The organism is Moritella sp. Urea-trap-13, assembly GCF_002836355.1.
Classification (GTDB): domain Bacteria; phylum Pseudomonadota; class Gammaproteobacteria; order Enterobacterales; family Moritellaceae; genus Moritella.
Map to the genome: position 1 here is coordinate 1 of NZ_PJCA01000036.1, position 53,707 is coordinate 53,707.

47 protein-coding genes are annotated in these 53,707 nt (G+C 40.8%); 34 read left to right on the forward strand and 13 right to left on the reverse strand.

Going from position 1 to position 53,707, the window contains the following annotated elements; all coding sequences use genetic code 11:
• Positions 1-207 precede the first annotated feature (207 nt).
• The 3 genes from hemG to CXF93_RS16685 are packed head-to-tail and all read right to left on the reverse strand — an operon-like array spanning position 208 to position 2,835.
• Entirely contained in the window at positions 208-723 is a 516-nt protein-coding gene (gene hemG, locus CXF93_RS16675; RefSeq protein WP_101063658.1) for a menaquinone-dependent protoporphyrinogen IX dehydrogenase, read from the reverse strand.
• A 12-nt stretch (positions 724-735) separates the two neighbouring features.
• A complete protein-coding gene (locus tag CXF93_RS16680; protein WP_101063659.1) occupies positions 736-2,193 on the reverse strand; it encodes a TrkH family potassium uptake protein in 1,458 nt (485 codons plus the stop codon).
• A gap of 21 nt (positions 2,194-2,214) precedes the next feature.
• Positions 2,215-2,835 carry a YigZ family protein gene (locus CXF93_RS16685; RefSeq protein ID WP_017223440.1) on the reverse strand — a complete coding sequence of 207 codons (621 nt, stop codon included), beginning with the start codon at positions 2,833-2,835 and terminating at the stop codon, positions 2,215-2,217.
• Positions 2,836-3,332: 497 nt separating this feature from the next.
• On the opposite strand from CXF93_RS16685, the gene fadB reads away from it, so the two are divergent.
• The 6 genes from fadB (at position 3,333) to yccS (ending at position 12,453) form a co-directional block, all read left to right on the forward strand.
• Complete coding sequence (gene fadB / locus CXF93_RS16690; protein WP_101063660.1) at positions 3,333-5,477, forward strand: fatty acid oxidation complex subunit alpha FadB; 2,145 nt, start codon at positions 3,333-3,335, stop codon at positions 5,475-5,477.
• A gap of 21 nt (positions 5,478-5,498) precedes the next feature.
• Positions 5,499-6,668 (forward strand): acetyl-CoA C-acyltransferase FadA, encoded by a 1,170-nt coding sequence (gene fadA, locus CXF93_RS16695; protein WP_101063661.1) that lies wholly within the window; start codon positions 5,499-5,501, stop codon positions 6,666-6,668.
• Positions 6,669-6,809: 141 nt separating this feature from the next.
• Positions 6,810-7,523 (forward strand): response regulator, encoded by a 714-nt coding sequence (locus tag CXF93_RS16700; protein WP_101063662.1) that lies wholly within the window; start codon positions 6,810-6,812, stop codon positions 7,521-7,523.
• Positions 7,513-8,982, forward strand: a complete 1,470-nt coding sequence (locus CXF93_RS16705) for an ATP-binding protein (RefSeq protein WP_101063663.1) — start codon at positions 7,513-7,515, stop codon at positions 8,980-8,982. The genes CXF93_RS16700 and CXF93_RS16705 overlap by 11 nt, the downstream gene beginning before the upstream one ends.
• Positions 8,979-10,247 carry an ABC transporter substrate-binding protein gene (locus CXF93_RS16710; protein ID WP_101063664.1) on the forward strand — a complete coding sequence of 423 codons (1,269 nt, stop codon included), beginning with the start codon at positions 8,979-8,981 and terminating at the stop codon, positions 10,245-10,247. The genes CXF93_RS16705 and CXF93_RS16710 overlap by 4 nt, the downstream gene beginning before the upstream one ends.
• A gap of 40 nt (positions 10,248-10,287) precedes the next feature.
• On the forward strand, positions 10,288-12,453 hold the full coding sequence (gene yccS / locus CXF93_RS16715) for a YccS family putative transporter (RefSeq protein WP_101063665.1): 2,166 nt from the start codon (positions 10,288-10,290) through the stop codon (positions 12,451-12,453).
• 35 nt (positions 12,454-12,488) lie between these two features.
• Here the strand turns inward: yccS and CXF93_RS16720 are convergent, their stop codons facing one another.
• Positions 12,489-14,339 (reverse strand): beta-ketoacyl synthase, encoded by a 1,851-nt coding sequence (locus CXF93_RS16720; protein WP_101063666.1) that lies wholly within the window; start codon positions 14,337-14,339, stop codon positions 12,489-12,491.
• 190 nt (positions 14,340-14,529) lie between these two features.
• Between CXF93_RS16720 and CXF93_RS16725 the strand changes: the two genes are divergently transcribed.
• Positions 14,530-15,507, forward strand: coding sequence for a GlxA family transcriptional regulator (locus tag CXF93_RS16725; protein WP_101063667.1), 978 nt, complete (start codon positions 14,530-14,532; stop codon positions 15,505-15,507).
• 105 nt (positions 15,508-15,612) lie between these two features.
• Here the strand turns inward: CXF93_RS16725 and CXF93_RS16730 are convergent, their stop codons facing one another.
• Complete coding sequence (locus tag CXF93_RS16730; RefSeq protein ID WP_101063668.1) at positions 15,613-15,837, reverse strand: hypothetical protein; 225 nt, start codon at positions 15,835-15,837, stop codon at positions 15,613-15,615.
• A 154-nt stretch (positions 15,838-15,991) separates the two neighbouring features.
• On the opposite strand from CXF93_RS16730, the gene tusA reads away from it, so the two are divergent.
• The 3 genes from tusA to glyS all read left to right on the forward strand — a co-directional run bounded on the left by tusA (position 15,992) and on the right by glyS (position 19,438).
• The gene (tusA, locus tag CXF93_RS16735) at positions 15,992-16,240 is read left to right on the forward strand and encodes a sulfurtransferase TusA (RefSeq protein WP_101063669.1); all 249 of its coding nucleotides are present in this window, start codon (positions 15,992-15,994) and stop codon (positions 16,238-16,240) included.
• A gap of 205 nt (positions 16,241-16,445) precedes the next feature.
• The gene (gene glyQ / locus CXF93_RS16740) at positions 16,446-17,357 is read left to right on the forward strand and encodes a glycine--tRNA ligase subunit alpha (protein WP_101063698.1); all 912 of its coding nucleotides are present in this window, start codon (positions 16,446-16,448) and stop codon (positions 17,355-17,357) included.
• Between the two features lie 8 nt (positions 17,358-17,365).
• Complete coding sequence (gene glyS / locus CXF93_RS16745; RefSeq protein ID WP_101063670.1) at positions 17,366-19,438, forward strand: glycine--tRNA ligase subunit beta; 2,073 nt, start codon at positions 17,366-17,368, stop codon at positions 19,436-19,438.
• A gap of 164 nt (positions 19,439-19,602) precedes the next feature.
• Here the strand turns inward: glyS and CXF93_RS16750 are convergent, their stop codons facing one another.
• Entirely contained in the window at positions 19,603-21,012 is a 1,410-nt protein-coding gene (locus CXF93_RS16750; protein ID WP_101063671.1) for a hypothetical protein, read from the reverse strand.
• A gap of 5 nt (positions 21,013-21,017) precedes the next feature.
• On the reverse strand, positions 21,018-22,637 hold the full coding sequence (locus tag CXF93_RS16755; RefSeq protein WP_101063672.1) for an AAA family ATPase: 1,620 nt from the start codon (positions 22,635-22,637) through the stop codon (positions 21,018-21,020).
• Between the two features lie 346 nt (positions 22,638-22,983).
• Here CXF93_RS16755 and CXF93_RS16760 point away from each other — a divergent pair, with 346 nt between their 5' ends.
• Positions 22,984-24,261, forward strand: a complete 1,278-nt coding sequence (locus tag CXF93_RS16760) for a valine--pyruvate transaminase (RefSeq protein ID WP_101063673.1) — start codon at positions 22,984-22,986, stop codon at positions 24,259-24,261.
• 110 nt (positions 24,262-24,371) lie between these two features.
• Here the strand turns inward: CXF93_RS16760 and gyrB are convergent, their stop codons facing one another.
• The 4 genes from gyrB to dnaA all read right to left on the reverse strand — a co-directional run bounded on the left by gyrB (position 24,372) and on the right by dnaA (position 30,454).
• Complete coding sequence (gene gyrB, locus CXF93_RS16765; RefSeq protein ID WP_101063674.1) at positions 24,372-26,789, reverse strand: DNA topoisomerase (ATP-hydrolyzing) subunit B; 2,418 nt, start codon at positions 26,787-26,789, stop codon at positions 24,372-24,374.
• Positions 26,790-26,812: 23 nt separating this feature from the next.
• Positions 26,813-27,898 (reverse strand): DNA replication/repair protein RecF, encoded by a 1,086-nt coding sequence (gene recF, locus CXF93_RS16770; protein WP_101063699.1) that lies wholly within the window; start codon positions 27,896-27,898, stop codon positions 26,813-26,815.
• A 7-nt stretch (positions 27,899-27,905) separates the two neighbouring features.
• Positions 27,906-29,006, reverse strand: coding sequence for a DNA polymerase III subunit beta (dnaN, locus tag CXF93_RS16775; RefSeq protein ID WP_101063675.1), 1,101 nt, complete (start codon positions 29,004-29,006; stop codon positions 27,906-27,908).
• Between the two features lie 65 nt (positions 29,007-29,071).
• On the reverse strand, positions 29,072-30,454 hold the full coding sequence (gene dnaA, locus CXF93_RS16780; protein WP_101063676.1) for a chromosomal replication initiator protein DnaA: 1,383 nt from the start codon (positions 30,452-30,454) through the stop codon (positions 29,072-29,074).
• A 261-nt stretch (positions 30,455-30,715) separates the two neighbouring features.
• Here dnaA and CXF93_RS16785 point away from each other — a divergent pair, with 261 nt between their 5' ends.
• The 8 genes from CXF93_RS16785 to mnmE all read left to right on the forward strand — a co-directional run bounded on the left by CXF93_RS16785 (position 30,716) and on the right by mnmE (position 37,052).
• A complete protein-coding gene (locus CXF93_RS16785) occupies positions 30,716-31,468 on the forward strand; it encodes an amino acid ABC transporter substrate-binding protein (RefSeq protein ID WP_101063677.1) in 753 nt (250 codons plus the stop codon).
• Between the two features lie 21 nt (positions 31,469-31,489).
• Positions 31,490-32,134 carry an amino acid ABC transporter permease gene (locus tag CXF93_RS16790; protein ID WP_198551698.1) on the forward strand — a complete coding sequence of 215 codons (645 nt, stop codon included), beginning with the start codon at positions 31,490-31,492 and terminating at the stop codon, positions 32,132-32,134.
• Between the two features lies 1 nt (position 32,135).
• Complete coding sequence (locus tag CXF93_RS16795; protein ID WP_101063679.1) at positions 32,136-32,870, forward strand: amino acid ABC transporter ATP-binding protein; 735 nt, start codon at positions 32,136-32,138, stop codon at positions 32,868-32,870.
• Positions 32,871-33,242: 372 nt separating this feature from the next.
• Complete coding sequence (gene rpmH / locus CXF93_RS16800) at positions 33,243-33,377, forward strand: 50S ribosomal protein L34 (RefSeq protein WP_006034071.1); 135 nt, start codon at positions 33,243-33,245, stop codon at positions 33,375-33,377.
• Between the two features lie 42 nt (positions 33,378-33,419).
• Positions 33,420-33,743, forward strand: coding sequence for a ribonuclease P protein component (gene rnpA, locus CXF93_RS16805; RefSeq protein ID WP_369832227.1), 324 nt, complete (start codon positions 33,420-33,422; stop codon positions 33,741-33,743).
• On the forward strand, positions 33,710-33,961 hold the full coding sequence (yidD, locus tag CXF93_RS16810) for a membrane protein insertion efficiency factor YidD (RefSeq protein ID WP_075472414.1): 252 nt from the start codon (positions 33,710-33,712) through the stop codon (positions 33,959-33,961). Before rnpA ends, yidD begins: the two co-directional genes overlap by 34 nt.
• A gap of 7 nt (positions 33,962-33,968) precedes the next feature.
• Positions 33,969-35,612 (forward strand): membrane protein insertase YidC, encoded by a 1,644-nt coding sequence (gene yidC, locus CXF93_RS16815; RefSeq protein WP_101063680.1) that lies wholly within the window; start codon positions 33,969-33,971, stop codon positions 35,610-35,612.
• Positions 35,613-35,687: 75 nt separating this feature from the next.
• Positions 35,688-37,052, forward strand: a complete 1,365-nt coding sequence (gene mnmE / locus CXF93_RS16820; protein WP_101063681.1) for a tRNA uridine-5-carboxymethylaminomethyl(34) synthesis GTPase MnmE — start codon at positions 35,688-35,690, stop codon at positions 37,050-37,052.
• A 278-nt stretch (positions 37,053-37,330) separates the two neighbouring features.
• On the opposite strand, the gene CXF93_RS16825 is transcribed toward mnmE, so the two are convergent.
• Entirely contained in the window at positions 37,331-38,368 is a 1,038-nt protein-coding gene (locus tag CXF93_RS16825) for an HDOD domain-containing protein (protein WP_101063701.1), read from the reverse strand.
• 88 nt (positions 38,369-38,456) lie between these two features.
• Here CXF93_RS16825 and mioC point away from each other — a divergent pair, with 88 nt between their 5' ends.
• The 15 genes from mioC (at position 38,457) to glmU (ending at position 52,469) form a co-directional block, all read left to right on the forward strand.
• Positions 38,457-38,906: an FMN-binding protein MioC gene (mioC, locus tag CXF93_RS16830; RefSeq protein WP_101063682.1), complete on the forward strand. Its 450-nt coding sequence runs from the start codon at positions 38,457-38,459 to the stop codon at positions 38,904-38,906.
• A gap of 388 nt (positions 38,907-39,294) precedes the next feature.
• Positions 39,295-41,178, forward strand: coding sequence for a tRNA uridine-5-carboxymethylaminomethyl(34) synthesis enzyme MnmG (mnmG, locus tag CXF93_RS16835; protein WP_101063683.1), 1,884 nt, complete (start codon positions 39,295-39,297; stop codon positions 41,176-41,178).
• A gap of 192 nt (positions 41,179-41,370) precedes the next feature.
• A complete protein-coding gene (rsmG, locus tag CXF93_RS16840) occupies positions 41,371-41,991 on the forward strand; it encodes a 16S rRNA (guanine(527)-N(7))-methyltransferase RsmG (protein ID WP_101063684.1) in 621 nt (206 codons plus the stop codon).
• A gap of 12 nt (positions 41,992-42,003) precedes the next feature.
• Positions 42,004-42,807, forward strand: a complete 804-nt coding sequence (locus tag CXF93_RS16845) for a ParA family protein (protein WP_101063685.1) — start codon at positions 42,004-42,006, stop codon at positions 42,805-42,807.
• Positions 42,804-43,697 (forward strand): ParB/RepB/Spo0J family partition protein, encoded by an 894-nt coding sequence (locus CXF93_RS16850; protein WP_101063686.1) that lies wholly within the window; start codon positions 42,804-42,806, stop codon positions 43,695-43,697. The genes CXF93_RS16845 and CXF93_RS16850 overlap by 4 nt, the downstream gene beginning before the upstream one ends.
• Before the next feature lie 388 nt (positions 43,698-44,085).
• Positions 44,086-44,475 carry an ATP synthase subunit I gene (locus tag CXF93_RS16855; protein ID WP_101063687.1) on the forward strand — a complete coding sequence of 130 codons (390 nt, stop codon included), beginning with the start codon at positions 44,086-44,088 and terminating at the stop codon, positions 44,473-44,475.
• A 3-nt stretch (positions 44,476-44,478) separates the two neighbouring features.
• Positions 44,479-45,255, forward strand: a complete 777-nt coding sequence (gene atpB / locus CXF93_RS16860) for a F0F1 ATP synthase subunit A (RefSeq protein ID WP_101063688.1) — start codon at positions 44,479-44,481, stop codon at positions 45,253-45,255.
• Positions 45,256-45,305: 50 nt separating this feature from the next.
• On the forward strand, positions 45,306-45,548 hold the full coding sequence (gene atpE / locus CXF93_RS16865) for a F0F1 ATP synthase subunit C (RefSeq protein WP_101063689.1): 243 nt from the start codon (positions 45,306-45,308) through the stop codon (positions 45,546-45,548).
• 36 nt (positions 45,549-45,584) lie between these two features.
• Positions 45,585-46,055 carry a F0F1 ATP synthase subunit B gene (gene atpF / locus CXF93_RS16870; protein WP_101063690.1) on the forward strand — a complete coding sequence of 157 codons (471 nt, stop codon included), beginning with the start codon at positions 45,585-45,587 and terminating at the stop codon, positions 46,053-46,055.
• Positions 46,056-46,069: 14 nt separating this feature from the next.
• Positions 46,070-46,603: a F0F1 ATP synthase subunit delta gene (gene atpH / locus CXF93_RS16875; RefSeq protein ID WP_101063691.1), complete on the forward strand. Its 534-nt coding sequence runs from the start codon at positions 46,070-46,072 to the stop codon at positions 46,601-46,603.
• A 12-nt stretch (positions 46,604-46,615) separates the two neighbouring features.
• Complete coding sequence (atpA, locus tag CXF93_RS16880) at positions 46,616-48,157, forward strand: F0F1 ATP synthase subunit alpha (protein WP_101063692.1); 1,542 nt, start codon at positions 46,616-46,618, stop codon at positions 48,155-48,157.
• Between the two features lie 48 nt (positions 48,158-48,205).
• Positions 48,206-49,072, forward strand: coding sequence for a F0F1 ATP synthase subunit gamma (gene atpG / locus CXF93_RS16885; RefSeq protein ID WP_101063693.1), 867 nt, complete (start codon positions 48,206-48,208; stop codon positions 49,070-49,072).
• Between the two features lie 29 nt (positions 49,073-49,101).
• Positions 49,102-50,487, forward strand: a complete 1,386-nt coding sequence (gene atpD, locus CXF93_RS16890; RefSeq protein ID WP_101063694.1) for a F0F1 ATP synthase subunit beta — start codon at positions 49,102-49,104, stop codon at positions 50,485-50,487.
• A 15-nt stretch (positions 50,488-50,502) separates the two neighbouring features.
• Entirely contained in the window at positions 50,503-50,928 is a 426-nt protein-coding gene (locus CXF93_RS16895) for a F0F1 ATP synthase subunit epsilon (protein WP_101063695.1), read from the forward strand.
• A gap of 176 nt (positions 50,929-51,104) precedes the next feature.
• Positions 51,105-52,469, forward strand: coding sequence for a bifunctional UDP-N-acetylglucosamine diphosphorylase/glucosamine-1-phosphate N-acetyltransferase GlmU (glmU, locus tag CXF93_RS16900; RefSeq protein WP_101063696.1), 1,365 nt, complete (start codon positions 51,105-51,107; stop codon positions 52,467-52,469).
• 80 nt (positions 52,470-52,549) lie between these two features.
• Here glmU and nadE read toward each other — a convergent pair whose 3' ends face one another.
• On the reverse strand, positions 52,550-53,386 hold the full coding sequence (gene nadE / locus CXF93_RS16905; RefSeq protein ID WP_101063697.1) for an ammonia-dependent NAD(+) synthetase: 837 nt from the start codon (positions 53,384-53,386) through the stop codon (positions 52,550-52,552).
• Positions 53,387-53,707: the final 321 nt, after the last annotated feature.

Genomic DNA, 53,707 nt, shown 5'->3' on the forward strand with positions numbered 1-53,707 from the left:
CGCCTCACTCAGGACGTTTAAAAAGTAACCAAAGTTACTTTAAACACCTTACTGAACGACGTTTGCCGTGTCAGTGGGCGCTATTATAGGCAAAAACAATTGATAGGCAAGCGTTTCATTACAAACCATTAAAAACACAAATCAGCGGCCACTTTAACAACACCAAAAGGTCAAAATTAATGCAAATCGAATTTAATTGCGACAAAACTATAAGGTCTTAGCAAACAAACTGACTTTATCCCAATCCGTAAACTCAATATCTTTGCTTTTATCTGTACTACCACCAGTTATCTTCATGATCAGTTGAATAATAAGTGTCTGCCACCAGTTATATTTGGAATATAACAATGCACCAGCAAATACCGCTTGCTGCTTGGGAATCCAATTCGACTTAGCTAAGAACGCCTGCATATAGGCATTTGTTTCAGGTGTATTCTTTTCTGCTTTTCTCGCAGTTAAATTAACACAGAAGAAACTATTATCTTTGGCTTCAAGCTGTTCTTTATTGGCAGCAATAAATTGGTATAGTTTTTTATTCAAGTGACCATAGCGAACCGATGCACCGATAACCACTTTATCAAAAATAGCCATATCAATATGCTGGCATTCATCAATACTCATGACTTCACAATGATACTGGTTGGTAATAGCCTCTTCGATCGCTTTAATTATCTTAAGAGTTTGCCCATCGACGGTAGAATACAGTACTAACATTTTTTTCATTATAGGTTCCACTTAGCTACGCCAGAAAGCAGGCGTAAATAAAATTAATAAGGTAAAAACTTCTAAACGACCAAATAACATAGCCACAACTAAAATCCATTTAGCGCTATCATTCACATCACCAAAATGTACCGACACTTGACCCAGCCCAGGTCCCAAGTTATTCAATGTTGCCACCACGGCAGAAAATGCCGACAGCTCATCCATGCCAGTCGCGATCAATGCCAGCATGCAGATGACAAATACCAAGGCGTATGCAGAAAAGAATCCCCAAACCGCATCAATAACACGATCAGGCAATACTTTTTTTCCTAACTTAATTTTATATACAGCACGTGGATGAACTAAACGTTTCATTTCACGCATACCTTGTAAATAAAGTAACAGGATACGAACAACCTTCATACCTCCTCCGGTTGAACCGGCACAACCGCCAATAAAACTTGAGAATACTAACAGTACGGGTAAGAACAATGGCCAATCTTGGAAACTTGTCGTGGTAAAGCCAGCTGTAGTAGAAATAGACACAGCTTGGAATAACGCTTTATCCAATGCCATTTCAGGTGAATCGTAAACACCTTTAGATAACAGTATAAAGAAGCAAATTGCAACAAGCGCCAATTGTACGAATAAAAAAGCCCGTAATTCTATATCACGAAAATAAGAACCAGGCTTGAAGCCTTTAATCGAGAATGCCGCAAAATGTAACGAAAAATTAATCCCAGCAATAATTAAGAACACCACGGTGATCAGATTAATTACGGGACTATCGAAATGGCCCATACTGCTGTCATGGGTAGAGAAACCACCAATAGCGATTGTTGAGAAACTATGCGAAATTGCATCAAACATCGTCATCCCCGCCAGCCAGAATGCCATAGCACAAACAACCGTGAGACATAAATAAATGTACCAAAGCGCTTTTGCGGTTTCGGCTATTCGCGGTGTCATCTTCGAATCTTTAACTGGACCAGGTGTTTCAGCACGATACAACTGCATTCCGCCTATACCTAAAATAGGGAGTACCGCAACAGCAAGTACAATGATCCCCATCCCACCTAACCATTGTAGGAATTGGCGATAAAATAATAATGCTTTGGGCAATTCATCAAGCCCAACAATAACCGTCGCGCCAGTTGTGGTTAAGCCCGAAAAGGATTCAAAAAAGGCGCCAGCAACACTGAGATTAGGTTGTTCAGAAAGAATAAAAGGTAATGCACCAATGCTACCCAGTACAGTCCAAAATAAAACCACAATTAAAAAACCTTCTTTGGCTTTTAATTCTTTTTTATAATTACGGTTTTTGTACCATAAGATACTGCCTAATACGATGCAGAAAACAAAGGAATTAATGAAGACAAGACCACCACCATCCTTGTATATTGCCGCGATCAGTGCGGGGAATATCATCGTTACACTAAAGAGGGTAACCAATATCCCTACAATTCTTAAAATTGCCCTGAATTGCATTATTATTTTTATCCCTAAATATTAATCGACCACTTTGACATTAACTTGGCCATTGGTTTTATTTTTAACAGCTGTAATGAAGGCTTGAACATGCCTCGCATCAACATCAAGCTGCATGACGACTCGCTCACCATATTCAGCATGTCTTAATTTACCATTATATACTGAAAATAAACTCTCTATTGCAGCTATTTGGGCATAATCACATGTTAAGTTAAGTTCTGTATATATAAGGCATTCAATCGGTTCTATTAATTTAAGTATTTGCTGCACACCGCCAGCATAAGCACGCACTAATCCGCCAGTGCCTAATTTAATACCACCATAATAACGCACAACAACAGCGGTCATTTCACCAACATCACTACCCAGTAAACAATTAAGGATAGGTTTGCCCGCAGTACCAGAAGGCTCACCGTCATCACTAAAACCATACTGCTGACCATCACTTGGTCTACCAGCAACAAACGCCCAACAGTGATGACGCGCACTAGGGTGCAGCGCTTTAATCTCCCGCACCAATTGCTCCGCCGCTTGGCGTCCTTTGGTCGGCGTAAGATAAGTGATAAAACGGCTTTTTTTTATTTCTTCAGTGTATTCATAAGTCTGTTCTAAAACAAAATAAGGACTATTCGCTGTCATTTATATCCTGAGTATATTCTACTATAAAAGGTGAACATCACCATTCTACTGTTATATGCTTGTTGATAATAGCAGGTTCAGGATCACAATTTTTAAAAGTTAAGTGATGACCAATTTATCTTCATTAAATATTCATCAACAAACATCCAACAATTAAAAACAGTTGTAAGCTGAACACTTTACAGTTAATAAAACTAAATAAATCTAACAATAAGAAATTAAACACTTAAAAAGCACTTAAACTGATTGCCGATAGCCAGTTTCAAAGGTAAATAAGTCATTTCGCTCGCATTATCCCGAACTTCACCTTAGCGTCATTAATACTACTTAGTGATTAGTCAGCAGTCGTACAACCAAGAAAAAGTTAAACGGCCGTTTAAAATAAGTGTTGAAATATTGTGAAATTATCGACAGAATGAGATCAACCAGTACCCTACATAGCTGGTAAATAGCAAACGGAGCTGATGATCACCATCGCTTTAGCAAGGAGAAACGTAATGATTTACCAAGCCGAACAACTCTCGGTCACTCTATTAGAAGATGGCATCGCAGAATTAAAATATGACGCGAAAGGCCCTGTTAATAAATTTGATCAAGCAACATTACAAGCATTAACTGAAGCTGTAAAAGTATTACAGACTAATTCAGATATTAAAGGATTAATTCAAACATCAGGCAAAGGTGCATTCATCGTTGGCGCTGATATCACTGAATTCCTCGAGCTGTTTAAACTACCAGACGCTGAATTATTAGGTTGGTTGGAACAAGCAAATGCAGTATTCAATGCGATTGAAGACCTGCCATATCCAACAATCTCAGCAGTAAACGGTCATGCACTTGGCGGTGGCTGTGAAGCAATTCTAGCGACTGACTTCCGTGTTGCAGACACGACGGCACGTATCGGTTTACCTGAGACTAAATTAGGTATCATGCCTGGTTTCGGTGGCACAGTACGTTTACCACGTCTAATCGGCGCTGATAATGCCGTTGAGTGGATCACAACTGGTAAAGATTATAAAGCACCTGCGGCCCTTAAGTTTGGCACTGTAGATGCGGTTGTAGCACCCGAGAAATTACGTGATGCTGCACTATCTATGATTAAAGATGCGATTGCAGGCAAACTAGACTGGCAATCACGTCGTGCGCAAAAACAAGCGCCGTTAGGTCTAAATAAAATTGAAGCGACCATGAGTTTCTCTACTGCACTTGGTATGGTATACGCGAAAGCAGGTAAACATTACCCAGCACCAACGGCTGCAGTGAAGACAATTCAAGCAGCAGCAAGAATGGACCGTACCGGTGCACTTGGTGCAGAAGCAGCAACATTCATTAAACTTGCTAAAACAGATGCAGCACAAGCATTAGTTGGCTTATTCCTGAGCGACCAAGCACTAAAAGCTGGCGCAAAGAAAGCAGCAAAAGCAGGTAAAGCAACCAATAAAGCCGCTGTACTTGGCGCTGGTATCATGGGTGGCGGTATCGCTTACCAATCAGCAGTTAAAGGCACGCCAGTGATCATGAAAGATATCAACGATGCTGCATTAGATCTTGGTATGGCGACAGCGTCTGGTTTATTAACAACGCAACTGAAACGCGGTCGTATTGACGGCGCTAAACTAGCGAAAGTGATTTCTTCAATCACCCCAACGCTAAGCTATAACTCAGTTGATGAAGCTGACATTATTGTTGAAGCGGTTGTTGAAAATCCAAAAATTAAAGCAGCGGTATTAGCTGAATTAGAAGATAACGTCAGTGCTGACACAGTCATTACGTCGAACACATCTACTATCCCAATTAATGTACTTGCGAAGAACTTGAAACGCCCAGAACAATTCTGTGGTATGCATTTCTTCAACCCTGTACACAAAATGCCATTAGTTGAAATCATCCGTGGTGAGAAATCATCAGATGAAACAATTGCGACGACTGTTGCATACGCAGCTAAAATGGGCAAAACGCCTATCGTTGTAAACGACTGCCCTGGTTTCTTTGTAAACCGTGTATTGTTCCCTTACTTCTTCGGTTTCTCAAAACTCATCGCAGATGGTGCTGACTTTGTTGCTGTTGATAAAGTAATGGAAAAACAATTTGGTTGGCCAATGGGTCCAGCATATCTACTCGATGTTGTTGGTATTGATACTGGTCACCATGCCGCAGCTGTTATGGCTGAAGGTTTCCCTGAGCGTATGGCGAAAACAGGCAAAGATGCAATCGATGTGATGTTTGACGCAACACGTTATGGCCAGAAAAATGGTGTTGGTTTCTATTCTTATGCAAAAGACCGTCGTGGTCGCGTACAGAAAACACCAGAAGCGAAAAGCTATGAACTACTTGCTGAAGTCGCTGGCGAAAAAGCTGACTTCACTAAAGATGATATCATTGCTCGCTGTATGATCCCGATGATTAACGAAGTTGTTCGTTGTCTTGAAGAAGGTATTGTTGCTACACCTGGTGATGCTGATATGGCACTTATCTATGGTATTGGCTTCCCTCCATTCCGTGGTGGTGTATTCCGTTACCTAGATACTATGGGTCTAGATAAATACATTGAATTAGCAGATTCATTTGCTGATTTAGGACCGCTTTACCAAGTAACTGATGGCTTGCGTCAACGCGCAGCTGACGGCAAAACTTTTTACTAAGACACGAACGAGGATAATAAAATGAGAGATGTAGTTGTAGTCGATTGTCTACGTACACCTATGGGTCGTTCTAAAGCCGGTGCATTCCGTCACGTTCGTGCTGAAGATCTATCTGCAAAATTAATGCGCGGCTTGCTTGACCGTAACCCTGAAGTTGATCCAAATGACATCGAAGATGTTTATTGGGGTTGTGTTCAGCAAACGCTAGAGCAAGGTTTTAATATCGCCCGTAATGCTTCATTACTTGCTGGTATTCCAATCACAGCAGGCGCAACAACCGTTAACCGCTTATGTGGTTCATCAATGCAAGCTATCCATGATGCTACACGTGCTATCGCAATGGGCGACGGCGATGTGATGATCATTGGTGGTGTTGAGCATATGGGTCATGTACCAATGAACCACGGTGTTGATTTCCACGTTGGTCTGGCTAAATCTACTGCTAAAGCAGCGGGTATGATGGGTCTAACGGCTGAAATGTTAGGTAAAATGCACGGCATTACACGTGAACAACAAGATGCATTTGCAGTACGCTCACACAAATTAGCACAAGCAGCGACTGTTTCAGGCCGTTTCAAACGTGAAATTCTACCTATTGAAGGTCACGATGCTGATGGTATTTTAAAATTGTATGATTTCGATGAAGTAATTCGTCCAGAAACAACAATGGAAAGCCTCGCAGGTTTACGTCCCGTATTTGATCCAGTAAACGGTACTGTAACTGCGGGTACTTCATCTGCATTATCAGATGGTGCTTCTGCAATGTTACTGATGTCTGCAGACAAAGCCAAAGAACTGGGCCTTAAGCCTCGTGCTCGAGTTGTGTCTATGGCTGTTGCTGGCTGTGATCCATCAATCATGGGTTACGGTCCAGTTCCAGCAACGAAAAAAGCGCTTAAGCGTGCAGGTCTAACGATTGACGATATCGATGTATTCGAATTAAACGAAGCATTCGCAGCGCAATCTTTACCTTGTGTTAAAGATCTTGGCTTAGAAGATGTTGTTGAGACTAAAATCAACCTTAACGGTGGCGCTATCTCATTAGGTCACCCACTCGGTTGTTCTGGTTCGCGTATTTCAACGACACTAGTCAACGAACTTGAAGTGCAAGGCGGCAGATACGGTCTAGCGACTATGTGTATCGGTCTTGGTCAAGGTATTGCGACTATCTTTGAGCGTATCGAAGACTAATAAAGACTGTACAAAACATACGGTTATTTAATCTATATCAAGCCAACTATGACGATAGTTGGCTTTTTTTTATGTTCTTCTTGAAATTTCCCGCTCCAAGCTGTTCAATACAAGTTACGCAATGTAAATAATGGACTGGGCATGAGCACAAAAAAGCAAATATTAGTCGTTGACGACGATGTTGAGATCAAAGAGTTACTCAGTGAATATCTCGATCAAGCTGGATTTTCAGTGCTAACCGCTGGCGAAGGCAAGGAAATGCAACGCGTATTAGCCACCAATACCCCCGATCTAATCGTCCTAGACGTGATGATGCCCGGCGATGATGGTTTTACCTTATGTCAAAAAATCCGCCGCACCTCGCAAGTGCCTATCATTATGCTAACCGCCAATTCAGATGAAGCAGATCGCATTGTTGGGCTAGAAATTGGCGCAGATGATTACATGGCGAAACCCTTTAGCCCACGAGAATTACTGGCGCGCATTAAAGCTTTGTTGCGCCGCTCAAGTTATACCAAACCAACCCAAGGCCGCTATTTTATTTTTGCCAATTGGAAGCTCGATACATTAACACGGCAATTAATTAGCTTAACCGATAATAGCGCGACGGAATTATCTGGTAGTGAATTTAATATGTTGAAACTGTTTGTAACTAATCCCAATCAAGTACTCGATCGAGATGCGCTTTCTGATGCAACCCGTGGTCGCGAAGCCTTGCCACTGGAACGTGGTATCGATATTCAACTCAGTCGTTTACGCCAAAAGCTCGGCGATAACAGTAAAAGCCCAACATTAATCAAAACTATCCGTGGACGTGGTTATGTGTTGATCACCGAAGTCTCTTATGACGATTAAAGAACATATTTTTCGCCAATTACCCAGTTCTTTGGTCTCGAGAATGTTATTACTGACGCTGTTATCCATCGTGACAGCGCAATTAATCTCAACCAGTATTTGGTATAACTTCAGTAAAGACAAGGAACGAGAAGGCTTAAAAAACACTGCTGAAGGCATGGCGCAAAACATCGCTTCAACCGCGACTTTCTTTAAATCTTTACCGCTGCAATATCGTCATATCGTACTAGAACAGTTACGCGACTTTGGTGGCAGTCGCTATTTTGTATCATTAAATTCAGTCGAAATTGATATTGACCCCGTTGAAAATAGCGCAATGAAACGTGTGGTACTGGATGAATTCCAACGTGTGTTCGGTGACAAACTGGGCAATAATATCGTCATTAAGACCGAGTTTTCACATCCAAAAACCTTACACGTGCTGAACAACGATACCCTATTATCGGAATTACCCCGCTCTTGGGCGCATTATTCATTGACCTTAGAACCGTTAAATCCGCCAGTATTAGTCATCCAAATGATGCTGGCACCAGATGAATGGCTATACATTGCAGCATTACTACCAACCCCTTACGTCTCGCTCAATGACAACTTAGTCAGTAATGATCAACTGTTTTTTATCTTTTTGATCACCGCCAATTTAATGTGGATGATTTACGTATTAGTAAGCTGGCAAACCAAGCCACTTAAAAACCTTGCCGCAGCGGCTGCAACATTAAGTCAGGATTTAGATCAGCCCTTACTCGCAGAAAAAGGCGCATCTGAATTAGTCATCGCCACTAAAGCATTTAACCGCATGCACTTACGTATAAAACGCTATATCGACGATCGCGAACGCTTATTTCGCTCCATTTCTCACGATTTAAAAACCCCCATCACCCGCTTACGTTTACGCGCTGAACTATTGAATGATGATGCCAAAACCGCCAAATTTAATAATGACCTAGACCAATTAGAAATGATGGTAAAGGGCGCGCTACAATGTGTCAAAGATACCGACATTCATGAAAACAATGCCTTAATTGATATCCAAGAATTGCTTTATGACATTACTGAACACCATAATCGCAATGAAGAAAAAGTCACTTTTGAATTTCCTAAAATTGAGATTCACTATCATGGTAAACCGTTAGCGATTAAACGCTGCTTAACCAACTTGGTTGAAAACGCGATAAAATATGGTGATTTTTTACATCTAATTGTCGAGCAGCAACAAGAACATATCGTTATTTGTCTGATTGATTCAGGACCCGGTATTCCAGAAGACATGTTAGAAGATATATTCACCCCCTATACGCGTATTGCCCAAGACACCGATGGTTCCGGTTTAGGCTTAAGCATTGCCCGTAATATTGCCAGTGCCCACGGTGGTACGTTGACCTTACATAATCGAGAAAATTCAGGACTTAAAGTGATCTTACGACTCCCGCATAAACCTTCATCACGAGCACAGTCATGAATACCATCAGCAGCAATCGCATCACACGACTGTTTATATTATTGCATCTTTTATTCACGTTTTCCGCCTCAGCAAGCCAAGTAGAAGTATTACATTGGTGGACATCGGGTGGTGAGCTTGATGCCCTCAGCGAGCTACAAGATAAAGTTGAAGAAACAGATAATACTTGGCTCGACTTTGCCATTAAAGGCGGCGGTGGTAATAGCGCCTTAACGGTATTACGCTCACGAGCGGTGTCAGGTAATCCGCCAACAGCCGCGTTAATTAAGGGCCACAATATTCAAGAGTGGGCCAAATTAGGCTTCCTTACCTCGCTCGACGATATTGCCAAGCGCGAGCAATGGGATAAAAAACTGCCTGAATTCATTAAGCCGATAATGAAATACCAAGGTCACTATGTCGCAGTGCCCATTAATATTCATCGTATTAATTGGTTATGGTTCAATGCAAAAGTATTTAAACAAGCAAACATTGCAATTCCGCGAAATCTTACCGAGCTGATAACGGCATTACCACAACTCGAGGTCGCGGGTTATTTACCCATTGCCCACACTTCAGAACCTTGGGCCGACGCGATCTTATTTGAATCGATCAGCTTATCGATACTGGGTGCAGAACAATATAAGCAAGCCTTTGTCGAGCTAAACCCACAGGTATTAGCCTCTCCAGCGATGATCCAAGCATTCGCCAAGTTACGTACCATCTCATTATTTATTGATGATAATGCTAAAAATCGGACTTGGGAACAATCGACTAGATTACTCATTGAAGATAAAGCAGCAATACAAATTATGGGTGATTGGGTCGCAGGTAAGTTACTACAAGAAAAGCAGAAATTAAATACCAAAATACGCTGTATCGAATTTCCAGGCAGTGAAGGTATATTCAGTTACAACGTTGATAGCTTTGCTTTTTTCAAATTAAGAAGTGTATCATCAGACGTCAAAAAAGCGCAGGACACCTTAGCTAGTATCATATTAACACCAGCATTGCAGCGTGACTTTAACGCTAAAAAAGGCTCTTTGCCAATCATTAACACCCTTGATGAACGTCAGTTTAATCCCTGCTCACAACAAGCATACCAAGACTATCAACAAGCAATGCGAGACGGTACGTTAGTCCCTACTTTCTCACAAGCCATGGCTACAACGACCTATGTACAATCGGCAATAACACAAGTCATCAGCAACTTCATTTATGATAAAAGCATTAGTAATGAAGCAGCTGTAGTGCAACTCACCAATGCAATAAAAGCAGCACAGTAGGTATGATTATCTACAATATTTTATACGGAGCGCAATACACATGCTAACATCATGGCAAAAATTGGCTTATTTGGCAGCCAACAGTAATTTTTTTATTGCCTTAAAAGCATTTATCGCCTCAATTACCTTATTGGTCCCAGGCTACTTTCTTGGCTTTTCTGAATTTTCGGTGACAGCGGTACTGGGTATTGTCGCAGCCGTGATTTCTGAGGGTGACGACAGTATTAAGCAACGCATTATCAACAGTTTGTTAGCGCTTTTTTGTTTTACTTTATCCTCATTATTGGTCAGTCTGTTATTCCCCTATCCACTGCTCTTTTTACTTGGTAGTTGCCTATTTACTTTTGCGATCATTATTTTAGGCTCACTGGGTAAACGTTATGTCACCATCAGTTTTGCGACGTTAATGATTGCCGTTTATACCATGCTTGGCTTAAGTCATGATGCCGAATCAGCCGCAGTGCTGAGTAGTAACGTGAATTTTGGCCCTTACTCGTTATTGTTGATTGCTGGTGCAGCGTGGTATTTCATCATCTCGACGGTGTTACTTAAGGTTACCTTGTATAATCCAATTCGCGAACGCTTGGCAGAAATTTATTCTTCCTTAGGTTTGTACCAACAAGAAAAATCCAAGTTTTTTTCACAAACGAAATACGATCATAAAACCATCCGCCATACTTTATCTACCCTGAATATTAATATCGTCAATGCCATGTCTGAGTGTCGTACTAATATTGATTACCATGTAGATGAGAAAGATATTTCTCATGAACTCCAGCACTTGATCCACCTCTATCAAGAAGCCCAAGAACTGCATGAAAAAATGACATCAAGCCATTTTCATTACGATTCGTTAAAACGTAATTTAAATAATGATTTAATTATTGCAGGTTTCGAGCAAGTATTAAAACAACTTGCCGACGCGTGTACCCAGCGTGGTCACGCCACCCTATACAAGCAAGCCTATCAACATGATCATGGTTTGACTTGGTCGTTAGCCATTTTAAAACAAGAATTACTGACATTGGAAAAGTCGCTGAAATGGCAACTCTTTGGCCCATTAAAACTATTATTTCGGAATTTATGTAAGGCAGATGAATTATTAATTAACAGCGAACCGCAAAACGATCAAGCGTTCTTAGTCATGGCGCCACGCGAACGACTACCGGTATTACAACGCCTCAGTAATGCATTACATTTATCGAGTCCAGTATTTCGTCATGCTATTCGTTTGACCTTAGGTATCGCCTTAGGCATTGGTATTATTTTAGCTTCTGATTTACATGGTTATTGGGTGGTATTAACAACATTATTTGTACTACAACCCAGTTACAGCGCCACGCGAGTAAAACTAAAGCAGCGTATTAGCGGTACACTGATGGGTATTATTATAGGTGCAACCTTGTTATACCTATTCCCAACGGAACGTAGCCAATTATTTTTATTGGCGATATCGGCATTTCTGTTCTTTTACTATTTACGCCAAAATTACAGCAGAGCGGTGACCTATATTACCCTGCTGGTATTATTAGCATTTAACGTACTCTACCAACAAGGTTATGTTGTCACGATCCCACGGATCATTGATACGTTAACTGGGTGTAGTATTGCTTTCCTGCTAGCTAAGTTAGTACTTCCAAACTGGCAATATAAGCAATTCCCTAAATATTTAGTCGAAGCCATCATCGCTAATCAAAATTACTTTAATGAGATAATTAAACAATATGTTTCGGGAAAAAATAATGATTTACCGTATCGAGTCTCCCGTCGTAAAGCCTATGTCGCCGATAGTAATTTGATCGCGTCCTGGAAAGACATGCAAGTTGAACCCAACGATAAGCGTCATAAACTGAATCATGTATACGATATTTCACGTCGAAATCACGCTATGTTATCGGCATTATCAGCCTTAGGTGTGCACAGAAATAAAATTATTGATGCAGGATTACAGCAAGATTTAGCTTTAGTGGCACAATTAATTAGCCGCGCATTAGAGCAAACACAGGGTACAATCTTAACGCCCGTTAATGTCGATAAGGCTTATATTAGTGAGATAGAGGTGTTACTAAAAAGCTATGAAAATGATAGCCATAAACATACGTTATTATTAATTCAAAAGCTGAAGCAGCTCGTGGAAATCACTGAAGAGTTACAAGTGATGGCAGATGATATGAATCTCGTCACATATCCCCTTGCACGAACTTAACGTGCAAGGGGAGTAAATCTACTCGCGTGAACGAACTAGCTATAATCGTGATACGGATTATCTTGCGCTAACTTGATTGCGTTTACAAAACCTTGTAAACGCACTTCTTCAGTCGTGATCTTCACACCACTTTCATCAATCACCGCATTACCAAATGCATAACGGATATTTTCATCACCACCGCAGGCATTACTATCAGCCGTTGCTGCCGTCTGTTGGATCTGGTTATTCTTTTTTTGGTAAGCATTCACTACTGACGCACCGTACTTCGCTTCGAGCATGGTTAATGTTTGCAGGGGAGATAATATCAGGCCAGTAGCATTATTACCGCCAAATCCTTTGGCATTCAACAGTACCGCTTTCATCTCTTGGCCTTTATCACCCACAAACTGATGGTCAGTTAAAATGTTAAGGTTAGCTTGGTGGACATCATCAGCAATATGATCGATGGTTTTAATACCAGGGATCCAGCCATGCTGCCATACCCCAAGTGATGCCACTAATTGATCGCCTGCAGCGGCACCCATTGAATGGCCAACATACGATTTAATCGCAGTAACAGGCCAATTTTTGATATTAAAACTAGCCGCTACTTCACTCAAAATATGACTTTCAGTAACGCGATTTTGCGGCGTACCAGTACCATGAGCTTGGACAAAGGTATGTTGTAAGCCACCCTCGCCTAAAATTGCTTTAGCTAATGCTGTCGCTTTCGCCACTGTCACGTAGTTACCAATACCTGGCGCTGAAATAGATTTTTTATTGGCATCAGCATTAATAAATACATCGGCAACAGAGCCATAAATAGACACACCGAGCTCTAGTGCTAGCTCGTCATCCATCAGTACCACGAATTGTGCAGATTCCGCCATAGTAAAACCAGCATTTGATGAAAATGGACGACAAGCACGGCGATTATCCACGCTATCACTACCATCCAATGCTTTTAGCTGGTCATCTTCAGCTAATGCCCCCATCACGCGGAAACCTTCCATCACACCTGTTTCAACAGGTGCTTCAGCGTTACCTACGATAGCGACTTTTGACTTACCAGATTGGATATCTAACATCCCCTGACGCAGGTTATACAGGAAGCTAGCACAAGCGCCCATATTGGTCCCCGTTGTGCCAGCACTGTTGATAACATAACTATTAATAAAGTCAGCAGGCATTTCGGCTAACGCCATTGCCATCATTTTAGTGCTTACACGGCCGCCTTTAAAATAAGCTGAAAGCAGGCCGCCAAATGAATTCTCATCAACTTGCCCTAATGCACTACCGGCATAAACAGAAACTTCATCAGGGTTAATTAATTCAAGTATGCTATCCCAATCAATACCCAATGAATTTAGCGCGTCGGAAGCACCATATACCGTTAACTTTAGACCGCGCGGATGCGAACGTGAATTATATAATTTATCGAGTTCAAAACCGGTTGGAATATTACCGGCACTTGATACTGGATAAGCAATCGTGTCATTAATTAACGCATCAAAATCACCTTCCACAACGACTTCAACAGTTTTACTATCAATATCACTAAGTAGCCAATTAGCCGGGATCGTGTGAGGTAATTTAGATTTTTTTAATTGGAATGTAATTGGCGTCATACCAGCGGCTAATTTAGCTTTACGCTGAAAAGGTACCGCGTCTGGATCAAAGCTAGTGGTACGGCGCACTAATGTACCGGCTTTAATCTGGGCAATAATATCGGCATTAATGTCGTTAGTATCTAATCCCATTCGTTGCGCGAGATCCTGCCAGGTACTTGCCATGACATCTTCAGTCAGGGCATCACACACTAAACGCTTATAACTGTGGAAACCAGAACTACGTCCGGCCGCATTAATCCCACCTAAACCAACAATTAACGGTAACTTTGCCATTTTATTACATCTCATTCGAATCTCAGCTATTGCTAGCTAGTCTAGCAAGTTATACTAACAATACACTTTCAACTGTGCCATTTCTCCCGACACTTGTGCCAATGCAGTTTTTTAGTCTATAAAAGCAAGGCACTGAACCATAAATAAATAGATAGTCTAAATTTAGAACGCCATAGAATCGGAGCTTGATGTGAAAATTGGATTTGTACTATATGATAAAGCGTTAGTCACTGGGATCTCCTTAGCGGCAGAAATGCTATCGGGCGCATCACGCTTACGCGATCGAAAAACGCAGCATCAAGACCCGTTAGAGATAAAATTAATTTCGACAAGTTTAGGCGCCAAGTCACTCACAGCGGGATTACGCTTACAACCCGATCTCACCTTTGAATGCGAGCAAGAATTTGACCTTGTTATCTTTCCGCCTATGTGGGGTAATCCTTTAGTATCAATAATTAAGCATCCAGAAGTTATTCCTTGGTTGCATCAACAATATAATAAGGGAGCCAAAATACTATCGACAGGCACAGGGGTTTGCTGGTTAGCCGAAGCAGGTTTGCTTGATGGTTTACCCGCCACAACGCACTGGTATTTTTACGATCAATTTAGCCAACATTACCCACAAGTAAAACTTAATCGTCAAGCTTCTATCACGGCAGCAAACGGCTTATATTGTGCTGGTAGTATTAACTCACAATCTGAAATGATGTTGTTTTTAATTAACGAAATGTTTGGTAAGAAGATCGCCAGCGTGATTGAAAACCATTTTTCTCATGAAATATCTCGAACTCAGCAGCAACCTTTTTACCAAATTGGTGGTCAAGTACAATTTGATGAATCGATTGCCCTCGCGCAAGATTGGATGCAACGTAATATGGCCAAAGTGATCACTAATCAAATGGTTGCCGATGTTTGCCAACTGCCGCTGCGAACTTTCAATCGCCGCTTCAAACAACAAGTAGGACAAACGCCAAATCAGTTTTTGTTGACGCTTAGACTAGAGACCGCACAAGTGCTATTACGCGACTTTGGCCTCACCATGTGTGATGTCGCCGAACAAGTTGGTTTTCGTGATGCATATTATTTCAAGAAAAAATTCGAGCAACACTTTGATATGGCTCCAAAACAATATCGAGACATGGTTAAAGCTAAAGTTTTCGCCTCGTAGGGCTGGTGATCATCTTCATTGATAGTAAGGTCGGCATAAATTCGAATTTGGTAGGACATTAGTTGCTAGCGAGTAAAACAGAGGGCGATATACCCTCTGCTATTTTTACTTATTATCGTCTTTGTGTTCGACTTTTTCAGCTTTGTCTTCAGTGTTATCTTCTTCGACAAAATAATCACTTAATTCGACCCAAACTGCGATCCCAACAATACTTAATACCCCTAGCCAAGTACCGGTATCGGCAATAGGCACTTCCATAAGCATGATTAATAGTGAAAAAAAAGCGATTGAAGAATATACTTTTAGTCTGCCACTGGCTTGTAGTAACATACACACTCCTTGTTGATGGTTACTTAACGGCGCAATATGAATATCACGCGGTTATTAACAATTTAACAACATAATGGTGATTTACCAATATTTAATTACCACCACTTATTAATATTAGTCTATTTACGTACATTGACCACATAGAGAAAGCCTGATGAATCCATTATTTTCGAATCCAGAACATGAACTAGATGCCCTTGGTTTACGCTGTCCAGAACCTGTGATGATGGTACGAAAAACAGTAAGAAAACTCGATGATGGCCAAACTTTATTAATTATTGCTGACGATCCCGCGACTGTGCGTGATATCCCTAGCTTTTGTCAGTTTATGGATCACACCTTAATGGCCAGCCAAACAGAACAATTACCGTATCAATACCTGATTAAAAAAGGCGTAAATTAGTCCTTCTAGACACGCGAATAGCGCCATGACATATTCGCGTGACGATTATCCCGCAGACAACTTTTCTCGCATCAAATCGCTATGCCAACGCAAATAGCTGAAAAAACCACACTAACAAGACCAAATATTGTAATTTACCCTATATTCATATCTGCTCAACAGGTATACTTTGGTGATTATTTCTTTGCTTTATTGTGCTGATATCATGTCAAATTACAATGTTAAAACTTTTCAAGGGCTGATCCTAGCACTGCAGGATTACTGGGCTCGTCAAGGTTGTGCGATTGTGCAACCATTCGATATGGAAGTAGGTGCCGGCACCTCTCACCCGATGACGTTTTTACGTTCATTAGGGCCAGAGCCAATGGCATATGCTTACGTGCAACCATCACGTCGTCCTACCGATGGCCGTTATGGTGAAAACCCAAACCGTTTACAACACTACTATCAATTCCAAGTAGTGATCAAACCATCGCCAGCGAACATCCAAGAATTATACTTGGACTCACTGAAAGAAGTTGGTCTTGATCCATTAGTTCACGATATTCGCTTCGTAGAAGACAACTGGGAAAACCCAACATTGGGCGCCTGGGGTCTAGGTTGGGAAATCTGGCTAAACGGTATGGAAGTATCTCAGTTTACTTACTTCCAAGCAGTTGGTGGTCTTGAATGTAAACCCGTTACTGGTGAAATGACTTACGGTCTTGAACGTCTTGCGATGTATATCCAAGATGTAGACAGCGTATACGACCTCGTATGGACAGATGGTCCACTCGGTGTTGTTAAATACGGTGACATTTTCCACCAAAATGAAGTTGAACAATCAACTTACAATTTTGAACATGCCAATGTTGATTTCCTCTTTACTCTCTTTGATGAAAGTGAAAAAGAAGCGCAAAAACTACTAGATTTAGAAGTGCCGCTACCACTACCAGCATACGAACGTATTCTTGATGCTGGCCATGCATTTAATATGCTAGATGCGCGTCATGCAATCTCAGTGACTGAGCGTCAACGTTATATTTTACGTATTCGTACCCTTTCTAAAGGTGTTGCTGAAGCGTATTACGCATCTCGTGAAGCGCTAGGCTTCCCGTTATGTAAAAAAGACAAATAGGAAGTAGCATGGCAACTGAAAACTTATTAATCGAGATTGGTACTGAAGAGTTACCACCAAAATCGTTACGTACTTTAGCTGAAGCATTTGCAGCAAACTTCCAAGCAGAGCTAGAAAAAGCCGGTTTAGAATTTACTGACGTTAATTGGATGGCAGCACCTCGCCGTTTAGCATTAACAGTAACAGCACTTGCTGATGCACAAGCTGATAAAGTCATTGAAAAACGCGGTCCTGCTGTTTCTGTTGCATTCGATGCTGACGGAAACGCAACGAAAGCGGCACAAGGCTGGGCACGCGGCAACGGTATTACTGTTGAGCAAGCTGGCCGAGTAAAAACAGACAAAGGCGAATGGTTACTGCATAAATCTGAAGTTAAAGGTAAAGCCACTCAAGCACTTGTTGCTGACATGGTTGCTACTTCTTTAGCTAAACTACCGGTTAGCAAGCCAATGCGTTGGGGCGATAGCCCGATTCAATTCATTCGCCCAGTGCATACAATTACTATGTTATTTGGTGCTGAAGCGCTTGAAGGCGAAATCTTAGGAATTAAAGCGGCGCGTACTATTCGCGGTCACCGTTTCCTAGGTAAAGGTGATTTTGAATTACCACACGCTGACAACTATGTTGATCTTCTTGAAGACCACGGCATGGTAATGGTTGATTACGAACGTCGTAAAGATGTCATTCGTAAGCAAGTTATTGCTGCTGCAAGCGAACATGGTGGTGTTGCTGAAATCGAAGAAGACCTACTTGAAGAAGTAACTTCTCTAGTAGAATGGCCAGTAACATTAGTAGGTAACTTTGAAGAACGTTACCTAGACGTACCAGCGGAAGCTTTGATCTACACGATGAAAGACAACCAAAAGTACTTCCCAATGTTAAGCACTGACGGTGAACTTTTACCTAAATTCATCTTTGTTTCAAACATCATCAGTAAAGATGTGAGACGCGTAATTGAAGGTAACGAAAAAGTTGTTCGTCCACGTTTAGCAGATGCTGAATTCTTCTTTAATACAGATAAGAAACGTACTTTAGAAAGTCGTCTTGCTGATCTAGAAACTGTTTTATTCCAAAAACAACTAGGTACATTAAAAGAAAAATCACAACGTATTGCAGATTTAGCCGCCGCTATTGCTGGTAAAATTTCAGCAAATACCGAGCACGCACAACGCGCAGGTCTATTAGCTAAAGCTGACTTAATGTCAGACATGGTGGTAGAATTCCCTGACGTTCAAGGTGTGATGGGCATGCACTATGCTCGTAACGACGGTGAAGCAGAAGAAGTAGCAGTTGCACTTAACGAGCAGTACATGCCACGTTATGCTGGTGATCGTCTACCTGAATCATTGGTTGCTTGTTCAGTAGCACTTGCAGACAAACTTGATACGCTAGTGGGTATCTTCGGTATTGGTCAAATCCCTAAAGGTGATAAAGACCCGTTTGCACTTCGCCGTGCAGCGATTGGTACACTGCGTATCATTATCGAAAAAGACTTACCGCTCGATCTTGTTGATTTAGTTGATACTGCGAAAGCATTATTCGGTGACAAACTATCAAACCAAAATGTATCAACTGATGTTGTTGCGTTTGTACTTGGTCGTTTCCCTGCATGGTACAGAGATGCAGGTATCAGCGTTGATGTTATTCAAGCAGTACTTGCTCGTCGCCCAACGAAACCAGCTGATTTTGACAAGCGTGTTAAGGCTGTTAATCACTTCCGAGGTTTAGATGCTTCAGCAACACTAGCAGCAGCAAACAAACGTGTTGGTAATATCCTAGCTAAATTTGAGGGTGAACTAAACGCGACTGTTGATACTTCACTACTTCAAGAAGATGCTGAGAAAGCATTAGCTTCTGCAGTAGCGGCTAAAGTTGAATTACTGGCGCCATTATTTGCCGCTGGTGATTACCAACAAGCACTAACAGAATTATCAGAACTACGTGATGTTGTAGATACATTCTTCGATAACGTAATGGTAATGGCTGATGATGAAGCGCTTAAAATTAACCGCTTAACACTGCTTAATACCCTACGCAATCAATTCTTAAATGTAGCTGATATTTCTGTTCTACAGAAGTAATTGTTAATTTAAAATTGCACGACCAAAAAAGCCAGTATCATTGATACTGGCTTTTTATTATCTATTGTTTAACTCAACATGTTATAGCTCAACATGCACAACACATAGATAGCTATTCGCTATGCCTTACTGACATTATTACTATGTTCCACGTGGAACATCGGTTATTTTATTTTCTTCAACCGCCCCGTTAAGCCAGCCGAATAACGCCAAACATGATCAAATATTTTCATTAACTCCGGATTACCTTGCGGTGATAATGAAATAGCATGATAACGATTTTGTTTCGTCTTAATCGCTCTGACTTTATCTGCCACATGGGTTGGTAACTTCTGGGCAATAAAATCAGAAATAACTAAAGTATCCGCATTTTTATATTGTGCCGAATTCATTAGCTCCAGCGACTTTTCAATCACTGGCTGTAGATCGGTACCACCACGAAAACTGGATGATAAGAAGGTCAACATTGTTGCTAGACTGGTAGTTTGGGTTACTGGAAAAGTGATTACTTCGTTAGAAAACATCATCAAATAACATTGACGACCTTGTTCAAAGGCAACTTGCAGTAATGCATAACAAATCGATTTTGCCGTTAATTCCGGAAAGCCCTGCATTGATGTTGAACTATCAACACAAATAATAAAAGGCCCACCGGTTTGCTCATCAGCATCAGTAATATCTCGATACTGAGTGATCTTTTTATACTGCTGCAACGCACCTTGATACTGATAAGTTAATAAATGCCGTTCAAGATAACGTTTATAAAAGATGATCTCTAACTCTGGAAACGTTAAGTTAACCGCTTCAGTTTGCAACATCCGCGATATTTCATCACTGTAAGTTACGCCTTGCATGTCATCCGGCACATTGTCTTGATAGCTATTATCCAGCACCCAGGTTTCATAACTGTTTGGCGTTTCTTCGGGATTAATATGCGCAAGTGCCATCCTTCCCAGCTCAGAGGCTATTTGCTTTACCTCTTTATTCTTACGTAAATTCACCGCGTATCGCTGCAGTAATTTAGTATCAAGATGGGTCAACTTACCTTTCGCCAGATCCCATAAACGCTCACCGCTACATAACAAATCACTATCGAGCACATCTTCTAACTGCTCTATGGTTTCTTCACGTTCCGCTAACTCAATCAATAACAGCTCTCGTTGCTCTTCGATTAACCGGCTTTGTTCTTGATATAATTGCAACTCTATGGCTTGCTGCCAACTATCTAAAAACACCGCAAAGAACACATCATCGGACATAGTTCTATTTTGCTGATAGATGGTTAAGCCGGTATCATAGAATGACGAGTCAGCTTTTATCTTACTGAGGATGCCTTCGACCTTATTTCTGAAATTAGCCGGACTCAATAGCCGAGCAGTTTCACATAAATGCATCTCACTACTTAAACTTGGAGGCAATGGCATATCCGCTAATAAGCTAGTGACCTGCTGCTTCCAATCATTAATGTACGCCGATTTAATATCACTGGTTACCCGATCATGCGCGGTAATATCCAACAAGGCATCATCAACTAACTGTCGAATAGCAGGACTTTGATTATGAGGATGAGCCATACCAATTAGCCTTGTTCAAATAAATGCGCAATGGCATTTAAACGATTTAACAATGACGCTTTATGCTGAACTAAATTGTTTAGCTCTAATGATAATGAGCCTAGGCTGCTTGCCACATCATCCATAAAGTCGTCGCTAACAAAAATATTATGATTGGTTAGGCTAAATTCACGCTGACTTTTTTTCAATTTATCCGCGATCACCGAGATCTCTTTATCAATTTCTGCTAACGGTTGTAACCAATTTACGTCAATGTTCAGAGCTGCATCAGCAATGATAACAGCTACAGGAATACTCTTATTGGCAAAGTTTTGCACCTGTAAATGCTGATTCGCATCCACTGAAAAGTTTAGCCACACATCGTTACGGTGATCATTCACATAACCTTTCACCAAACAAGAACCTGATTTTATCTGTTTTTGGAAATCATCGAGACCAACATGTACCCATTTTGCCGTTTCTTGTGAGCCCTGCTCTAATACATCGTACTCGCCCAATAAAGCAATCTTACATAAACCGGGGATGCCATTAAGGCTCGACGTACGCACAAATTCTCGGTCTAATTTATAGCGTAACTTAGTCAGTAACACATCAGACGTTAATCGCGTCGCAAAGCGATCAATAAACTCATCATCGAGTTTAATCAAACGACTCTTGATACTGGCTAATGCCAAGTTCACTTCATCTTGGTCACAGAAACGTTTACTGGCAAATTGATGGGTGGCTTCAATAATCACATCACGCGATTCCAGATCATGCCAAATACAGTCTTTAAGAATGAACAAATCAGTCTCTGTTACTTCATCTCGGCCATTGAAGTAAGCACAGGCTTGTAACAGGCGCATGGATTTTTTCCAACGACGATCTGAGACGTAAACAACGTTTTCGATCATATCACCACTGGTATTACGCTGCTCTAAAAATAATTTCAACTCATAGATGATTTCAAAACAATGCTCACTCAAGCGTACTTGATTTATCTCTTGTTGCCAAAGTTCGAACTCATCATTACTCACCTTGAGGATATTATCGTTTACTTGGCGTAATGGTTTTTGAATTAACATGGCTTTGAAGTTACGTTTGTCTTGAATCGGCTCGAGATATAAACGCAGTAACATTCGATCGTACAAGGCTTCTAAACCAGAATCAGCACTGGGTAATTCATTCGACGCTGAGACAATAACCCGCATCGGTACTTTCTGATGGTCAATACCATTATGGAAGGTACGTTCGTTAATCACCGTCAATAAGGTATTTAGAATTGCCGGACCCGCTTTCCAGATCTCATCCAGAAATACCACTTCCGCTTCAGGTAAGTAACCTTTAGTTAGGCGTACATATTTACCCTCATCTTTTAGCGCTTTAATAGATAACGGACCAAAAATTTCTTCCGGGGTTGAGAATCGAGTCATTAAATATTCGAAGTAGCTTTCATCTTCAAAAATTTCAATCATACGTTTGGCGATCAAACTTTTAGCAATACCAGGCGGGCCTAATAGAAACACACTCTCGCCACTCAAGGCCGCTAATAAACATAATCTTATGGCATCTCGGCGTTCATAAATACCATAAGAAAGATGATCTATTAGGGTTTCAATACGTTCTGATAACAAATTTCTTTGCATAGGAATAAGCTCTTCATGCCTTTTTAAAAGGCTATTATTGTAATGTTGGACTTCAACCTTACCTTATCTATCGCGGACAATAAATACATAATGCGTAGACTCTTTATTTTGTTATTACGGCTTTGATATTCAGTCCTTTTTGCTATAAGCAGCGAATAATAATACCTCTTTTAGGTAGGGTTCCACGTGGAACATCAGCGGAATAGTCCACTGTAAAAGTACATTTGTTTCACGTGAAACATCGTCATTAAGAAAAATTAATTTGCCGCGCTGGTACTATCGACAACAGCTGCAAGTTCCGCTATGTTGGTTGTTTACCCTTTAAATAATTACAAGAAGTGCTGATATGGAATTCTCATTGTTTGGTCAAAGATTTACTCAATTCTCAGGGATCACGCAGTTAATGCATGATTTAAATGAAGGTATCCGCAGCGGTGATGATGTCATCATGCTAGGTGGTGGTAACCCCGCTCAAATCCCTGAAATGTTAGAACGCTTTAACAGTGAAGCACAACAATTATTAAGCAGCGGTGATCTCGTGGCAGCCATGTCCAATTACGATGGCCCACAAGGAAAGAACAGTTTCACCACAGCACTGGCAACCTTATTAAATAAAACCTATGGCTGGGAATTAACCGATAAAAATATCGCCCTCACCAATGGCAGTCAAAACGCCTTCTTCTATCTCTTCAATTTATTTGCTGGTGACTTTGCTGGCAATAAGAAAAAGAAAGTACTGTTCCCATTGGCACCGGAATATATCGGTTATACCGATACCGCACTCAGTGATGATTTCTTTGAAACCGTGAAACCAAAAATAGAATTGCTCGATGATGGTTTATTTAAATACCATGTTGATTTTGACAACCTACATATTACCGAAGATATAGGTTTAATCTGTGTATCACGTCCGACGAACCCAACGGGTAATGTATTAACCGATGAAGAAATGCAGCGTCTTGATACGTTAGCAAGACAACATAACATTCCCCTGCTAATCGATAACGCTTACGGTACACCGTTTCCAAATATTATCTTTGAACCGGTAGAGCCTATTTACAACGACAATATTATCTTATGTATGAGCCTATCGAAACTCGGTTTACCGGGTACACGTTGCGGTATTGTGATTGGTAATGAGGAAGTTATTTCTGCTATCTCTAATCTAAGCGGTATTATCAATTTAGCACCAGGAAGCTTGGGGCCAATGCTAGCGCAAAACCTCGTCGAGTCAGGTGACATAATTAGCTTAAGTGAAGACGTGATCAAACCTTATTATCATGCTAAAGCGTTGCAAGCGGTGAATTGGTTACAACAAAGCATTACCGATGAACGCTTCCGAATTCATAAACCTGAAGGTGCAATCTTCTTATGGTTATGGTTTAAAGACCTACCGATCAGTAGCCAAGAACTGTATGAGCGTTTAAAAGTACGTGGTGTTCTCATCGTATCGGGTCATCACTTCTTCCCCGGTCTCGATGAAGAATGGCGTCATACTGATGAATGTATCCGCATGAATTATTCACAGCCAGATGATGCAGTACAACGTGGTATCAAGGTCATTGCTGAAGAAGTACAGAAAGCTTACGCTGAAACAGTAGTGATAAGTACTGCGACAGCTTAATAGATTATAACGTTCGCGTAATAATTCGAGTACTGGATAATCTGAAGATACAAAAAAGGAGCCGTTAGGCTCCTTTTTATTATGCTAAAAATGCATTATCACAAACTAAATTAGAAATCTAAGTTAGCTACTTTCAGTGCATTTTCTTCAATGAACTCTCGACGCGGTTCAACATGATCACCCATTAAGGTAGTGAACAGTTGATCGGCGGCAACAGCATCTTCGATACGTACTTGCAGCATGCGACGCGTTTCAGGATCCATGGTAGTTTCCCATAACTGACTTGGGTTCATTTCACCTAGTCCTTTATAACGTTGGATATAACTACCACGTTTCGATTCAGCCATTAGCCAATTCAGCGCTTCAACAAAATCAAGTACTTCACGGCTCTTCTCGCCACGCTTAATATAAGCGCCCTCTTCAAGTAAATTAGCAATACCTAAACCAGTCAGTGTCGCGTATTCTTTTGAATTAAAGAAACCTGGGGTAAAGTCATATTCAGTATCTAGACCATGCTGACGAACAGAAAACACAGGATAGAATAATTGGCTTTCTTCATCTTGAGCGATGCGTGAAGAATACAATGTACCAGTCACTTCCTTCGCAGTTAATGTCGAAACAATTTCATCTGCCCACGCTTTTGTTAGCGCTTCATCGTTAAGCATTTCAGCAGTAAGTGGCGCTTGGTAAATCATTTCGTTAGTGAACACTTTTGGTAAACTACGATTTAACTTCGTCATTAATGATTCAATCTTACGGTAACCATTAACTAAATCTTCTAATGCAGCACCTTGAATAGCTGGTGCGTCTTTATTCACAAATAAACCTGCGCCATCTAATGCGATGGTCGTTAGATATTGTGTTAAATCTGCATCATCTTTAAGGTAACGTTCCTGTTTACCTTTTTTCATTTTATAAAGCGGTGGTTGAGCAATATAAATATAACCACGTTCAATCAATTCTGGCATTTGACGGAAGAAGAAAGTTAATAATAATGTACGGATGTGTGAACCATCGACGTCGGCATCGGTCATGATGATAATTTGATGATAACGCGTTTTATCCGGGTTATATTCATCGCGGCCAATACCACAGCCCATTGCTGTAATTAGCGTTGCCACTTCCTGTGAAGATAACATCTTATCAAAACGCGCTTTTTCTACGTTTAGAATTTTACCTTTCAATGGTAGAATTGCTTGGTTTTTACGATTACGTCCCTGCTTAGCAGAGCCGCCAGCAGAGTCACCTTCCACAATATAAAGTTCAGAAAGTGCAGGATCTTTTTCCTGACAATCCGCAAGTTTACCTGGTAAGCCAGCTAAATCTAACGCACCTTTACGACGAGTCATATCACGAGCTTTACGTGCAGCTTCACGTGCACGCGATGCATCAATAATCTTAGTGACAACCGTTGCAGCTTCTTTCGGATTTTCTAACAGGTATTCTGCTAGTTTTTCACCCATTGATTGTTCTACTGCTGATTTAACTTCTGAAGAAACCAGTTTATCTTTTGTCTGTGAAGAGAACTTAGGATCAGGTACTTTCACTGAAATAACCGCAGTTAGACCTTCACGCGCATCATCACCTGACGCACTTGAAGTCTTGGCTTTTTTCAAGAAGCCTTCTTTTTCCATGTAATTATTTAGCGTACGCGTTAATGCACCACGGAAACCAGCAAGGTGAGTACCACCGTCGCGTTGTGGGATATTATTGGTAAAGCAATAAACGCCTTCTTGGAACCCCTCGTTCCACTGCATTGCTACTTCTACGGTAATGCCATCTTCACGTTCTGTAGAGAAGTGGAAAGCCTCTTTATTAATTGGCGTTTTGTTTACGTTTAAGTAATCAACAAATGCCTTAATACCACCTTCATATACAAAGTGATCAGATTTACCGTCTTCACGCTCATCAATTAATTTAATTGATACGCCAGAGTTTAAGAAAGATAACTCACGTAAACGTTTTGCTAAAATATCATAATGGAATAATGTATTAGTGAAGGTTTCATGACTAGGCCAGAAACGTAATACAGTACCCGTAGTATCAATATCACCAATCACACCAATTGGAGCTTGTGGTACACCATGACGATAAATTTGTTGATGGATATGACCGTGACGATAAATGGTTAATTCTAATTTTTCTGATAATGCATTTACAACAGAAACACCAACACCGTGAAGACCACCTGATACTTTATATGAGTTATCATCGAACTTACCACCGGCATGCAGTACCGTTAAAATAACTTCGGCAGCAGAGACACCCTCTTCTTCATGAATATCAACAGGAATACCACGGCCATCATCACTAACCGATACAGAACCATCTTCGTGTATCGTGACAACAACATCAGTACAGTGACCCGCTAATGCTTCATCGATAGAGTTATCTACAACCTCGAATACCATGTGGTGTAAACCAGAACCATCATCCGTATCACCAATGTACATACCGGGGCGCTTACGCACCGCGTCCAAGCCTTTCAGTACTTTAATACTTGAAGAGTCGTAATTATTTTCAGACATAGTGAGCTCTCGCGCCTTTATATTTAAAATTCAGTTAATTTGCCATGTTCCACGTGGAACATTTTACAACTTTCCGTTAAGAGAGCTGCTACTTGGCTTTTCTCAATAGCCGTAACAAATACTTGAGCCTTACTTTCAATCAAATACTGCGCCAGCAACTTCCGTTTACTGACATCCAGTTCTGAAGAAAAGTCATCGATTAAAAAAGTGCATCGCTTGTTGCTATGCTGACTTAAAAAAAGTCCCTGACTTAATCGCATTGCGCACACGGCCAATTTCAATTGACCTCTCGATAAAATATCGTGTGCCGGTACTCCGTTCGCTCTAATTCGGATATCCGCTTTTTGCGGACCAAGGCTAGTATAACCTAGCTGCTGATCGCGCATAAAATTTTGTTTTAATAATTCGGTTAACTCAATATCACTATCCCATCCTGGATGGTAGCGAATATCAAAGTCATACTCGGGTAAGAAGTCTGCCAAGGCAGATTTAATGATCGGATTTAGCTGTTCAAGGTAACGACGGCGCATCTGCGCAATAATAGTCCCTTGGACTGCAAACTCCTTATCCCAATATGCTAATTCTGCATAACGCTTGCCTGACTTTAGAATGGCATTTCGCTGTTTTAATAATCGGGTTAATTTAGCCCACGTTGCAAAAAACTCAGGTTCCACGTGGAACACGCCCCAATCAACAAACTGTCGACGTAATTTAGGGCCACTTGAAAGTAAGGTAAAACTCTCAGGGTGAATTAATTGTAACGGTAATATACCGGGTAACTCAGCGAGTCGTTCTGCTTTTTGCCCAGCAATTTTTAATTCTGTATCACTATTTTTTGATTTTTTTAAACCGATAGTGGTGATCTGTTCATCGTTTAAGAACTGCTGACATTGTGAGAAAAGCGTGAAATCTTTCTCTCCATGTTGCACAACACGACTGGTTAAGTGGGTGCGAAAAGAGCGCCCTAAGCCAAGGTAATGAATGGCTTCAAGTACACTTGATTTACCACTGCCGTTCTCACCAAGAATAATATTAATACCCGCAGCCGGTTGTATGGATGCGTTTTTTATATTACGAAAATCAGAGAGATTTAACTTAACCAGTGCCATCTTAAACTTATAACCGCATTGGCATAACAACATACAAAGCTTGATCAGATTGCTCATCTTCAATCAAAGCACTGCTATTGGCATCCAATAATGACATTTTAACCTTGTCACATTTCAGCGTATTTAATACATCCAACACATAACTCACATTGAAGCTAATCTCTAACTCATCATAGCCAAACTCAACATCAAGTAACTCTTCAGCTTCTTCTTGCTCAGGGTTATTGGCGGTGATTTTCAACAGACCTTGATTCATATTCAAACGTACACCACGAAATTTTTCATTCGATAAAATGGCAGCGCGTGAGAATGCTTGTTTCAATTCTTCACGACCCGATATTAACATCTTATCGGCATTCTTTGGTAATACCCGGCGGTAATCAGGAAAACGACCATCGACCAATTTACAGGTAAAAACAAAACCACTAGTGATAGCACGAATGTTATTACTGCCTAATTGGATCTTCACAGTGTCTTCTTCACTGTCTAGCAAGCGCACCAACTCCAGCACACCTTTACGCGGCACTATCACTTGTTGCTGTGCTAAGTTGGCATCGTGTTCACAACTTGCTACGGCTAGTCGGTGTCCATCGGTAGCCACAGTACGTAATATATTGCCTTCAGTTTCAAATAGCATACCGTTAAGATAATAACGTACGTCCTGACTCGCCATCGAAAACTGGGTATTATCAATCAATCGACGTAATGAACCTTGCAGCAGGTCAAATTCGATATTATTTTCCCAATCTTCAATATTTGGGAATTCAGTGGCTGGCAATGTCGATAGTGAAAAACGACTACGTCCAGATTTAACCACAATACGATCAGCAGCGTAAGTTACTTGAATTTGTGCACCATCAGGTAAACCACGACAGATATCGAGGAATTTCTTCGCCGGTACCGTAGTGCGCCCTTCTGCATACTCACCCTCAAGATTAACTTGGCCAATGAGTTCAACTTCCAGATCGGTACCGGTTAACGATAACTTACCTTCTTTGGCATCAAGTAACACATTACCTAAGATCGGTAACGTTGGACGATTACCTAAGGCACCCGATACCAACTGTAACGGTCGTAATAATGCTTCGCGATTAATTGTAAACTGCATTTAATATAACCTTTTTGTCGACGATTTTTTACCACGTATTTTTACGATGCGCTTTACGACGCTTTTTATGAAGATAAGGTTCTAATCAAGTTCGAATAATCTTCTTTAATATCGTGACTTTCTTCTTTCAGTTGCACTATCTTACGACAGGCATGAAGTACCGTAGTATGGTCACGACCACCAAACGCATCACCGATTTCCGGTAAACTGTGGTTGGTTAATTCTTTTGCTAATGCCATCGCCATTTGACGCGGTCTTGCCACAGAACGACTACGACGCTTAGATAATAAATCCGCCATTTTAATCTTATAATACTCAGCCACTGTCTTTTGAATATTATCAATCGTCACTAACTTCTCTTGCAACGCTAATAAATCACGTAATGCTTCACGGACAAAATCAATATTAATAGCACGACCGGTAAAGTTAGCATTAGCGATCACGCGATTCAATGCCCCTTCCAGTTCACGTACATTTGAACGTAAACGTTTAGCAATAAAGAATGCCACTTCATCAGGTAAGTGAATATTACTTTCTACCGCTTTACGCATTAAAATAGCAACACGCGTTTCCAGTTCTGGAGGTTCAATGGCAATGGTTAAACCCCAACCAAAACGTGATTTCAATCTATCTTCGACACCATCAATTTCTTTTGGATAACGATCAGAAGTAAGAATAATTTGCTGATTACCCTCAAGTAGTGCATTGAAGGTATGGAAAAACTCTTCTTGTGAACGTTCTTTTTTAGCAAAGAATTGAATATCATCAATGAGTAGAGCATCAACACTACGGTAATAATTTTTAAACGCTTCAATGGCATTATTTTGCAGGGCTTTAACCATGTCTTGCACAAAGCGCTCTGAATGCATATAAATTACTTTAGCATTAGCTTTTTGCGCTTTAATACCATTACCAACCGCATGTAATAAATGCGTTTTACCTAAACCGGTACCACCATATAGGAATAACGGGTTATAGGCGCCGCCCGGATTACTAGCTACTTGCTGCGCAGCTGCACGTGCTAATTGGTTAGATTTACCTTCGACAAAATTTTCAAAGGTGTAAGTAAGGTTTACATTGCTGCGGTGATTAATCGCAGGTTGTTGTGGCGAGCTAGATTCCCACGGATCCAGTTGTGGTCTTGAAACCACTTTGGCTGTCACCACACGATCAATTCTCGTTGTCGGTTGCGTGACTGTCGTTGGTTTGCCACCAATATCAAAACGTAAGATTGGCGCGTCAGCACCACAAAATTCGTCGAATAATGCGGTAATTGAATTGAGGTACTTATCACGAACCCAATCAAGTACAAAACGGTTCGGAGCATACAAGGTGAGAGTACTATCGGTAAGTTCGGCTTTCAGAGGGCGTAACCACATACTGAATTCAGTAGCAGAAAGCTCATTTTGTAAGCGCGAAAGGCATTGCTGCCAAAGAGAAACTGACACTCTCCACACTCCAGATTAATAATAAAGAATAATGCATTATTTTACTGCTAATTGTGCATAAGCGCTAGCATGAATAAACAGTTATCCACACAAAAGTAAAATAAAAACCGATAACGTGTGAATACGAACAATAAAAACGGTAAATATAATTAATCACGCTATCTTTTAGCAATTACTTATAACTAAACGCTATTTATAATTCAATTTACATTAGAATATCATGCACGCATTAACATATAATTCGCGTCAACAGGATGGACCATGAAAAAACTATTATTAGCAGCTGCTGTACTTGTAAGCTCAACATTAACAAGCGTGGCACACGCTCAAGAAACATTTAAAGTCGGCATGTCAGGCAACTACTTCCCCTTCACTTTTTCAAAAAATGATCAGCTACAAGGTTTTGAAGTTGATGTATGGAACGAGATCGCCAAGCGTAATGATGCAAAAGTAGAATTCATTACAGTAAACTTTTCCGGTCTGTTTGGGATGTTAGAAACCGGTCGTATCGACACAATTTCCAACCAAGTCACAATCACGCCAGCACGTACCGCTAAATATGCATTTAGCCAAACCTACGTGTATGACGGTGCCCAAGTTGTAGTGAAAAAAGGCAACACCAGCATTAACGGTATTAGCGATTTAGCAAACAAGACCGTTGGCGTAAATTTAGGTTCAAATTTTGCTGATTTATTACGCAAATACGATACTGACAACAACATTACGATTAAAACTTACGACACTGGCATTGAACGTGATGTAGCATTAGGGCGTACAGACGCATTTGTGATGGATCGTTTATCATCACTTGAATTAATCAACAAATCACCATTACCGTTGCAACTCGCTGGCCCAACGTTTGAAACAATCGAAAATGCAATGCCATTTTTGAAAACAGAAAAACAAGATACGCTACGTTTGAAAGTAGATACGACACTCGATAACATGCGTGCAGATGGCACCCTTGCAACAATTTCAGAAAAATGGTTCTCAACGGATATCACTGTAAAATAAATGCAATTTAATTTTGAATACATGCTGAACCTGTTCCCGATACTGTTTAAGTATTTGGGGACAACCATGCAGATGGCACTGATTGGTGTCGTCTTTGCCCTCATATTAGCCATTGGCTTAGCGGTTGTACGCACGTTCAAACTACCTGTGCTCAACCAATTAGCGATGTTATTTATTTCTTTTTTTCGTGGCACCCCGCTCCTTGTGCAGCTGTTTTTGTTGTATTACGGTCTGCCTCGCGTATTCCCTATATTGATTAACATGGACGCTTTTACTGCGTCAGTGATAGGCTTAACACTGCACTTTGCCGCTTACAAAGCAGAAAGCATTCGCGCCGCTATCATGGCTGTGGATAAATCGCAGATGGAAGCCGCATTAAGTACCGGCATGACCACCAGTCAAGCAATGCGCCGTATCGTCCTACCACAAGCAGCACGTATTGCCACCCCATCATTGATGAATTACTTTATCGATATGATTAAAAGTACCTCGTTAGCGTTTACCTTGGGTGTGACAGAGATAATGGCAAAAACCCAAATGGAAGCCTCATCAAGCTTTTACTTTTTCGAAAGTTACCTTGCTGTTGCGCTGATTTACTGGGCGGTAGTACTTATCTTTACACAAGTACAAGCACAGTTAGAACGTTACCTCAACAAGGCGTATTAACATGATCAAAGTTGCTAATCTAAGTAAGCATTTTGGTGATAACGTGGTATTGCGCCAAATTGATTTGGATATCAAAGAAGGCGAAACAACGGTTATCATCGGCCCCTCAGGCACAGGTAAATCAACACTGTTACGCTGTCTTAACTTTCTAGAGCAGCCAACAAGCGCGACGATTACCATTGATGACTTAATTGTTGATGCCAATAGTGCCACTAAAAAACAAATTACAGAATTACGCAAAAAAACCGCGTTCGTATTTCAAAACTATGCCCTGTTTGCCAATAAAACGGCGCTGCAGAATATTACTGAAGGCTTAATTACCGTCAGAGGTAAGTCGCCAGAGGTCGCCAAACAAGAAGCGCAGACTATCCTGAAAAGCATTGGCTTAGCAGATAAGCAAGACTACTACCCTTCTGCACTGTCAGGTGGTCAACAACAACGTATCGGCATTGCCCGGGCAATGGCGGCACAAAGTAAGGTCATTTTGTTTGATGAACCCACGTCTGCATTAGACCCAGAGTGGGTCGGTGAGGTACTCGGGTTAATGCGCCAGCTAGCCAAACAAAAGCAAACTATGCTGATTGTGACGCACGAAATGCAATTTGCAAAAGAGATCGCAGACCGGGTAATTTTCATGGATCAAGGTCAGATTGTTGAGCAAGGATCCGCGGATATGATCTTTAATAATCCGCAAGATCCCCGTACTCGTACATTTTTACAGCGAGTAAATCAATAATCAGGCGCTATAAAGTGGATAAATTAGCAGTGCTGACTTGTTAGTTAGTAAATAGCCTGTATAATTCCCCGCTTGATCCCTTGTGATCAGATTGGAATAACAGCAATTATTAAACCGAATTATAATTTTTATCTATACTGATAAGAATTTAGCCAATTATGTCATGTATCCAATCGCATAATAATCGGCCGAGAATATCGAATTTATGTATGATATTGCTATTTTCACGAGGTGAATATTGATTAATTATTGACTTGTTTTACAACAATGATTAAAATTCCGCCTCTTTTTGTGTTAGTCAAGTTGACGACCGGTCATTATTTCTTGACTGACTCAACATAACTGTACAGTTAATTTATAACGGATAAAGCTATGAAACGTACTTTTCAACCAAGTAACCTTAAGCGTAAACGTTCACACGGTTTCCGCGCACGTAAAGCAACTGTAGGTGGCCGTAAGGTTCTTGCACGTCGCCGTGCAAAAGGTCGTAAGACTTTAAGCGCTTAATTATCAGACGTGATAGATAAGAGCTTTCCTCGGGAGTTACGTTTGTTAACTCCCGAACACTTCAAAAACGTATTCGCAGACCCTGTGCGATCTGCCTCACCTCATATAACTATACTTGCCAAAAATAACTCACTTGGACATACTCGTCTTGGTTTAGCTGTACCTAAAAAAGCAATTAAACTTGCTGTCGGCCGTAACCGAGTTAAGCGTCTAATTAGAGAAAGTTTTCGGACACGCCATCATAATTTTCCGAATGTTGATATCGTGGTTATCGCTAAATCTGGTATTGCAAACTTGGAAAATGCAGAAATCGATGCATTATTGGAGAAGTTATGGCGCAAACTTTGTCGCCGTTGCAATGGTTAGGCACCAAATTAATACGAGGTTACCAATTATTCATTAGTCCGATGATTGGTCCTCGCTGTCGCTTCACTCCAACGTGTTCTCAATACGCGATAGAATCAATAAAACTCCACGGATTTACAAAAGGTTGTTGGCTCACAGCCAAACGTCTATTAATATGTCATCCTTTTAGTAATAAACATGGTTACGATCCTGTACCTGAACCCAAACAAAGAGATTAATTAGATTATGGAATCCCAACGTAATTTACTTGTCATCGGATTATTGTTTGTCAGCTTTTTGCTATTCACCGAGTGGCAAAATAAAGACAACCCGGTTGCAGTACCAACAACGACTCAAGCTATCATCAATGGTTTAACTGGCGATGTACCAGCAGGCAGTGACTCATCAACTGACGCACCTATCAGCGAGCAATCAAACAATCTGATTACCATCAGTTCAGACGTACTTCAACTAACTATCGACACGTTAGGTGGTGATATTGTTCGTGCAGACTTACTTGAACATGCAACAGAGTTAGATGCAGAAGAGCGTTTCACGTTATTACAAAATGATGCAACCAATGTTTACGTTGCACAAAGTGGTCTTATTGGCGCGAACGGTCCAGATGCAAACGCTAATGGTCGTCCACAATATACGACGACAGCACAAGACTTCACAATTTCAGGTGATACATTGAGTATCCCACTGTCATATACAGATGCAAGTGGGGTTCAATTTACGAAAGTATTTACCCTTACACGTGGCAGTTATGACATTGAAGTAAGCTATAACGTAAATAACCAATCTGCTAACGCAATTTCGGTGCAAATGTACGGTCAGTTAAAACAAAATATTGATCTTGGCACTGACGAAAGCAGCAGTATGATGATGAAAGCTTATCGTGGTGCCGCACTTGGTACGACAGATAAACGTTATGAAAAATACAATTTCAGTGATATAAGCGATGCAAACCTAAGCCGGACAACCGCTGCTGGTTGGGTTGGCATGTTACAACATTACTTTGTAACAGCTTGGATCCCAGGCGACAGTCTTAACCACTTCTACACGCTGAACATTGGCCGTACTGAATTTACTCAGGGTCAAGCAATTATCGGGTTCAAACAACCGGCTGAAGCAATTGCAGCAAACAGCGAAGCTACTATCTCAGCTAAACTTTGGCTTGGTCCAAAACTACAAGATGAGATGGGTCAATTAGTTGAAGGTCTTGACCTTACTGTTGATTACAGCTGGTTATGGTTCATTGCTCAACCGCTCTTTAAATTACTACAGTTCTTCCATGGTTTAGTGGGTAACTGGGGTATTGCAGTAATCATGATCACGTTTACCGTGCGTGGTGCTATGTATCCGCTAACAAAAGCGCAATATACGTCAATGGCAAAAATGCGCTTACTACAACCTAAATTAACTGCATTACGTGAAAAATGTGGCGACGACAAACAAAAAATGTCGCAATCAATGATGGCATTGTATAAAGAAGAGAAAGTAAATCCATTAGGTGGTTGTTTCCCAATGATCATCCAAATGCCTATTTTCATCTCGTTATACTGGGCATTAATGGAAAGTGTGGAATTACGCCACGCACCATTCGCACTGTGGATTAATGATTTATCTGCACAAGACCCGTACTACGTATTACCGCTATTAATGGGTGTTACTATGTACATGATCCAGAAAATGTCTCCGACACAAGTTCAGGATCCAATGCAGCAGAAAGTGATGCAGTTCATGCCTGTCATGTTCACTTTCTTCTTCTTGTGGTTCCCTGCAGGTCTAGTTCTATACTGGTTAATGAGTAACGTAGTTACAATTATCCAACAAACTATTATTTTCCGAGCGCTGGAAAAACAAGGTTTGCATAGCAAGAAATAAGCTTGCTAATCTTATCAAGGCGGCCCTTGTGCCGCCTTTTTTCATCTAAAAAATCTACTATCTTCGGGTAATCACATGCTAACTAATGAAACTATCATTGCACAAGCCACACCGCCAGGACGAGGTGGTGTTGGTATTATTCGTATCTCTGGACCAAAAACAGAGTTAGTCGCACAAACCGTTTTAAATAAAATTCCAACCGTGCGTAAAGCCGATTACTTATCTTTCTTAGATGAAGAACAGCAAACAATTGACCAAGGTATTGCCATCTTGTTCAAAGCACCAAATTCATTTACCGGTGAAGATGTTTTAGAATTACAAGGTCATGGTGGCCCCGTGATCATGGACATGCTGATGCGCCGCATTCTACAAATAGACGGTATCAGGATGGCCCGCCCGGGTGAATTCTCAGAGCGTGCATTTCTCAATGATAAAATGGACTTAACCCAAGCCGAAGCGATTGCTGATCTGATTGATGCGACCTCTGAACGCGCAGTAAAATCCGCAATGAATTCACTGCAAGGTGAATTTTCGAAAAAAATTAATACCCTGACCGAAAGTTTAATTCACTTACGTATTTACGTTGAAGCAGCAATTGATTTTCCAGAAGAAGAAGTCGACTTTCTTGCCGACGGTAAAATATCCCAAGCGCTGTATAAAATAATGGATAACCTGAGTGCGGTGCAAAAAGAAGCCAAGCAAGGGGCGATCATTCGCGAAGGCATGAAAGTGGTGATTGCTGGCCGTCCTAACGCCGGTAAATCAAGTTTACTCAATGCCTTGGCAGGTAAAGAATCAGCGATTGTTACCGACATAGCTGGAACCACACGTGATGTATTACGCGAGCATATCCACATTGATGGTATGCCACTGCATATTATTGATACCGCAGGTTTACGTGATAGTCCGGATCGTGTTGAACAAATTGGCATTGAACGCGCGTGGGAAGAGATCAATAACGCGGATCAAGTACTCTTTATGGTTGATGGTACCACGACGGATGCCACGGATCCTGCCGAAATCTGGCCCGACTTCATTGATCGTCTACCAAGCTCGATCGGGCTGACGGTGATTAGAAATAAAATGGATCTTACGGGTGAATCGCCAACCGCGGTTGAAGATCAAGGTCATTCGATCTTTAAAATATCAGCAAAAGAAAATCTTGGCTTAGATGAACTTAAAGATCATTTAAAACAATGCATGGGTTATCAAAGCAATACTGAGGGTGGCTTCATCGCACGTCGTCGTCACTTAGATGCGATTGAGAAGGCCGATGAACACTTGCAGATAGGCAAGATGCAGATGGAAGTATACATGGCAGGAGAGTTGCTTGCAGAAGAGTTACGCTTAGCCCAAGAGCAACTATCGGAAATTACCGGCGAGTTCAGCTCAGACGATCTTCTTGGTCGCATCTTTACCTCATTCTGCATCGGTAAATAATATGTCTATAATAAAGCGACGATCCGAGTTCGGATCGTCACTTTCGTTAGCGCAGAGCTTAAACACGGCGACGACGACGTCAGATCATAACCGCCACATTTAAAACACTTCGGTAACGATCTAATAAGATTCACGTTACAAACCCATCCACAGAGTTACCCACAACTTAATCCGATTAAATGATAACTTTAAACACGGCTGAATAGATGTGGATAAGCCTGTAATTTACACTCTATTATCAGTAAATAACCCCAAATAAGCAGACCATAATCATCACTTTACACCCCTGCGATACACGCTTGAATATCTAACTCATGCTCACAACAAAACGCAGTTGCCTGCTGTTGAGAAATATAGTCCTGAGCCAGTAATAGGTGTATTTCGCTGTATAAGTTAGCTTCTACCAATAACTTACCCTGCCCTGTCTGCTGTAGCATAGAGGCGGTTTCAGACTGTTCATACAAGGCTTTCACCACAGATCCTGGCAATAACCAAGATTGCGCTATCAACGCCGATAAGCGTAATGAGTGCTTGGTCATCATCTGACGGAAAATCTTTGAACTAGGTCTAAATTGTGGGTCACTGATATTCATTTCATCCACAATTAATTTAAACAGCGCAATTTTACCCACATCATGGATAAGCCCTAAAAAATAAGCTAAGTCAGGATCCTCTCCCCTGCTCTTCGCTAGCTTTTTTGCCCACAAGGCAGTTGTGAGTGAGTGTCGCCATAAATGCTGACCAAATAACTTAAAGTAAATAGGCTTTATCTCGGTCATATTTTGCATCACGATCGTCAGTACAATCGATTTAATTTGCAACCCACCTAAACGGACCACCGCCTCTTGCAAACTGGTGATTTCCTGCGTCCCTACTTGATAACCAGCCGAGTTCACTAATTTGATCACATCAGCGGCGAGCACTGGGTCCTGGGTAATCAATGCCGCTAATTGCTCAGCAGTATAATTATCACTGTCAATTAACGCAGAGACCTTATGCAGTACCTCTGGCAGTCGCACCACATTTAACGCAATATTCTCAGGGCGGCCGACACTGCCTTCGACTTTAAGCAAGATACTTTTTTCTAACGGATTTAATCCAGCACTCGCTGCAGTTGTCACGTCCTTATGATTAAACAGTAAATCATAAAATAATGAGCTGGTATCAATAATCTCATCCGCTACCATGACATCAGGTATACTCGTTGTTGTTGTCGCAACGTTATTAATAACCGGTTTAGGAGGCGCATACGTTATCTTTTGAGTCTGTTGAGTACGACCAAATATAGTAAGAATACGTTGAAATAATGAAGCCATAAGCGCCTTAATAAGCATAAATTGATATTGTAATACGCTATATTTTACAGCAAAAGTAGTCAAATAAACGTTTAAATAAGAGGAAAGCATGTATACATTCGAAATAATTGTAGGCACAACATTGGGATCGGCAGAGTATGTCGCTGATCATTTAGCTGAAAAACTCATCGAGCAAGGTTTTCAAGTCAATATCCACCTCGATCCTAAGCTAGAAAGCCTACCGATCGATAGTAAACACCCCTGGATCATTTGCACTGCTACCCATGGCGCTGGTGACTACCCTGATAACATAGCCCCCTTTGCACTGCAACTGCAACAATCTAGCCCCGATTTAACCCGAATCCAATACAGTGTGATCGCCCTAGGCTCAAAATCGTATGATCAATTCTGTAATGCAGGGCATATGATCGATCGTCAATTAGCAAAATTAAACGCCAAAAGAGTCACGAAAACCTTTGAAATATGCACGCTAGAGACACCGATCCCTGAAGATGCGATCGACGGATGGTATCCGCAATGGCTGAATAACTGGCTATAATATAAGCATGATCATATTTATTTATTTTTATTTTCTGTGGATAACTATGGATCTATCTTGTGATCAACCTATAGTTATCCTTGTAGAATAAATATCGTATTCGACCCCCTGTGTATAACTAGGCTATTTACACCCAGCTTATACGTAACAAGCCCAAGCATTACTAACAGCAAGTGATCTACGCTAAATACATGATCTTTCTAGATCAAAGTGAGTTATCAACAGATCAAGGCGATCCTAATAATAGATCTTATAAGATCTCTTTTAAGATCTTAAGATCAACAGTTGGATCTAAATAAAAATATAATTAAGATCATTTGCATCTGTTAGAGAAAACCGTAGACTGTGCCGCTCTGAATATTTCCGCTAAACAAAACCGAGGTGATACATGGCATACCATGAACAATTTGAAGTTATCGTCGTAGGTGGCGGACATGCTGGCACCGAAGCTGCTGCAGCTGCTGCTCGTATGGGTCGAAACACATTATTATTAACGCATAATATCGATACGCTAGGGCATATGTCATGCAACCCAGCAATCGGTGGTATCGGTAAAGGCCATCTCGTTAAAGAAATTGACGCACTTGGCGGTATCATGGGTCAAGCAACTGACCTCGGCGGTATTCAATTTAGAACATTAAATTCAAGTAAAGGACCTGCTGTTCGCGCAACTCGTGCACAAGCGGATCGTCTGTTATATAAATCAGCAGTACGTCAAAAACTTGAAAATCAGCAAAACCTAACGATATTCCAACAATCTGTTGACGATCTTATTATTGAAAACGATCGTGTGGTAGGTGTAATTACGCAAGCGGGTTTATCGTTTAGAGCCAAATCAGTGGTATTAACCGTCGGTACTTTCCTTGATGGACTTATCCACATTGGTTTAGAAAACTATCCAGGTGGTCGCGCTGGTGATCCAGCTTCAGTATCATTGGCTGCACGTCTACGTGAATTACCAATTCGTACGGATCGTTTAAAAACCGGTACACCGCCACGTATTGATGGTCGCACAATTGATTTTTCAATAATGGAAAAGCAGCATGGTGATTCTCCAACACCGGTATTCTCTTTTATTGGTAGCCGTAAAGATCATCCACAACAAGTGCCTTGTTACATTACCCATACCAATAATAATACCCACGATGTGATCCGTAGTGGTATGGATCGTAGTCCAATGTACACAGGTGTGATCGAAGGTATCGGTCCACGTTATTGTCCGTCGATCGAAGATAAGATCACACGTTTTGCTGATAAAGAATCACATCAAATTTTTATCGAACCTGAAGGCTTAACAACCCATGAAGTTTACCCTAACGGTATTTCAACCAGCTTGCCTTACGATGTACAAGTTGATCTTGTTCGTTCGATCCGTGGTTTAGAAAACGCCCATATTACGCGTCCGGGTTATGCGATCGAGTATGATTACTTTGATCCCCGCGATCTTAAGCTGACGTTAGAAAGTAAATTTATTGAAGGTTTGTTCCTAGCGGGTCAAATTAACGGTACTACGGGTTATGAAGAAGCGGCTGCTCAAGGTCTACTCGCAGGCCTAAATGCTGCTCGTACAGCGCGTGATGAAGATACATGGCATCCACGCCGCGACCAGGCTTACTTAGGTGTGTTAGTCGACGACTTAGCCACCTTAGGAACCAAAGAACCGTATCGTATGTTTACTAGCCGCGCTGAATACCGTTTATTGTTGCGTGAAGATAACGCCGATGCACGTTTAACCGAGCAAGGTCGCAAACTTGGCTTGGTTGACGATCATCGTTGGGCGGTATTTAACGAGAAAATGGAAGCCATTGAACTTGAACAACAACGTTTACGTTCTACTTGGATCAATCCAACTAAAGCGTTTGCAGATAAGATCAATGCATTATTGGCTACGCCACTATCACGTGAGCATACATTGGAAGATCTTGTTCGTCGTCCAGAAGTAAGCTACAACGCCTTGATGACAATTGAAGAACTGGGTCCTAAGCTAGAACATGAAGCTGCTGCGGAACAAGTTGAAATCACCATTAAGTACGAAGGTTATATCAACCGTCAGAAAGCGGAGATTGAAAAGCAACTACGTCATGAAAATACTTTGTTACCAACGGATTTAGATTACGCAACAATTAAAGGCCTTTCTAATGAGGTTGTTGCTAAGTTAATTGACGTTAAACCGCAAACAATTGGTATGGCATCACGTATTTCAGGTATCACACCTGCTGCAATTTCAATTCTACTTATTTATTTGAAAAAGCAAAACTTACTCAGTAAATAAGTAATTCGTCACGACAGCCACCTTTAACGCATTTATCGGTGGCTATATAACCTCATTTTTGACATCATCCCCTAATTTGCAATGCTACTATTTAACTAAGGTGCCTTACCTTACTTAGTAGGTTGTCTTTTTCTTTTTTCTACGATTAAATATTAACTTACATAATCGCGTTTTACCGGAGTAAATCACCCTATGATCAACCGCCTCGAAGCATTATTAGCCCAAACATCTTTGGTTGTTACTGATACCCAAAAACAGCAATTAGTGGCATTAGTGAATTTGTTACATAAGTGGAATAAGGCATACAACCTGACATCGGTACGTGATCCTGATGATATGTTAGTCAAACATATTATGGACAGTCTGGTCGTGAGTCCTTATTTAGAAGGCGAGCGTTTTATTGATGTGGGTACTGGACCTGGCTTACCGGGTTTACCGTTGGCGATCATGAACCCAGATAAAGAATTTGTACTACTCGATAGTCTAGGTAAACGTATTCGTTTTATCACTCAAGCTGTGCACGAATTAAAATTAACGAATGTGACGCCAGTACAATCTCGTGTGGAAGAATACCAGCCTGAAATTAAATTTGATGGCGTATTAAGTCGTGCGTTTGCTTCATTAGAAGATATGTTACATTGGTGTAAGCATCTGCCAAAACCAGATGGATTGTTTTATGCGTTGAAAGGGGTAAGACCAACGGGTGAAATCAAAACATTGAATACCAAATTCAAACTGGAAGTTGCACATAAACTAACAGTGCCAGAGTTAGAAGGCGAACGTCATCTAATCGTCATGTCTGAGATTAAATAATAAGGAACATTTGTGGGCAAAATCATAGCAATAGCTAACCAAAAAGGTGGCGTAGGAAAAACAACTACTTGTGTTAATTTAGCAGCCTCAATGTCGGCGACTAAACGTAAGGTATTGCTGATTGATCTTGATCCACAAGGTAACGCAACCATGGGCAGTGGTATCGACAAATATGCTGTCGAGTATTCTGCCTATGATTTATTGGTTGATGAAAAACCGGTCAATGAGGTTGTTATTACTGAAACATCGGGAAAATATCATCTGATCGCAGCGAATCAAGATGTCACCGCGGCAGAAATTAAATTAATGGCTTTTTTTGCTCGCGAATTACGCTTAAAAAATGCGTTGGCAGCAGTGAAAGATGATTATGATTATATTTTTATTGATTGCCCACCATCATTAAATTTACTTACCATTAATGCGATGGCTGCGGCCGATTCGATTATTGTGCCGATGCAATGTGAATACTATGCGCTGGAAGGCTTGACCGCATTAATGGATACCACCAGTAAGTTAGCTTCTGCGGTTAACCCTGAGCTCAAAATTGAAGGCATACTACGCACCATGTATGACCCACGCAACCGGTTAGCGTCTGATGTGTCTGAACAACTTAAACAGCATTTTGGCGATAAGGTCTATCGTACTGTGATCCCGCGTAATGTCCGTCTAGCTGAAGCGCCGAGCTTTGGTGCGCCTGCTATGTATTATGATAAAACATCCAATGGTGCCAAGGCTTATCTTGCACTCGCGGGGGAAATTATTCGTCGTCAAGAATTAGCCAATGAACAGAGCGCACAGGCAAAGGAACAAGCATGAATACGAAAAAACGAGGTTTAGGTAAAGGTCTGGATGCATTACTTGGTACTAGTGCTATGGCAAGAAGTAAAGAGCAAACGGCTGATGAGCAATCTGTAGTTATACCAGTCGTCGAGAATGAGCTAAAGAAATTACCGGTTGAATGGTTATACCCAGGTAAATATCAACCACGAAAAGACATGGCTACGGATGCATTAGATGAATTAGCAGCATCAATTACCGCTCAAGGGATAATCCAGCCTATCGTTGTTCGTGAGCTCAGTGCGCAGCAATATGAAATCATTGCCGGTGAACGTCGTTGGCGTGCCGCACAAATAGCTGGCTTAAGCCAAGTCCCTTGTATTGTCAAAAATGTCGCCGATGAAGCGGTGATGGTAATGGCCTTAATTGAGAACATCCAACGTGAAGATTTAAACGCGATGGAAGAATCTACCGCATTACTGCGTCTCATCGAAGAATTCTCATTAACCCATCAACAAGTCGCTGATGCGGTAGGTAAATCACGTGCTTCAGTATCCAATTTATTGCGCTTAAATAACCTCAATAATGATGTTAAAATCTTGCTTGAACATGGCGATATTGAGATGGGGCATGGACGTGCTTTGTTGGGCTTAGAAGGGGAGTTACAATCGCAAGCTGCAAACAATATTGCCCAACGTGGTTTAACGGTGCGAGATACCGAAAAATTGGTGCGGAAATTACTTGAACCTAAGGCTGAAATTGCTCCTGAAAAGGTCAAAGATCCGGATGTTGTCAGCCTCGAATATCGCTTGTCTGAACGATTAAAAGCCAAAGTTATCATTAAACAAGGTGTAAATGGCTGCGGAAAGCTAACAATTGATTATACTAGCCTCGCAGAATTGGATGATATAGTTGCAACTTTGGGTTAAATTTTAATCTTCAAGTGATAAAGATCAAATTAAGTTAAGATTTTTAAAAGTGTCGTTATCGGTCCTGAAATGCACTTAGGTCGGTGATCTTCGCTTTTCTTTATAATTATCTTCATTCGAAATATCAAAGGCTTATATTTATTGAAATATCAAAATAACTTTATTTCATAATAACGGCGTTATTTAGAATTTAATATTATAAGGGTGGTACTCACAAGTGGGTAACGCCTGCTATATCTCATTTTTCAGAATATTCTACTTAGCTTTCCTTATCCGGCTTGCAATCAGTTGCATTAGCACCACTTCAACGTATAATTTATCCTGCTTTTAGAAGCGTTTTTGTATATTTTTTTTGAATGCTTCAAAAAGATTGTTTTAGGGGTTTATTGTGTCAAATAAATTAGCAATGAATGCGTTCAATCAAGCTATTAAGTTGGTTGTGTTTCAGGTGCTATTAGTGGCCATTTGTGCGTTAACCTTTTTGTTGATTGATGGTGAGCTTTCTGCTCGTTCTGCAATATTTGGTGGCATCATTTATGTGTTACCAAATTATATTTTTACGCGTTTGGCTTTCCGTTTTATGGGTGCCAGACAAATGAAAGATGTAGTGGCATCATTTGCATTGGGTGAATCGTTAAAATTGGTACTGACAGTTGTGTTCTTTATTGTCGTGTTAGGTTTCGTTAAGGTGAATTATCTTCCTCTTTACGTTACATTCTCACTCGCAATTGGCTCACAATTATTTGCTCCTTATTTTATGAACAAAAAACTGGGATGAAAAATGTCTGCAACAGGTGAAGCACTAACGTCGACCCAATATATTCAACATCACTTAACTAATTTAGCGGTTGGTGAAGGATTTTGGACTTGGCACCTAGACACACTTTTCGTAACCCTCGCTTTAGGGATTTTATTCTTAGGGACATTCTATCGAGTTGGTCAGAAAGCGACAACGGGCGTACCGGGTAAATTTCAATGTTTCGTTGAAATGAGCATCGAGTTTGTAAACGACATTGTGAAAGAATCTTTCCATGGTCGTAATGCATTAATAGCTCCGCTGTCATTAACTATCTTTATGATGGTTATTCTGATGAACACAATGGATTTGATTCCTGTAGATTTTATTCCTGAAGCAGCAAAAGCAATTGGAATTGACTATATGAAAGTTGTTCCAACAACAGACTTAAATACTACTTTCGCTATGTCGTTAAGTATTTTTGCACTAATTGTTGGTTTCAGCATCAAGGTTAAAGGTTTTCGTGGGTTCACTCGTGAACTGACTATGAATCCATTTAACCATTGGGTATTTATTCCTTTTAACTTTGCACTGGAAATGGTTACTTTACTGGCTAAGCCTATCTCATTAGCGCTGCGTTTGTTTGGTAATATGTACGCAGGTGAGCTGATCTTTATTTTGATCGCGCTTATGCCTTGGTACCTTCAGTGGGGACTAAGTGTGCCATGGGCGATTTTCCATATTTTGGTAATCGTTCTACAAGGGTTTATCTTCATGATGCTGTCTATGGTTTACCTAAGCAGTGCATGTGAAGATCATTAATTTATAAACACAAATTTTAATTAAAATTTTTTATCTTATTGGAGAATAAAATGGAAACTGTATCAGCTACTATTTTCGCTGTTGCTATCTTACTAGGTCTTGCTGCATTCGGTACAGCAATTGGCTTCGCTATTTTAGGCGGCAAATTCCTAGAGTCTTCTGCTCGTCAACCAGAGATGGCACCAGCATTACAAACTAAAATGTTCATTGTTGCTGGTCTTCTTGATGCGATCTCTATGATTGCAGTTGGTATCGCATTATTCCTATTATTCGCGAACCCATTCATCGCTTAATCGGCTTTTGGTCCACCACTAACCAGGAGGTTCGTTGTGAATATCAACGCAACTCTTTTAGGACAAGCGATTTCATTTACGTTATTCGTACTATTTTGTATGAAATATGTATGGCCACCACTGATTGCGGCCATCGAAGAACGTCAAAAGAAAATCGCAGATGGTCTTGCAAGTGCGGATAAAGCTGCTAAAGATCTGAAGCTAGCGGAAGCTAAAGCAACTGATCAATTAAAAGATGCTAAAGCGCAAGCTGCAGATATCATTGATGCAGCAAATAAGCGTAAATCTCAAATTGTCGATGAAGCTAAAGATGAAGCACATGCAGAGCGAGCTAAAATTCTTGCTCAAGCAGATGCCGAAGTTGAAGCTGAACGTAATCGTCTAAAAGAAGAGTTACGCAAACAAGTAGCTGGTTTAGCTATTGCCGGTGCTGAAAAAATTATCGAACGTTCTATCGATGAAGCTGCTAACAGTGACATCGTAGACAAAATCGTTGCAGAACTTTAACAACCGGGGGGCTTATGTCTGATTTGACTACTATTGCTCGTCCATATGCTAAAGCTGCATTTGATTTTGCCGTTAAGGAACAGGCTATTGATAAATGGCAAGAAATGTTAGCGTTTACGGCGGAAATCGCGGTAAATAAAGATATTTCTACATTATTAAATGGCGCTGTAAGTGCACACACTATTGCTGATATTTTTATCAACGTAGCTGATGAGCAACTTAACGAATCTGGTCAAAACTTTATTAAGATATTGGCCGAGAACGCTCGTTTAAGCGTATTACCATACGTTGTTACTTTATTTGCACATTACAAAGCGGAACATGAGAAATCTGTTGAAGCTGATGTGACTTCTGCAATGCCATTAACGGCAGTGCAAGAAGCAAACATTGTAATCGCGTTGGAAAAACGTTTAGCACGCAAAGTTAAGTTAAATTGCAACGTTGATAACACTTTAATTGCAGGTTTGATTATTCAGACTGGTGATTTAGTTATTGATGGCTCTGTACGCGGTAAGTTAAATAAACTTGCGGAAGCGCTACAATCGTAATTGGGGAATAGCATGCAACTGAATTCTACAGAAATCAGTGATCTGATCAAACAACGTATTGAAAAATTTAGCGTTGTTAGTGAAGCAAGAAATGAAGGTACGATCGTTTCAGTAAGCGATGGTATTATTCGTATTCATGGCCTTGCAGACTGTATGCAAGGCGAAATGATTGAATTACCTGGCAACCGTTTTGGTATCGCACTTAACCTAGAGCGTGACTCTGTTGGTGCGGTAGTAATGGGTTCTTACATGGGTCTTGCAGAAGGCCAAAAAGTACGTTCAACTGGACGTATTTTTGAAGTGCCAGTAGGTCGCAACTTATTAGGTCGTGTTTTAAACACACTTGGTGAGCCTATCGACGGTAAAGGACCTATCGACAACGATGGTTTCTCTCCTGTTGAAGTAATTGCACCTGGTGTAATGGAACGTAAATCTGTTGATCAACCTGTACAGATCGGTATCAAAGCGATTGACGCTATGATCCCAATCGGTCGTGGTCAACGTGAGCTTATTATTGGTGACCGTCAGGTTGGTAAGAGTGCTATCGCTATCGATGCAATCATCAACCAAAAAGACTCGGGCATTAAATGTGTATACGTAGCAATCGGTCAGAAAGCTTCTACCGTTGCTAGTGTTGTACGTAAGCTTGAAGAACATGGCGCAATGGAAAACACTATTCTTGTTGTTGCAACAGCTTCTGAAGCTGCGGCACTACAATACCTAGCACCATACGCTGGTTGTGCTATGGGTGAATACTTCCGTGACCGTGGTGAAGATGCACTAATCGTATATGATGATTTGTCTAAGCAAGCAGTTGCTTACCGTCAGATTTCATTACTATTACGTCGTCCACCGGGCCGTGAAGCATACCCTGGTGATGTTTTCTATCTACATTCACGTCTACTAGAGCGTGCCGCTCGTGTAAACGCTGATTACGTAGAAGCGTTTACTAAAGGTGAAGTGAAAGGTAAGACTGGTTCTTTAACTGCTCTTCCAATCATTGAAACTCAAGGTGGTGACGTATCTGCGTTCGTACCAACGAACGTAATTTCTATTACCGATGGTCAGATCTTCTTGACTACAGAACTGTTTAACTCAGGCACTCGTCCTGCTGTTGATCCAGGTATTTCTGTATCACGTGTTGGTGGTTCAGCACAAACGAAGATCATTAAGAAACTATCTGGTGGTATTCGTACCGCACTAGCACAGTATCGTGAATTAGCAGCATTTGCTCAATTCTCTTCTGACCTTGATGATGCAACGCGCAAGCAGCTTGATCATGGTGCAAAAGTTACTGAGCTAATGAAGCAAGGTCAATATGCGCCGATGAGCGTAGCTGAACAAGCGCTATCTTTATATGCAGCAGAAGTTGGTGCATTAGAAGATGTTGCAGTTAACAAAATTGTTAGCTTTGAAGCGTCTTTGCAGGCTTATGCTAAAGCGGAACACGCTGATTTTCTTGCTTCTATTAATGAAACAGGCGCGTACGACAAAGATATTCAAGCTAAGCTATCAAGCTTAATTGAAAGCTTTAAGTCTACACAAACCTGGTAAGAGCGGTGGCAGCCTTTGCTGCCACAGCTAGCTTAATAGGAGAAGCAAATGGCCGGCGCTAAAGAAATTAAAAACAAGATCGGGAGTATTACTAATACTCAGAAGATCACCAGCGCAATGGAGATGGTTGCCGCGAGTAAAATGCGTAAAGCACAAGATCGCATGGCAGCTAGCCGCCCATACGCTAACACAATGCGCAGAGTGATCGGTCATCTCGCCGAAGGTTCTCTAGAGTACTCTCATCCGTACCTAGAAGAACGTGACGTGAAACGTGTTGGTTATATTGTGATTTCAACTGACCGTGGTCTATGCGGTGGCTTGAACATTAATCTTTTCAAAAAAACTCTCTCTGATATGAAGGGATGGTCTGAGAAAAATGTAGAGATCGATTTAGGCCTTATTGGTGCTAAAGCGGGTACATTTTTCGCTAACGTAGGTGGGCACGTGGTTGCTAATACAGCAAACCTCGGTGAAGAACCTACGCTAGAAGATTTGATTGGATCTGTTCAAGTTATGCTCGAAGCATACGATAACGGGAAGTTGGATCGCTTGTTCGTTGTATATAACAAATTTGTTAATACAATGACGCAAGAACCAACTATCGATCAACTACTGCCGTTGCCTGCATCGGAAGAAAATGAAGCATTACCTAAGCATGGCTGGGATTACCTTTATGAAGGTGAACCTGCTGAGCTTTTAACTAAATTATTAGTTAGATTTATTGAATCTCAAGTGTATCAAGGTGTTGTTGAAAACGCAGCATCTGAACAAGCAGCACGTATGTTTGCAATGAAAAATGCAACAGACAATGCTGGTGACATTATTGATGAGCTGCAGTTAGTATTTAACAAAGCCCGTCAGTCTGCCATTACGCAAGAGATTTCTGAAATTTGTGCTGGTGCTTCAGCGGTTTAGGCAAACTTGTAAAGATTAGAGGATTTAAAATGAGTACTGGTATTATTGTCCAGATCATCGGTGCTGTTGTGGACGTTGAGTTCCCACAGAAATCCGTACCTCAAGTGTACGATGCACTGACGTTTGACGACGCTAGCCTATCTGAATTGGTGCTAGAAGTTCAGCAACAAATTGGTGGTGGTGTTGTTCGTTGTATCGTTATGGGTTCAAGTGACGGCTTACGCCGAGGCCTTAAAGTAACTAACACTGGTAGCGCAATTAGCGTGCCTGTTGGTGACGAATGTCTTGGTCGTATTGTAAACGTTCTTGGTAACCCAATTGACGGTAAAGGCGCGATCCCAACAGATGTGCGTTATGAAATTCACCGTACAGCTCCTTCTTATGAAGAGCAGTCACTTTCTAGCGAATTGCTAGAAACAGGTGTTAAAGTTATCGATCTGATTTGCCCATTTGCTAAAGGTGGTAAAGTCGGTCTATTCGGTGGTGCCGGTGTTGGTAAAACCGTAAACATGATGGAACTGATCAACAACATCGCTAAAGCTCACTCAGGTTTATCTGTGTTTGCTGGTGTTGGTGAGCGTACTCGTGAAGGTAACGATTTCTACTACGAGATGGAAGAAGCCGGCGTACTTGATAAAGTAGCAATGGTTTACGGCCAAATGAATGAGCCTCCAGGTAACCGTTTACGTGTTGCTTTGACTGGTTTATCAATGGCTGAACGCTTCCGTGACGAAGGTAAAGATGTACTACTATTCATCGATAACATCTATCGTTATACACTTGCGGGAACTGAAGTATCTGCACTTTTAGGTCGTATGCCATCAGCAGTAGGCTACCAGCCTACACTAGCTGAAGAAATGGGTATCCTACAAGAGCGTATTACTTCAACTAAGAGTGGTTCAATTACATCTATCCAAGCGGTATACGTACCTGCGGATGATTTAACAGATCCATCTCCAGCAACAACATTTGCTCACTTAGATGCAACAGTTGTACTGAACCGTAATATTGCTTCAATGGGTATGTACCCTGCGATCGACCCACTAGATTCTACTTCTCGTCAGTTAGATCCTCTAGTAGTTGGTCAAGAACATTACGACATCGCTCGTGGCGTTCAAGGTGTACTACAGCGTTATACTGAGTTAAAAGACATTATTGCGATCCTAGGTATGGATGAGCTATCTGAAGAAGATAAGCAAATCGTATCTCGCGCTCGTAAGATCCAACGTTTCTTAACTCAGCCATACCATGTTGCTGAAGTATTTACAGGTGACCCTGGTGTTCTAGTATCATTAAAAGAAACTCTACGTGGCTTTAAAGGCTTACTAGAGGGTGATTATGATGATCTTCCTGAGCAAGCGTTCATGTATTGTGGTTCTATCGACGATGCTGTTGAAGCTGCGAAGAAACTTTAACTAAGCGAGGGCACTATGGCTATGACTTTTGATTTGAATGTCGTGAGCGCAGAAGGAATTTTATTTTCTGGGCGTGTTGAAAGCATTCAAGTTACCGGTTCTGGCGGTGAGTTCGGCATTTTAGCTGGACATACACCACTATTAACTGGAATAGTACCTGGCATGGTGCGCTTGGTTAAACAACACGGTAAAGAAGAAGTTATCTTTGTTTCAGGTGGTACTTGTGAAGTGCAACCTGGCGAAGTTACCGTGCTGGCTGATACTGCGATTCGTGCAGAAGATCTAGATTTAGCCAAAGCGCAAGAAGCCAAGAGACAAGCTGAAGAACTACTTAATAATTCTGCAACTAATCAAGATGTAGATTACACTCAAGTAGCTATTCAATTGGCTGATGCTATTGCTCAACTTCGTGTGCTTAAATTGGTTAAAAAATTCAGTTAATTTAACTTAGGTTAGATTAACTGAACCTTTAATTGAACACGTGTAGTTGTCAAAAAGCGACCTTAGGGTCGCTTTTTTTATATCTTAGTTAAACTATTCATATTGTTAAATTTATTTATTCCCTATAATCTAAGTACTATTTATTTTGATTATTCATCTTTTGATAAGAGCCCATTATGCCTATTAGTGTTGTTATTCTTGCCGCTGGTAAAGGAACGCGTATGCGTTCAGATCTTCCTAAAGTACTTCATCCAATCGCTAAAAAACCAATGGTTCAGCATGTTATCGATACCGTAAAACAGTTAGATGTTAACGATATCCATTTGGTCTATGGCCATGGTGCTGAATTACTTAAATCACGCATTAACGATGACAAGCTAGATTGGGTTCTTCAAGCTGAACAATTAGGAACTGGTCATGCTGTGCAACAAGTGGCGGATAAATTTAAAGCTGATGAGCAAGTATTAGTGCTTTACGGTGACGTGCCATTAATTAGTCAAGAAACGCTGACACACCTTTGTCAATCTCAACCTGAAGGTGGCATTGGCTTACTAACAGTTAAATTAGACAACCCGATGGGTTATGGCCGTATCGTTCGAGATGGTGAAACGGTTGTTGGTATTATTGAACAAAAAGACGCATCGCCAGCACAGCTGGAAATCAACGAAGTAAACTCAGGTATATTAGTTGCTAACGGCGCAGATTTTCAACACTGGTTATCATTGTTAGATAATAACAATGCGCAAGCTGAATATTACCTTACTGATGTTATCGCCCTAGCCCATCAAGCTGGACGAACTATTAATACCGTACACCCAATCGCTAACATTGAAGTTGAAGGTGTGAATAATCGCATGCAACTTGCAGAATTAGAACGTGCTTACCAAAAGTTACAAGCATATAAACTGATGGAACAAGGCGTAACTATGCTTGATCCTAATCGTTTTGATTTACGCGGCGAAGTGAGTGTTGGTAATGATGTTACATTTGACATCAATGTAATAATTGAAGGTAAAGTAACGATCGGTAGTGGTGTTACTATTGGTGCCAACTGTATTTTAAAAGATTGTCATATCGGTGCGAATTCAGAAATTAAACCGAATTCAATTATTGAGTCTGCCATTATAGGTGTTGATTGCAGTGCGGGTCCGTTTGCGCGTTTACGTCCTGACACTATATTAGAAGATGATGCACACGTAGGTAATTTTGTAGAATTGAAGAAGACCACATTAGGCAAAGGTTCTAAAGCTGGACACCTTACCTATTTAGGTGACAGCGTGATTGGCGAGAAAGTAAATATCGGCGCTGGTACTATTACGTGTAACTACGATGGTGTGAATAAATTTAAAACCATTATTGAAGATGGTGCATTTATTGGCTCTGACAGCCAATTGATAGCCCCTGTGACTATTGGGAAAAATGCCACGGTTGGTGCTGGTTCTACTATCGCAAAAGATGTTGCTGCTGATGAACTTGTTATTACACGAGTGAAGCAACGTCATATTAAAAATTGGTTAAAACCAACGAAGATTAGTAAGTAAATTTAAGTTGAATTAAATGACGATCATAAGAAGCAGAGGTATCTTATCTCTGCTTCTTTATTTTATAAAAAAGTATTCAATTAAGCTGGTGTTGGAATTGGATTTCGTTTATGCGTCGTCTTATTATAGGTATCGATGATTTTAGCTTCAGCTTTAGCATCTATATCTTTGCCTTCTAAGAAATCATCTATTTGGTTGTAACTAACACCAAGCGCTATTTCATCCTCTAATTGTGGACGGTCTTCTTCTAAGTCTGCGGTGGGGATTTTTAGATAAACATCTTGTGCAGCCCCTAAAAATTCAGCTAAAGCGCGAACTTGGCGTTTGTTTAAGCCAAATAAAGGTGCTAGATCGCAAGCGCCATCACCATGTTTGGTAAAGAAACCGGAAATATTTTCAGCGCTATGGTCAGTGCCGGGAACTAAACCTCTATATAAGCCCGCTATTTCATACTGAGCAATCATCCGCATTCTGGCTTTTACATTGCCTTTATTGAAATCTTGATTAAATGCAGTTGCTTCAGGTAAACCTGCACCTTTAACTGATTTAAGCACTTCGGTATGAATACTGTCTGTACCCGATTGGATATTCACAGTGACCGATGTTTTTGGATTAATAAAACTAAGCGCTTTTTGTGCATCGTCTTCATCAGCTTGTATAGAGTAAGGCAAACGCACTGCAATGAAATTAAACTCATCACTGTCTTGTTCTATATTTAGTTCTTCGATAGCGAGTTGGCAGAGTCGGCCACAAGTTGATGAATCAACGCCACCACTTATACCTAATACTAAACTTTTTAATCCTGAGTTAGTTAATTGTTGCTTGATAAAGTTAATGCGACTACGGATCTCACCGGCGATATCAATACTCGGTTTAACTTTCATCTCTGCGATAATCTGTTTTTTAAGTTCAGTCATGGGTTTATCTCCTTAGTTAAGGTCATTGTATCGCGATAAATTAACATTACTAGTTTCGAGCATTGGAAGTGATGACTTTTATAATGTTGAAATTCAGTATGTAGGCGTATTTACATACGATTGAGATCGAAAAAAAACGGTTTGGTATTAAATCCGTACAGCGTTTGTTGTTTGTCATCTTATTTTATAATAACGCTTGCCTATATGATCGAATTCTCTATAATCGCTCCCACTGACACGGCAACAGTCGTTCGGTATGCTCTTTAACAATTTATTCAAGTAATCTGTGTGAGCACTTGCAGAGATATAATGACCAAATAT

Excerpts from the sequence above, each read along its gene's own strand:
- mnmG (WP_101063683.1), top strand. The coding sequence starts at position 39,295 with ATGGCATACCATGAACAATTTGAAGTTATCGTCGTAGGTGGCGGACAT.
- tusA (WP_101063669.1), top strand. The coding sequence starts at position 15,992 with ATGAATCCATTATTTTCGAATCCAGAACATGAACTAGATGCCCTTGGT.
- recF (WP_101063699.1), bottom strand. The coding sequence starts at position 27,898 with ATGGCACTGGTTAAGTTAAATCTCTCTGATTTTCGTAATATAAAAAAC.
- CXF93_RS16895 (WP_101063695.1), top strand. The coding sequence starts at position 50,503 with ATGGCTATGACTTTTGATTTGAATGTCGTGAGCGCAGAAGGAATTTTA.
- glmU (WP_101063696.1), top strand. The coding sequence starts at position 51,105 with ATGCCTATTAGTGTTGTTATTCTTGCCGCTGGTAAAGGAACGCGTATG.
- CXF93_RS16790 (WP_198551698.1), top strand. The coding sequence starts at position 31,490 with ATGCTGAACCTGTTCCCGATACTGTTTAAGTATTTGGGGACAACCATG.
- glyS (WP_101063670.1), top strand. The coding sequence starts at position 17,366 with ATGGCAACTGAAAACTTATTAATCGAGATTGGTACTGAAGAGTTACCA.
- hemG (WP_101063658.1), bottom strand. The coding sequence starts at position 723 with ATGAAAAAAATGTTAGTACTGTATTCTACCGTCGATGGGCAAACTCTT.
- CXF93_RS16850 (WP_101063686.1), top strand. The coding sequence starts at position 42,804 with ATGAATACGAAAAAACGAGGTTTAGGTAAAGGTCTGGATGCATTACTT.
- gyrB (WP_101063674.1), bottom strand. The coding sequence starts at position 26,789 with ATGTCTGAAAATAATTACGACTCTTCAAGTATTAAAGTACTGAAAGGC.
- nadE (WP_101063697.1), bottom strand. The coding sequence starts at position 53,386 with ATGACTGAACTTAAAAAACAGATTATCGCAGAGATGAAAGTTAAACCG.
- CXF93_RS16750 (WP_101063671.1), bottom strand. The coding sequence starts at position 21,012 with ATGGCTCATCCTCATAATCAAAGTCCTGCTATTCGACAGTTAGTTGAT.
- CXF93_RS16755 (WP_101063672.1), bottom strand. The coding sequence starts at position 22,637 with ATGCAAAGAAATTTGTTATCAGAACGTATTGAAACCCTAATAGATCAT.
- rpmH (WP_006034071.1), top strand. The coding sequence starts at position 33,243 with ATGAAACGTACTTTTCAACCAAGTAACCTTAAGCGTAAACGTTCACAC.
- CXF93_RS16825 (WP_101063701.1), bottom strand. The coding sequence starts at position 38,368 with ATGGCTTCATTATTTCAACGTATTCTTACTATATTTGGTCGTACTCAA.
- yidD (WP_075472414.1), top strand. The coding sequence starts at position 33,710 with ATGGCGCAAACTTTGTCGCCGTTGCAATGGTTAGGCACCAAATTAATA.
- fadA (WP_101063661.1), top strand. The coding sequence starts at position 5,499 with ATGAGAGATGTAGTTGTAGTCGATTGTCTACGTACACCTATGGGTCGT.
- CXF93_RS16710 (WP_101063664.1), top strand. The coding sequence starts at position 8,979 with ATGAATACCATCAGCAGCAATCGCATCACACGACTGTTTATATTATTG.
- fadB (WP_101063660.1), top strand. The coding sequence starts at position 3,333 with ATGATTTACCAAGCCGAACAACTCTCGGTCACTCTATTAGAAGATGGC.
- atpB (WP_101063688.1), top strand. The coding sequence starts at position 44,479 with ATGTCTGCAACAGGTGAAGCACTAACGTCGACCCAATATATTCAACAT.
- rsmG (WP_101063684.1), top strand. The coding sequence starts at position 41,371 with ATGATCAACCGCCTCGAAGCATTATTAGCCCAAACATCTTTGGTTGTT.
- atpD (WP_101063694.1), top strand. The coding sequence starts at position 49,102 with ATGAGTACTGGTATTATTGTCCAGATCATCGGTGCTGTTGTGGACGTT.
- dnaN (WP_101063675.1), bottom strand. The coding sequence starts at position 29,006 with ATGCAGTTTACAATTAATCGCGAAGCATTATTACGACCGTTACAGTTG.
- glyQ (WP_101063698.1), top strand. The coding sequence starts at position 16,446 with ATGTCAAATTACAATGTTAAAACTTTTCAAGGGCTGATCCTAGCACTG.
- mioC (WP_101063682.1), top strand. The coding sequence starts at position 38,457 with ATGTATACATTCGAAATAATTGTAGGCACAACATTGGGATCGGCAGAG.
- atpH (WP_101063691.1), top strand. The coding sequence starts at position 46,070 with ATGTCTGATTTGACTACTATTGCTCGTCCATATGCTAAAGCTGCATTT.
- mnmE (WP_101063681.1), top strand. The coding sequence starts at position 35,688 with ATGCTAACTAATGAAACTATCATTGCACAAGCCACACCGCCAGGACGA.
- CXF93_RS16700 (WP_101063662.1), top strand. The coding sequence starts at position 6,810 with ATGAGCACAAAAAAGCAAATATTAGTCGTTGACGACGATGTTGAGATC.
- CXF93_RS16685 (WP_017223440.1), bottom strand. The coding sequence starts at position 2,835 with ATGACAGCGAATAGTCCTTATTTTGTTTTAGAACAGACTTATGAATAC.
- CXF93_RS16730 (WP_101063668.1), bottom strand. The coding sequence starts at position 15,837 with ATGTTACTACAAGCCAGTGGCAGACTAAAAGTATATTCTTCAATCGCT.
- atpG (WP_101063693.1), top strand. The coding sequence starts at position 48,206 with ATGGCCGGCGCTAAAGAAATTAAAAACAAGATCGGGAGTATTACTAAT.
- CXF93_RS16785 (WP_101063677.1), top strand. The coding sequence starts at position 30,716 with ATGAAAAAACTATTATTAGCAGCTGCTGTACTTGTAAGCTCAACATTA.
- atpE (WP_101063689.1), top strand. The coding sequence starts at position 45,306 with ATGGAAACTGTATCAGCTACTATTTTCGCTGTTGCTATCTTACTAGGT.
- CXF93_RS16720 (WP_101063666.1), bottom strand. The coding sequence starts at position 14,339 with ATGGCAAAGTTACCGTTAATTGTTGGTTTAGGTGGGATTAATGCGGCC.
- yidC (WP_101063680.1), top strand. The coding sequence starts at position 33,969 with ATGGAATCCCAACGTAATTTACTTGTCATCGGATTATTGTTTGTCAGC.
- CXF93_RS16705 (WP_101063663.1), top strand. The coding sequence starts at position 7,513 with ATGACGATTAAAGAACATATTTTTCGCCAATTACCCAGTTCTTTGGTC.
- yccS (WP_101063665.1), top strand. The coding sequence starts at position 10,288 with ATGCTAACATCATGGCAAAAATTGGCTTATTTGGCAGCCAACAGTAAT.
- CXF93_RS16795 (WP_101063679.1), top strand. The coding sequence starts at position 32,136 with ATGATCAAAGTTGCTAATCTAAGTAAGCATTTTGGTGATAACGTGGTA.
- CXF93_RS16680 (WP_101063659.1), bottom strand. The coding sequence starts at position 2,193 with ATGCAATTCAGGGCAATTTTAAGAATTGTAGGGATATTGGTTACCCTC.
- CXF93_RS16760 (WP_101063673.1), top strand. The coding sequence starts at position 22,984 with ATGGAATTCTCATTGTTTGGTCAAAGATTTACTCAATTCTCAGGGATC.
- atpA (WP_101063692.1), top strand. The coding sequence starts at position 46,616 with ATGCAACTGAATTCTACAGAAATCAGTGATCTGATCAAACAACGTATT.